Raw genomic sequence first — 57,671 nt, 5'->3', positions numbered from 1 at the left:
AATGTGGTAATCATGGGTGATCTCAATATTTCTCCGCAAGACAATGACATCGGCATTGGAGAAGACAATAAAAAACGCTGGCTTAGGACCGGAAAATGTTCATTCCTGCCTGAAGAAAGAGAATGGATTACAACGCTTTACAAGTGGGGACTTACCGATAGTTTTCGGGCACTAAACCCTGATACAGATGATAAATTTAGCTGGTTCGATTATCGCTCCAAAGGCTTTAATGATAATCGGGGCTTGCGTATTGACCATATACTGGCCACTGATAGTGTGCACAAAAACTTGTTGGAAACTGGCATTGACTATGAACTTCGCGGTATTGAGAAGCCATCAGACCATGCTCCAATTTGGGCAACATACGATATGTAACAAGAGGCTGCCGTGACCACAATTCAAACATGGAGTTTGCTCATCTATGCAATTGTTCTGTTCAAGATCACAATCTCCGTATCATGGACAGCACTGATCGGTGATAAAAGTCGGCAGCACGTTATTTTTGGCTTTACCGCCATAGTATTTTTCTTGTGGATATTTAGAGCTGGCATTTACACAGGTCTTTCCGTGCACTTTTTATGGCTCTCGGCCCTGGTACTCACTCTGGGGTTTCGATGGGCATGCCTGTCAGCGAGTATCGCGCTGCTCGGTATTACAGCTACTGGCGCCGACAGCTGGGAAATGATTGGCACAAATGGCTTAGTAGGCGTAGTCATGCCTATATCGGTCACCTACCTGATTTATATGATTGCTTTTCACCGCATCCCTCGCAATGTTTTCGTATACATATTTGTTTGCGCCTTCTTGCCTGGCGCATTGGTTATCGCCATGAAGATGGGGTTACTGGGTGCAGTTTATTTTACTGAGGGCATTTACGATTGGACAACTGTGCGGGATAACTATCTCATACTCATTCCATTATTATTATTCCCTGAAGGCCTGCTTAACGGAATGACAATGACGCTACTGGTGGTATACAAACCACACTGGGTAGTTACCTTTCACGACAAGTTTTATATTGCAGGAAAGTAGTAATAAACCGCGAAGTGTAAATGGATATCGCGAAGAGTTAGCGCTGTAAAAGCCGGTTTACAACTCCGGCTTTTTATCGAATAAAACATCCATTACGCCAGCGAGTTCGGTTTTACCTTCACGAATTTCCTCTTCGCTCAAACCGGCAATTTCATGAGGAAATACTAACCACTCATCACTCTTATTCACGAAGTAGTCTGGTTTGATGTCTGTTTTGTTGTTTTGCGGTTTATACCATGGGCACGCAATGCGAATGTCCTTAGGCATATTTAAACGCATGAGTTTTTTCACTTGTTTAATAAGCGCATCAACACTGCGCCCCGAATCAAACACATCATCCACAATCAATAATTTGTCTTCGGCATTGGCATTCTCTACAAGATAATGTAAACCATGCACCCGTATTTCTTTCGACTGCTTATTAATTCCGTAGTAAGAAGACGTTCTTACGGCGATGTGATCAGTAGAGGTATTTTTAAATTCGAAAAACTCTTGTACCGCGATGCCAATAGGCGCTCCACCTCGCCAAATCCCAATAATAAAATCAGGTCTGAAGCCATCTTCATAGACCATGGCCGCCAGCCGAAATGAGTCTTCAAGTAAAGATTGAGAGGTAATAAAGTTTTTATTCATATCGTCTTTCCGACCACCTGATTTAAAGGCGCGAGTATAGAGAAATTTGCCCGTTAATGCACGTTTAATTCACCAACTGGTCAAACAGATTATCAATATATTCCTGGCTGCCAGCACTTATTATTTAGCTAGTCGTTTTGCAGTGCAGAAGCGGGTTGAACTCTCATTGCCCGGTAAGCGGGATAGATACTCGCCACAAGACATAGCACCAGTGAAAACGCGGTAACTGTCACAACCTGATGCCAACGAAGATCAATGGGGATCCCATGGCCATCAACGGATAATGCAAGGTTAATCTGCAACAGATCCAGGATATTGTTTAACTGAAGTGTTATCCCTACTCCTAAGATTAACCCTGCCAGGGCACCTTTGATACCGTTGAAAATACCGTTCAATACAAAAACAAGCATGACATAACCCGGCGCCATTCCCTGAGTTTGCAAAATTGCAATATCCCCTTGTTTTTCAGTTACCACCATAACAAGGGCCGAGACAATGTTAAATGCTGCCACCGCAATCACCAACAGCAACATCATAAACATCATGTTTTTTTCCATCTTAACTGCATCGAACAACGGCCCTTGCCGTTCGCGCCAGTTATCACTGGAAAAACCTTCTGCATCAAGCTGTGATATTACTTGTTGGTAGTTAAATGCGTCTGAAAGAAATAACCGGGTGTCTGAAGGTGATCCGGGTGCTTGTCGCATCAGTCGTTTCAGGTCGTCCAAAGCCATAAAAATGACCTTATCGTCCATTTGCGACCCTACGGCATAAAAGCCAGACACGGTGACTAAGCGCTGACTGGGAATTCGACCAAGGGGAGTGTATATGCTCGCCCCTGCAACCATAAGGCGCAGCCTGTCACCAACACGAATGTCCAATTGTATGGCTAAGGCGCGGCCAATAATTACGTTAAAGCTTCCGGGCGCGAGAGACGCCAGATCACCTGTAACCAAATTATCGGCAACGATGCTGTGTTCCATGGATGCAGGCACAACGCCCTGAATACGCATACCTCGCAAACCGGTGCGGGCTTGCAGTACACCTTCCGTTTCCGCAAAAGCCATTTTACTACGGACGCCGGGAAATTGGGTTTCATCAAAAGTATCGGGGGCAGTATGCACAACAATTTGCGGAACAATTCCCAAAATTCGCTGTTTAAGCTGCCCTTCAAAACCATTCATTACAGACAAAACAATGATAAGAGACATTAAGCCAAGTGCGATGCCCGCTACTGAAAACAGGTTGATAAAAGAGACGAAACTATTTTGCTTGTCTGCCGTGGCGTAACGGAGAGCTAAAAAAGCAGGGACAGGTTGAAACATGAAGACTCACAAATAGTTTTAAGGCGAAGAATATACGCCTGCAAGAAAATACGCGCTACGGTAAATCCGGTGATTGCAGTTTGCCGTATTAGTAAAGTGGCTATAGTACGTGTAAGCTTAGTGACGTACAAGATTGATGTAGCAGGTAATTAATGGACACGCTGACGCTGGCAGAAAAACAAGCACAATTCGACGAATTTTTCATGATTGCCCATGATATTCCGGTAAATGTAAATCTCATTGGCCACGATGCCCCAGTCCCCTCGCCCAATGACCTGGAAAATGTGATGCCATATGCGTTCCGTATAGCCGGTGAGATGGCAGCCATAGAAGCGCAAGCGCTTCGCCCATTGCGTAACCTTGGCGATCAGGCAGCCGCCTTAACTGATTATCTAAATCACCAGGCTCGCAAAATAGATCTTATGATGTCTTACATTCTGCAGCAACAAGACGATGAAAAACTTCGTTTTTCTTCAATTAAATTTGGCGGAGGCGGTGTGGTAGTAGAATCGACAACACCCATGGAACCTGGCTGTATTGCAGAGCTTAAAATGTTCCTCACTGAAGAAGCGGCGGCGGTATTTTGTTTCGGTGAAGTTATTACTTGCCACCAGCACGAAGATAGCTACCATATAGCTTTTATTTTTCGCAGCATTCGGGAACAGGATCAGGAGTTACTGGTTCGCGCCAGTCTACACTTACAAACCCAACAGCTAAGACAGCGTTCCCAGGAAAAGCGTTAGGTATAACCAACCGGGACAGAATCTTAATCACGCCAATATACTCAGGGTGACATGACAGCAACAATTTTATCTTTACCTTTCCCTAAAGAGAGGAAAACCAACGGTCCCAACGACCATAAACAGTGGGGCCAGTTAGCAGGAAGTAGTCAGGCACTGGCGGTGAGCCAGGCTTACCGACAACACGATGGCCCGGTTGTGTTAATCACCGCTGACACCCCATCGGCGATGAGATTACAGCGCGAGATCAGCTACTTTCTGGATAACGACAGGTCCGTTGCTACCCTGTTCCCGGACTGGGAAACCCTCCCCTACGATATGTTTTCCCCGCATCAGGATATTGTCTCCCAGCGGATGGAAACCCTGTATCGAATGACAAACGATCGGCGCGGTATTTTTATAGTGCCGATAAATACCTTGATGCAACGTTTAGCGCCGGTAGATTACTTAAATAAGTATCTGCTGATGCTTCACAAGGGTGAAACACTGGATAGAGATCAATTCAGACGCAACCTGGAGCAAGCCGGCTATTTACACGTGAATCAGGTAATGAGTCACAGCGAATTTTCCATTCGGGGCTCTATCATTGATCTATACCCGATGGGAAGTGACAGGCCGTTTCGCCTGGACCTATTTGACGACGAAATTGACTCCATTCGCTATTTTGAACCGGAAAGTCAGCGCTCTACCGATGCGGTAAATGAAATACGCCTGTTGCCCGCGAGGGAATTCCCCACCGACAAACCGGCTATCAGTCTGTTTCGCACCCAGTACCTTGAACGTTTTGATGCCAGCAATGTTCAGGAATCTGTACTCAATCAGGTATCTAAAGGAACGATGCCAGGTGGTATTGAATACTACTTACCCTTGTTTTTTGAACAAACGGCAACGCTTTTTGATTACCTTCATCCTCGCTCACTCCTGTTGCTTCACGGTGATATCAATGATGCCAGTGACTTTTTTTGGGCAGACGTGAGTGAAAGATACGAACAGCGTCGTTACGACAAAAGTCGGCCATTATTGGCACCGGAAGATCTTTTCCTGCCCGTTAACAAACTCTTTGAACATATAAAAACCTGGCCCCGGGCTTCGCTCAACACTGACTACCTTGAAGATAAACCCGGGCGCACAAACTTGGGCTGCCCTAGCCTTAAAGATATCGCCTTTAATCAGCAGAAGAAGCAGCCGGCTGCAGCACTGTTAGAAAAGATGAAAGCCGCCCGCAATAGCGGCAGCCGGGTGTTGTTTTGCGCTGAAACCCAGGGTCGTCGCGAAAATCTTAAAGAATTGCTGGCTAAAGCCTCGGTTAAACCACAGTTGGTCAATTCCTTCAGTGAGTTTGTTGAAGGCAACATGGCGGTCGCTATTACCATTGGTTTAGTTGAAAACAGTTTCACATGGCAACGCAAAGAAGGTGATATTCTCTTTATCACCGAAACTGAACTTCTCGGCAATAAAGTCAGTCAACGACGCCTGCGTGACAAGCGGCAAGCCACTGATGAAAGTGCAATCATTCGCAACCTGGCGGAACTGACACTTGGCCAGCCAGTGGTTCATTTCGACCATGGTGTCGGTCGTTACATCGGATTGCAAACCCTCGATGCAGGGGGCGTTACCACTGAGTACCTGTGCATTGAATACGCAAAACAATCAAAACTCTATGTGCCCGTTGCCTCTTTGCACCTTATTTCCCGCTACACTGGGGGCGATGTTGATCACGCTCCCTTACACTCTCTGGGTTCAGATGCCTGGACTAAAGCGAAACAAAAAGCCGCAGAAAAAGTCCGTGATGTAGCAGCTGAGCTACTCAATGTCTATGCAAAACGGGCGGCAAAACCCGGCTACGCTTACGATATACAATGGGAAGAATATCAGAGTTTCGCCGACAGTTTTCCCTTTGAGGAAACACCAGACCAGGTTCAGGCAATTAACGCCGTCATTCAGGACATGGGCTCCCCACAGGCTATGGACAGATTGGTCTGCGGTGATGTGGGCTTTGGCAAAACAGAAGTTGCCATGCGTGCCGCATTTCTTGCTGCTAACCACGGCAAGCAGGTTGCTATTCTGGTACCCACGACACTGTTGGCTCAACAACATTATGAAAACTTCAAAGACCGCTTTGCCAGTTGGCCTTTTAACATTCAGGTGATGAGCCGATTTGTTAGCGGCAAAGCACAAAAAGCGACGGTAGATGGCATTGCCGAGGGCACGGTGGATATTGTTGTAGGTACCCACAAACTATTGAGCAACGATATTCGATTTAAAGATTTAGGCCTGGTGATTATTGATGAAGAGCACCGTTTCGGGGTGCGACAAAAAGAGAAGTTTAAATCGCTACGGGCCGATGTAGATATCCTGACACTCACAGCAACCCCTATTCCGCGAACGCTGAATATGGCTCTCTCTGGTATGCGCGACCTTTCCATTATCGCCACCCCGCCTGCGCGACGTCTGTCTATTAAGACCTTTGTACAGCAAAGAAACCATAGTGTTATCCGCGAAGCGGTTATGCGCGAAATACTCCGCGGTGGACAGGTGTATTTTCTTCACAACGAAGTCGATAGTATTGAAAAAACCGCCAGTGAAGTGGCTGAAATTGTTCCAGAAGCCCGCATTGCTATTGGCCACGGACAGATGCGAGAGCGCGAGTTGGAAACGGTAATGAGTGACTTCTACCACCAGCGCTACAATGTGCTGGTGTGTACAACCATTATCGAAACGGGCATCGATGTTCCCACAGCCAATACCATCATTATGGATAGAGCCGATCACCTGGGTCTGGCACAACTACATCAGCTTCGCGGGCGTGTTGGTCGCTCGCACCATCAGGCTTATGCCTATTTATTGACCCCACACCCCAAGCGAATGACCAAAGACGCCGCGAAGCGTCTTGACGCCATTTCTCAACTGGAAGATCTCGGTGCAGGCTTTGCACTCGCCACCCACGATTTAGAGATCCGCGGCGCCGGTGAACTATTAGGTGATGACCAGTCAGGGCAAATCGCTTCCATTGGGTTCAGTTTGTATATGGATATGCTGGATCAAGCGGTAACCGCATTAAAAGACGGTAAAGAGCCCAGCCTTGATGAAGCGTCAGCCAATCATACTGAAATTGAATTGCGCATCCCTGCACTATTACCTGATGACTACATCGCCGACGTGAATCAGCGATTATCCTTGTACAAGCAACTGGCGAGTTGTCAAAGCAAGGAAGCCATAGATGAATTTCAGGTAGAGTGTATCGACCGGTTCGGTTTGTTACCCGTTCCAGCCAAACAACTAATAAAAGTTGCTGAATTGAAACTGGTGGCGAAATCTTTGGGTATTAACAAAATTGATGTCACCAGTGTCGGTGGTACCATTGAGTTTAAGGAAAATACCCCCGTTGACCCTGGATTTATTATTCAGTTGGTTCAAACACGCTCAGATACATTCAAATTTGAAGGCAGCCAGAAACTCAGGCTGGTAAAGAAAACAGACAGCGCTAAAGAAAGGCTGGATATGGTCGAAACCGTGTTAAACGATTTTGCCAAGGAGGTTCGATGATCGCGAAGTTATGCAGATTTGTTGCCCCACTATTAGTGGTATTGTCGACCTCTTCAGCCCATGCAGCTGAAGACTGGTGGTTTGACGTGGAAGTCATTGTATTCGATCGTAATATGGGGATAGATGACCTTGCGGAGCAATTTAAAGCACCGTCAAAATTAACGCCAGCGGTGGCCGATCTCAATCTCATCGATCAGTACCTTCGCCCGAATATCAGCTTTCTAAAGCAAGGGCTGGCGGTATGCGGAAAACCACAAAACCCACTGTGGATGAACAAACCATCTTTAGAGGACATAACCAAGCAATATCAACAGTGGCAACTATCGCAAATGAACGGGATAGCAGGCGCTGAAGCGGACGTGTCCGACACCCAGCAAGGCAACCCTATACTGGGTTCAGTCGAGGGTAATAGTATAAATGAAGAGCTGCAGTCTTCATTGGCAGCAGGTGAACCACCAGAACCCCAAGAGCTGACAGAGATTGATACAGATAGTACTGAGGTTGACGATATTCCCATCGTCCCACCCGTTTTAGCAGAAGACATCGCATCATACTGGGTCGCATTTTCTGGTATCAACGACTTCAGTCCTGTGTCTGTCCCTTCCTTTTCGTTTTGCGAGCCAGACACGCCCTGGATGCAGATAGATCACATGACTCAACAATGGCAAATCGCTAAGCCGAACAACAGCTTGCCCGCGCCAAAGCACATACCTGAGTTTCTCGATGGCAGAGACTGGCCGCGCAGCTCAAGTGCGCATTTATTGCCATATGACGCCTTAGAACTCACTGATCTCTCCCGTCAAATCAGGCAAACCAGGGGCTTAAACCGTCTTCTTCACATCGCGTGGCGTCAACCAGTTAAGTTTGGAGAAGAAAGTGCATATACGATGCGCATTAGCGCCGGCGATAATTACGCAGCGTTATTTGATATAAATGGTATACCTCTTCCCGTTGAAAATAGCACCTCACAGCCGGTCTCCCCTTCCGCTGACGCCATGGAAGAAGACCCCGAACTCACTTTGCAACAGAACGATTTTTTTGCTGAGTTAAACGCTGCACTTGAGGAAACAACCCCACTGTCGCTGCAGGACATAACAGAATCCAACTTGGAAGTTACGGAAGTAAAAAAATCCGTTGCTCAGGCTAAGGAAGGCGATAATCTCGCAATCTGGCAGCTCGATGGATACCTGAAGGTATACTTGAAATACATTAACCGCGTTCCGTATTTGCATATCGACAGTGATATGCAGTATCGCAGTCCGTCAACACACGCAGAAGCCGATGCTGGAAGTGTCAATGAAACAGTATTAAAAAGTGTACCGTTTACGCAAAAAAGACGGGTGATCAGCAAGCAAATTCATTACTTTGATCACCCTCTATTTGGCATGGTGGTGGAAATAAGACGCCACCAGCGCCCTGCGGCAACGAAGTAATCTATAGCCGGGTGATGATTACCATGGCTGCAACAACTAAACTCACTAAGACATTCAGGATGGTGCCTTCCCGCACCATATCTTTCATCGCAATGTGGCCGCTCCCATAGACAATGGTATTGGTGGGTGTCGCCACTGGCATCATGAATGCGCAGCTAGCGCTCATTGCGGCCGGCATCATGAGTAAAATGGGGTCGACGTCCAGCGCAATTGCAGCGCTGGCGAGAATAGGCATAAGCAGTGTCGCTGTGGCTGTGTTAGACGTTATTTCAGTGACAAAGCTCACTGCCAAACACAGGGTAAGAATGATAAATATTAAAGGGAGCACGGATACTCCGGTTAATGCATCTCCTAGCACCACGCTAAGTCCCGAAGCGGTAAATGCTTTGGCAAGACATATCCCTCCGGCATAAACCAGCAGCAATCCCCAGGGAATTTGTGATGCTGTCTGCCAGTCTAGAATTTGACCTGGTTTATTTTTATTGCCATCGGGTATCAGGCACATCATCACAACCCCGGCAACGGCTATCGTGCTGTCGCTTACGTTTGTCATGCCCAGCCATGCCGTCCAGAAAGGACGAAATATCCAAGCCAGTGCGACAACGAGAAAGGCAGACAGTACACGCTTTTCGGCAGGTTGCCACTGCTCAGCCACAGGCAGCTTAGCTGAAGAAATGGTGCCTAAATGACGGGTAAGCCAAAATGCCATGATAGGAATACCCAGAGCCACCACTGGGATCCCTGTTTGCATCCAGTCGAGAAAACTCAGTTCAGTGCCTGTTGTCTGTTGATAGACACTCATAAAGATGATGTTCGGCGGTGTACCGATAGGCGTACCAATTCCCCCCACACTCGCTGCATATGCAATACCGAGCAATAAAGCGGTAGCCAAACGAGGATTTTGTACGCTACTAATGATGGCTAACGCAATTGGCAATAACATAAGCGTGGTTGCAGTATTGGAGATCCACATACTTAGAATGGCTGATGTGAGCATAAAACCCAGAACCAGTCGCTTAGCATTGCCCGCGCCAGTAAGCGTCAGCATATAGACTGCAAGGCGATGATGTACACCAGATTTTTCCAGCGACCTGGAAAGCATAAAGCCTCCCATGAGCAATAAGATTACATGATTGCCCAGAGCTGAGGCGGCTTCTTGGTAAGACATGACACCCGCCATGGGAAAAGCACAAAACGGGATCATCGAGGTAACGGGTATGGGCAAGGCTTCAGTCATCCAAAGACAAGCAATGAGAACGGTTAGACCCGCGGTAATACTCATTACATGGCTAAACTCGTTAAATGACATTAACGTAAAAACCAACAGACACATTGCTACTGCAAAGCCTATTGCGTAGGGTTTAATTTGCATACAGAAATACCGATTAAAATAGCGCTGAAAATTTTATTTTTTGAGATCTTATGACAGCCGGTGTGACAGAGAGGCAAGACTGTATTATTGTAACTCTTTGACATTGATATCATAACTTGCAACCGGTCTGCAAAAAAAGTTTCGAGCAATGCACCAAGCTAAGGAATACAGTGATGTTCAAAGCGCTTAAAATTACCCTTGTTAGCCTGGTGATTATTGTGACACTTGTTGCACTAATCGCGTGGTTAACCCTGAATGCAAGTTTGCCAAAACTGGATTCCACCTTACGGACTTCGTCTGTTACACAACCGGCAACCTTGTCCAGAGATAAAATTGGGTATAGTGTCATTCACGCAGGTACGCTTGAAGATGCAATATTCGCTTTAGGTCTCGCACATGGCCAGGACAGATTCTTCCAAATGGATCTTCTCCGCCGTTCGGCAGCCGGCGAACTGGCTGCTTGGTTTGGTACTGGCGCAATTCAATTAGACAAGTACGCCCGTTTTCACCAATTTCGGCAGCGAGCTGCAAAGATTTATACTGCGATGAGTGAAGGTGATAAAACACTATTACGCCAATACGCAAAAGGCGTAAATCAAGCCATCAGTGACAACTGGGCTCCCCCGCCCGAATATCTGGTTACACAGTTCACACCAGCGCCATGGAAACCTGAGGATAGCATCCTGGTTGCCTTCGCCATGTACATCGATCTTCAACAGGGGCAAATTGCATTAGATTTAGCCAGAACCGGCGTAAAGCAGTACTTCGGACAGGACATGTTAGATTTCTTATCTGCACCAAGTCCCTATCAGGCCGCTCTGGACGGCTCTACTTTTCCTGTTGGAAATTTAAAAATTCCGCCACGACCTTCCTTCACCGTTTCACAGCCAATAATCAATAAACTTGAAGCGCCCTTGCTCCCTCCGGCAGATATAGGTAGCAATAACTGGGTGGTATCCGGTAGCAGAACGAAAACCGGTGCCGCCATGTTAGCGAATGATATGCATCTCGGATTGAACGTTCCCACCATATGGTACCGGGCACAACTAAACTACATAACAAACAATGAAAGTGTAGCAATGACTGGTGTCTCGTTACCCGGGTTACCGGGCATTGTAGTGGGCACCAATAATCACGTGGCTTGGGGTTTCACCAATGCAAATCTCGATAACGTTGACTGGATTGAGCTTAGTCCGAGTGAAAATACCTGGCAAGAGCCGTCTCCCATCGTCGTGGCTGACGGGGGAACAGTTCCATACGAAATTACAATGTCTGAATATGGCCCGGTTTATTCTTTGGATGGGAAACGATACGCCCTTCAATGGGTCGCTTATGAGCCCTACGCGTTTAATCTTGCTATCACGACACTCGACAGTGTAAGCAACGTTGATGACGCCCTTTCTGTTATAAAGAATATACGGCTACCAGTACAAAATGTAGTGCTTGCTGATGAACAGGGCAACATCGCATGGACGCCAGGTGGTGCAGTGTTCAAGCGAGAGACACCCAGTTTTACAGCTCTCGGGCCAGCTATAACCTCTCACTATATTCATAGTGCGGATAACGCCTTGCCGATGGTAAAAAATCCAGCCGATGGCAGAATTTGGACAGCAAACGCCAGAGTAATGAGTACCCAATCGTACCAAAAATACGGTGATGGCGGCTATGCTCTTGGTGCCAGAGGCTTTCAGATTAAAACGCGATTGTACGAAAAAGATATTTTTGATGTGCAGGATTTCTACGATATTCAGTTAGACAATGAAGCCCGCTTTATGACGCCCTGGCACAGGTTGTTACTGAATACCCTGAAGCGTCAGCCGACAAAATTCAAGGCACAAATAGAAGCACTGAAAAACTGGCAACAATGTGCCTGTGCAGACTCCGTGGGCTATACATTGGTCACCTACTTTCGAGACAAGGTGATATGGGATCTGTTATCGCCGGTGCTCGCGCCACTTGAAAAAAACGGGTATCAGCCTAACACCCTGCTTCGCAAAACAGAAACTGCGGCTTGGGCTCTGCTCCGGCAACAACCCACAGACTGGCTGCCTCGACAATTCAACAATTGGAATGACTTTCTCACTACAGCATATGAACAAACTGAGCAGCGCTTATTCAAGCAAACTAATACCCGAGACATCGCATCCCTTCGCTGGGGGAGTGTAAACGCACTTACTGTGCAACACCCTTTAGCCAAACAAGTCCCCATGTTGGCAAATTTACTGAATATGCCGTCATCAGAAGGCTTCGGTGATTCCTACATGCCCGCAGTTCAACGGCGGGAATTTGGGGCCTCTCAACGGTTGTTTGTTCAACCAGGCCATTTGAACGACGCCATTTTAACCTTACCCGGCGGGCAATCGGGCCATTTTCTGTCTCCATTCTACCGGCGGGGCTTTGATGACTATGTAAAGGGGAAATCAACACCGCTTTTACCGGGACGCATTGAACACACCCTGACTCTACAGCCACAAAAAGGCGACCATACACCATGACTCCTGCAATTAACTTACTTAAGAAAAAGAAATTAAATCACGAGGTATTGCAATATACTCATTCTCCGGATGCGCCATCCTATGGTTTAGAAGCCTGCGAAAAGCTTGCTCTGGAGCCTGCTCACGTATTCAAGACCTTGGTTGTTGAGGTCGACAATGGTGCACTGATGGTGGCATTGGTACCGGTAACAAACACACTGAACTTGAAAGCAGTGGCAAAGGCAGCTGGCGCAAAAAAAGCAGCGATGGCTAGCGCTGAAGACGTGCAACGTAGCTCCGGCTACATTTTAGGTGGAGTAAGCCCCTTGGGACAAAAAAAACAATTGCCAACGTTTATCGATAGCAGTGCATTAACCCTAACGGCAATGTTTGTAAGTGCAGGTCGTCGAGGACTTGAAGTTAAATTATCCCCTAAGGATTTAGGTGCATTAACACGTGCTACATTTGCACATATTGCGACCCCCTGATATTAAGAGCCCTGGGGTTCCTGCTCTGTCTGGTAGCGCTGTTTCCAGAGTGACTTCGCCGCCGCAATATCACTTTCCTTTGGAGGTTGACCGTTAGACAACGTCAGTGCGATTTGCGAAATAATAGCATCCCGTTTAATCAGTAAGGCTTCTGCTTTAGGGAATAAATCTACCGCTTCCGGATAAGTTTCTTTCAAATTCCCCATATCTTCAAGGGCCAGATAGCGGTCTTCAAACGCCTCGTTGAACAACTTGCGTTTCGCATTAAAAGTGATGTATTCACGGGCCTTCGGTGACGCCAAATAAGCCATGTCACTTTCAGATAGTTGCGCTGCTTCAGCAACCTCTCTGGCTTTCGCTAGCCAATTTGACACAGCAGCATCGTCACCTTGCTCTACTGCAATTTTTACGCCTTCTGCCAAATCACTGGCGTGTAAAATATCCATCACGGTGATAACCGGCACTTCTTCCGGAACCGCAGATTCACTGGAGAGATAAACAAGATAACCCGCAACGATAAGCAAGACAGGTGCAATGATTAGAGCAATTTTTTTCATGATAACTCCACACGTATCATATTGTGGTGATTAGTGACATGCAGTCACAATTCGAACTACAAATGTAAAACGACGAGAATGGAACAACCTGGTAAAGAAAGTACAGGTGGCGGGACAAATAAAGCACTTAGCGTATTTGCAACGCTAAGTGCTTAGTTATGTTATAGCAAACCAAACGCTAAAAACAGAAAGTTAAAGCGCAACCTATTCAGTAGGCGGCTTTGAGTTTTCTACGCGGCTTTTAAGTTTCTGACCAGGTCTGAATGTAACCACTCGCCGGGCCTTAATAGGAATGTCTTCACCGGTTTTAGGATTTCGTCCCGGTCGCTCATTCTTATCACGCAGGTCAAAATTACCAAAACCTGACAGTTTCACTTGTTCGCCGGATTCCAATGCTTCCTTAATTTCCTCAAAGAAGCTCTCTACTAAATCCTTAGCATCTTTTTTATTTATACCGAGTTTTTCGAATAAGTGTTCAGCCATTTCGGCTTTGGTCAATGCCATAATTTACTCTCTTAACGCCGCCCCAAATTCATTTTCAAGCCCTTTAACAACGGAGTCAACTGCTTGTTGTATCTCAGTTTCTTCCAGTGTCTTTGTGGGATCCTGTAGTACAAGAGACAGTGCCAGGCTCTTGAAGCCAGGTTCTACACCCTTCCCTTTATACACGTCGAATAAGTTTAGGGCAACTAGTTGATTTACGCCAATTTTTTCTATGAAAGAAATAATCGACCCAACAGTTACGTCATCTTTCACTGTGATAGCAATGTCTCTGCGGTTTGCAGGGTACCTGGATATCACTGTAGCTTCAGGCAATTTACGCACAGAAACTGCTTTAAGATCAAGCTCAAACACAAAAACCCGACCATTTACACCCAGTAATTTAGTAAACCGGGGGTGAATTGCACCCACAACACCCACTTGCTCACCGTCAAGTAATATACTCGCCGTCATCCCAGGGTGCAGGGCTTCATGCTCGCTGCGAACAAATGCCACACGGCTTTTGTCAGCGGTAAGCGCTAAAAGAGCCTCGACATCACCTTTGATATCGAAGAAATCGACACTCTCGTCTTCCCCTAACCAGGATTCTTCATTTCTACGTCCAGCGATAACACCGGCAATCACCGGTTCTTGTTTAACACCATTTGGTGCATCTGCGTCGGGTAAAAAGCGCAGACCGGTTTCAAATAACCGCACGCGGGATTGCTGACGTTTTTGATTATACGCGGTTGCACCGAGCAAACCCGGCCATAAACTTACCCGCATCACAGACATGTCTGCAGAAATTGGATGAGGTAGTACCAAGCCTGATTGAGAAGCAAACAGTGCATTTTGAATTTTAGGATCAACAAACGAATAGGTGATGGCTTCGACATAACCTCTTGCTGTTAATTCTGATTTAAAACTATTGGCAGAAATATGTGCTTCACTTGTAGGCAGCATTGAGAGGCTGCCCTGAGGAGCCGCATCCGGGATACTGTTATAACCGTAGACCCGCGCGACTTCTTCGATGAGATCTTCTTCAATCGCAATATCGAACCGATAGCTAGGTGATACAGCTTGCCATCCATCATCGGTTATCGTGACGTCCAATCCCAGCCGATTGAGAATATCGAGCACCTTGTCATCATCGATCTCAATGCCGAGCACCCGGTTCAGCCGACTACGACGCAAAGTAACCGTTTGGGCTTTTGGCAAATGCGCCTCGTCAACCGCTTCTACAACCGGTCCAGGCTGCCCACCACAGATCTCTGTTATAAGAGCAGTTGCACGTGCCATAGCCTGGTGCTGAAGTTGCGGGTCAACCCCGCGCTCATAACGATGAGAAGCATCAGTGTGTAAACCGTACTGTCGCGCCCGGCCCTGAATGGCATCACGACTAAAAAATGCACTTTCCAACAAAATATGCTTGGTATCGGTTGTTACACCAGAATGCAGACCGCCAAATATACCTGCCATTGCTAAAGGCTTACTGTCGTCTGCGATAACCAGGGTATTGTCTTTCAACTCTACGGTATTTTCGTCTAATAAGGTAAGTGACTCACCTTGCCGGGCAAGACGTACCTGAATATTGCCATCGATACTATCCAGATTAAATGCATGAAGAGGTTGACCCAGTTCCAATAGAACGAAGTTAGTAATATCTACAACTGGATCAATAGACCTTACACCACAACGGCGCAGTTTTTCTTTTAACCATAACGGAGAAGAAACACTCACGTCTACGTTACAGATAACGCGACCAAGGTAACGAGGGCACGCTTCAGGCGCATTCAATGTGATGCTGAGTTTGTCATCAATAGTGGCCGGTACCGAATCAATGTGCGGTTCAGAAACATCAATGCTATTGAGTACACCAACTTCCCGTGCAATACCTCTGATACCCAGACAATCAGCGCGATTAGGCGTTAAATCTACTTCAACGGTATTGTCATCCAGGTTGAGATATTCACGAATATCCGCACCAATTGGCGCGTCTGATGGCAACTCAATAATACCACTGTGATCTTCGCCCATTCCCAATTCGGAAAAACTACACAACATACCAAAAGATGGTTCGCCCCGTAGTTTAGCTTTCTTAATTTTGAAATCGCCAGGCAGCACTGCACCAACTTTTGCCACGGCAACTTTCAGGCCCTGACGACAATTGGGCGCACCGCAAACAATATCCAACAACTCGTCTTCGCCGACATTTATTTTCGTCACTCGCAGCTTATCAGCGTTCGGGTGCTGGCCGCATTCGACCACTTCACCAACAACGACACCCGAAAATGCTGCCGCAACGGGTTCTACGCCATCAACCTCAAGGCCTGCCATACTCAGTTGCTCAGACAAGGCGTCGGTCGAAATTTGTGGGTTAACCCACTCTCTTAACCATTTTTCACTGAATTTCATTTTACTTTGCCTTAACTGAACTGCTTGAGGAAACGAAGATCATTCTCAAAGAACGAACGTAAATCTGTTACACCATAGCGAAGCATGGTTAAACGCTCAACGCCCATACCAAAGGCAAAACCAGTAAATTCTTCCGGATCGATATTCACTGCGCGAAGCACATTGGGATGTACCATGCCGCAACCCAGAACTTCCAGCCATTTACCGTCCTTGCGTTTTACATCAACTTCGGCTGATGGTTCAGTAAAAGGGAAATAAGACGGTCGAAAACGTACCTCTAAGGATTCCTCAAAGAAGTGTTCAAGGAAATCGTGAAGAATGCCTTTTAATTCGGCGAAACTAACATTGCGATCTACCATTAAGCCTTCGACCTGATGGAACATAGGTGTATGAGTCTGATCGTAATCGTTTCGGTAAACACGGCCGGGAGAAATGATCCGAAGAGGTGGCTTTTCTGCTTCCATGGTGCGAATTTGAACGCCGGAAGTTTGAGTCCGAAGCATCACATCAGGATTGAAATAGAAGGTGTCGTGATCAGCCCTCGCCGGGTGATTCGCCGGAATGTTCAGTGCATCAAAATTGTGAAAGCCATCTTCTACTTCCGGGCCGGTTTTGGTCGCAAAGCCAAGTTGACCAAAAAACTGCTCTATGCGGTTAATGGTCCTGGTTACCGGATGCAAATTTCCGGGCACTTCAACTCTACCGGGTAACGATACGTCCACCGCTTCTTCAGCAAGCTTGGCATTGAGTTCAGCGGCTTTAAGCGCATCCCCCTTGGCACCAATTAACTGTTGGATTTGCTGCTTTGCCTGATTAATGCGTTGTCCGGCAGCCGGGCGCTCTTCAGCAGATAGCTTCCCTAACCCTTTTAACAAATCTGTAAGTTTTCCCTTCTTACCCATAAATTCAACCCGGACCTGGTCCAGGGTAGCTACATCTTCTGCAGCGTCAATCTGGCCTTTTGCCTGATTGATAATAGCGTCAAGCTCCATGTTTTCCTCAATTCACATGATGACTGCATGGCCGTGGTGCAAACAAACCCGCTACCAAGGCTAGCCTGAAATAAAGGCGTTAGTTTACACGACTGTAGCTAAGTACGGCTACCTCATATGTCTGATATTGGGCTAAATTCTGTGGATTTTTTGCGATTTTTCAGCAGATGGAATTGTTTTTTCACTGAAACGAAAAACGGCGAGCATCCTGCTCGCCGTTTCCCGAAAGAACTTAAACTTAATTTGTTAAAAAATTAAGCTAATGCGCCTTTAGCCGCGTCGACTAATGCGCTGAATGCTACCTTGTCATGTACCGCGATGTCGGCAAGGATCTTACGATCGATTTCGACAGACGCTTTCTTCAGACCGTTGATGAAACGGCTGTAAGACATGCCATTTTGACGTGCCGCAGCGTTAATACGTGCAATCCACAACTGACGGAATTGACGTTTGCGCTGACGACGGTCACGATATGCATATTGACCAGCTTTAGTTACGGCCTGTACCGCTACGCGATAAACACGTGAACGTGCACCGTAGTAACCTTTTGCCTGCTTGAGGACTTTTTTGTGACGAGCACGTGCGATAGTGCCGCGTTTTACTCTAGCCATTAATCAGTCTCCTCTCTTATACGTAAGGCAACATGCGCTGAACCAATTTGGTATCAGAATCATGAACCAGTTTTTTGCCACGAAGGTGACGTTTACGCTTAGAGCTCTTCTTAGTCAGAATGTGACGTAAGTGAGACTGTTTGCTTTTGAAGCGGCCAGAACCCGTTTTCTTAAAACGCTTGGCGGCACCGCTTAAAGTTTTCATTTTAGGCATTGCTAAAACTCCGCATTGTTTAATATCGACAATCAGTGTGCAGTCACTTCGTGTCGGCTAATGTTTGCAGCAGGGTGTTTCAAAGGTGCAGAATCTTTGAAAACTTTAGACCACTACTACCTCTTAATTGGGGCGAGCACCATGATCATTTGACGGCCTTCCACACGACGTGGGAAAGACTCGCAAGTGGCAATGTCTTCTAAATCCGTTTTGACACGGTTTAGTTGTTCAATGCCGATCTCTTGGTGAGCCATTTCACGTCCGCGGAAGCGAATCGTAACTTTGGCTTTATCACCACCTTCCAGAAAGCGACGCAGGTTGCGCAGTTTTACCTGGTAATCGCCTTCATCAGTGCCAGGGCGAAATTTAATCTCCTTGACCTGAATTTGCTTCTGTTTTTTCTTTTGCTCTTTCTGAGCTTTACTTTTCTCAAAGAGGAATTTGCCATAGTCCATAACTTTACAGACTGGCGGCTCAGCATTAGGGCTGATTTCAACCAGGTCTAGACTTGCATCTACTGCTGTCTGCATGGCTTCCGCTAGGGAAACAATACCTACCTGTTCGCCTTCTTTTCCGATTAAACGTACTTCTCGAGCACGGATTTCGTCGTTAATGCGGGCTTTGTCGCCCTGAGCCTTAGTGTTAGCGCCTTTAATGTGCTATTCCTCCAAAGATTTACAAACAGTGTTCACCTGTTTCTCATGCAGGTGAACCGAATTTTTTAACACTATACCATCATTTAATGGTTTTTTCCGTGATTTCCTCTTGAGCTAACGCAATAAACGCCTCTACCGACATGGAACCTAAATCTTCACCACGACGGGAACGCACTGCAATATGCCCTGCTTCGACTTCTTTGTCGCCGCAAACCAGCATGTAAGGAACACGCTTCAAAGTGTGCTCGCGGATTTTAAAGCCTATCTTCTCATTTCTCAAGTCAGACTTTACTCTAAATCCAGCTTTCTTCAATTTTTGTACAGTTTCTTTGACATAGTCGGCCTGATTATCGGTAATATTCATTACCACCATCTGCTGTGGTGCTAACCACAACGGAAATAATCCGGCAAATTCTTCAGTCAAAATACCAATGAAGCGTTCTAAAGAACCCAAAACCGCACGGTGTATCATCACAGGCACACGGCGTTCACCATCCTCGGCAACATAGGTTGAACCGAGACGGCCCGGCATAGAAAAATCAAGCTGAACGGTACCGCATTGCCATGCACGGTCTAAGCAATCGTACAAAGTAAATTCAATTTTTGGACCGTAGAACGCGCCTTCACCAGGTAGATACTGAAAATCTACCCCTTTGGTTTTAAGTGCTTCGGCCAATGCTGTCTCAGCCTTATCCCAAATCTCATCGCTGCCCACCCGTTTTTCAGGACGGGTCGATAACTTAACTTCAATTTTCTCGAAACCGAACGCTTTATAGGCATCGTAAATCATGTCTATACATAACCCGACTTCATCGAGAATTTGTTCTTCGGTACAGAAGATATGAGCATCATCCTGAGTGAACCCACGCACTCGCATTAGCCCGTGGAGCGCACCGGAAGGTTCATTGCGATGACAACAACCGAACTCGGCCATACGCAGCGGCAGGTCGCGGTAAGATTTCAGGCCCTGATTGAAAATTTGCACGTGGCCCGGACAATTCATTGGTTTAATGGCATATTCACGCTTTTCTGATTCTGTGGTGAACATGTTTTCCGCGTACTTGTCCCAGTGACCGGATTTTTCCCACAATGAACGGTCCATCATTAGTGGACCTTTTACTTCATCGTAGTGATAGTCTCTTAGCATATTGCGCACAAACTTTTCGAGTTCTGTGTAAATAGACCAACCATCGTTGTGCCAGAACACCATGCCGGGTGCTTCTTCTTGCCAGTGAAACAAGTCCAGCGCTTTACCGATTTTTCTGTGGTCACGCTTTTCTGCTTCTTCTAAACGCTGCAAATAAGCTTTCAGTTGTTTTTTGTCTGCCCATGCAGTGCCGTAAATACGCTGCAACATTTTGTTATCACTGTCGCCACGCCAGTACGCACCCGCTACTTTCATCAGTTTGAAATGGTGGCAAAATTTCATATTTGGCACGTGAGGCCCGCGGCACATGTCGATATACTCTTCATGATGATACAACGCAGGACTGTCGTCCTTACTGATGTTTTCATCAAGAATTTCCATTTTGTACGTTTCGCCACGCCCCTCGAATGTATCCCTGGCTTCCTGCCAACTCACCTTCTTCTTCACCACGTTGTAATTGGTTTTTGCCAATTCCAACATACGTTTTTCCAATTTCTGTAAATCTTCCTGCGTCAGGCTGTGCTCCATATCGACATCGTAATAAAAGCCGTTGTCGATGGTGGGCCCAATCGCCATTTTAGCGTCTGGCCACAGTTGTTTAATAGCGTGACCAATTAAATGCGCACAGCTATGGCGAATAATCTCAAGACCATCTTCGTCTTTTGCTGTGATGATCTGCAGCGCGGCGTCGGACTCAATGAGGTCGCACGCGTCAACACGCTCGCCATTCACGCGACCGGCAATGGTTGCCTTAGCCAAACCAGGGCCAATGTCAGCAGCAACGTCCAGTACAGAAACAGCAGAATCGAAAGCGCGTTGGCTTCCGTCAGGAAGAGTAATTACAGGCATGTTTTATCCTTTACAGTGGTGACGCCTACGATGCGCCACTTGCGTAGTTAAATTCAAAGTAGGTGGCACACCACCAATAAGATATTTGGTATTTTTGTCAGGGCTTTCCCTCACAAAAAAGAAGGATTATAACGACATAATTGACAGGTGCAACGGATGTATCCACTTCTTGACGCCATTCTTGGCCAAGCCACTGACAATCAGATATTATCATTGCTTTTATAAACCCGTTACATCAGAGCGACGTTAAGTTCAGGAACCTCAAATGACCTGGGAACATGTAGATCAAATAAGTTGTGAGGGTAAATACCTGTGAATTGGGGTTCTGCTTATTTACCAAAGAAAATATTGCTCGCTTTATCACAAGCTTTGCGTGTGATGTGCCTTGTTGTCAGTTTAATTCTACTCTGCGGATGTGACCTTTTCTCTTCGAACATTGAAAGTGATATTGAAGAATACTCAACTCGCCTGGAAAGGGTGCTGTCAATACGCGCTGATAACTTGGCGGAAACTTCTCTTTCTGACTATCCCCCGAAGCGTGAACTGTATCAGGACGTTGCAAGTGTAGATATTAACCTTACTGAGTTTTATACCCTGCAACAATGTGAACTAGGAACACTGGTAGCAGAAAGAAATACTGTGTTGGGAAAGCAACGGGACGTTGCAGCAAGATTCCACTACGAAACCCAAATTGCAAAAGCTCTCGGCGACTGCAGTCGCTTGGTCGAGCAAAGTGACCCTGCGCTGGCGACGATGCTCATGGAATGGCAAGAAACAAAACTAAGCCAACGCAAAAACCACTGGGCAAATCTTATCCAAACCAGTAATGAGATCCAACTGGCTATGACGTTAAGCCCTCATTTCATTCAACAAGAGCAAAACAACGATGCCTTGGCGGCGATTAACGCATTGGGGTACTTATCACAATTAGATATCAAACCTCACGGCAGCCTTGCCTCGTTAAATCGTCAATTGAAAATTCTCGAATCGTCACGGCTACCCGCGAAAATTTGGCGAACGCAACAAACCATTACAGCGGGTTTGAACAGTCTCACTCCGGCTTTAGCACGTACCTTTGACAACATAAACTGCCAAAAAGACAGTGAGACTGTAACCATTGCGAGAAACGTTTTCTATTTGTACTTCATCGAAAGAGTTCAGCCTGTTGGCAGTGTAATCAATAATTTTCACTATAAAATGTCAGACGCTATGGAGCGGTTACTCTTAGCAGACGCTCTTGATAACCGTTACAAAAATTTTCTACAAAAACATCATCAGGACGGCTTTGAAGCGTATCAGTTGGCATTAAAAAATCATGTTGAGGTGTGGCAAGGCATGTTGTCTCAATGCGGTTTATCTCCCACAAAACCTTAACTTCCAGAGCCAGGAAGGCCTTACACATGTTGTGTCAGTTTTAGGGAGTGGAAACAACTAAAAAAGAGCCTAATCCAATGGTAAATACAAAACTTCCCCAGATAGCATGCTCGACGACTACCACGGGTGTAGAACGGGTTTGAATATAACGATAGCCAAAAAGACCGCCTCCAATCCACGACAACACCATGGCTATCCAGTTGCCATAGACCAAATGAACCAGACCAAAAACAAAGGTGCTTATTCCCCAGCGAGCATATTTAGACGGTAAGATCCGCTTATAGCGGTGAAAAAAGTAGGTTCGGAAAATGATTTCCTGGGGAATTACGGAAATGATAGGATAAATTAACAGCGTCAACACCCACAACTCAGGTTCCCGAAAGGGCCATGACAAAAACAGCTCAGGCTTGAGCAGGTAAACCGCAACCGCCAGTAAACAAGCCCAGGGGAGAAACATTTTAAACGTTGTTTTCAAGTGGGAATAAAAATCATCCCAATGCCACAACCTAAAGCGTTTAAATTGTTTGTCAGCGAGCAATACACTAAGACATATTAAGCCCGCGAAGCCTAAAATAGGCATGAGATATTCCGCAATTTCCTCTGTCCAGTATATAACCGCCAGCGGTAATGCGAAAAAAACAACGACAAGCTCAGCCCACAAACGAACCACGAAAACCCTCCGACTCACAACATTGTGACATAAAGATGACAGTATACGTTCTTTTTCCAGATCCTGCGGAGTTTTTTATCCAAACTTCATGCCGATTATGAAGTTGTTGAAGTACAGCGGTTGGCAGCGACCTTGTTTTCCTTTATTTTGTACAAAAAAAACGGCACGTGGGTATGTATGGTTAAACGAGATGACTTAATGGGTCGCATTGAAGCGCAGTTCCCTTCCCTTTCGCCATCGGCCCGGCTAATCGCGAATCACATTCAACAAAACCCTATGTCCGTAATTTCACAAAGTACAGCTGACATAGCCCGGATCACCAATACCTCTAAAGCCACTGTGAGCAGATTTTTCCGAAACTTGGGTTTTGAGTCTCATCAAGACGCGAAGGACGCCATTCTGGCTATGCGCGAAAAAGGTCTGCCCATGGCTTTGGGACAGGACGAACCTGACCACTTTCAAAAAGAATTGCAGAACGTTTCACGTACTTATGAAGGGCTTAAAGATGCTGCGGTGAAAGATGTTGTGGATTTACTCGCCCACAGTGATCGCATTACTCTTATTGGTTATCGCAATGCCTATCCGTTGGCATTGCATTTCAGACAACAGTTAAAACAAGTACGCAGTACTGTGCGATTGCTGCCTCAACCAGGACAAACCCTGGGGGAAGATCTGGTAGATATTCCTGAAAATGAGGTTGTCGTCTTACTGGGCTTCAGACGCCGAACCAAGTTATTTAAACGCATTATTGATGTGCTCGACCATCACACCACAATTCTCATTACAGACCCCACCGGTCAAATTTACAATAACCGTGTAAATCATCTATTAGTTTGCCACCCAGGCCAAACTATGGCGTTTGACAGTTATGCTGCCCCCATGAGTTTGATCTCCTTTCTGGCAAACAAGGTGTTTGAGACTCTGGGTGAAAAAGCGGTTAGACGAGCCACTCGCATCTCCCAAATGTATGACGATTTAGAGGAACTGGAACCCTAATAAGTGTTTAGCATCGAACCTTTTGGTAAAAAAAAGCGTAAAAAAGTATCTACTACATATTGATTATTTTTTAACCTTTATGACACTATTGTTGAACCAAATAAAAAGGTAGCTTGTCACAATGGAAGTGAGAGAAAGGAGCGTCATGCAAACATCAGTAATTCCTCTTGAAGAGGTATCCAGCGTTCTTGCTTTTTGGTTTTCTGAACTTGAACCACACCAATGGTTTAAAGCAGATGCTGGAATAGATACGTTAATTAAATCCAGGTTTGGTAAAGTTCACACCGCAGCTGCCAATTGCGAATTGTGGCACTGGCGAATAACCCCTCAGGGACGACTCGCCGAAATTATCGTGTTGGACCAGTTTTCCAGAAATATATACCGCAATGACTCCCGGGCATTCGCCAGCGATGGTATAGCATTGGCACTTGCCCAGGAAGCCTTGCGTTTAGAAGCAGATAAAGTGCTCACGGAAGCACAGAAGACCTTCTTGTTTATGCCATTTATGCATTCAGAATCTCTTTCCATTCACGATACAGCCATGGAGTTGTTTGATATAGACGGGTTAGAAGTGCAGTTGGAATACGAGAAGGAACACAGAGAACTATTATTGCGATTTGGCCGCTACCCGGCCCGCAATGAAGCATTAGGCAGAACATCGACAACCGAAGAAATCGCTTACCTGAATAGTAACAGGTAAGCGAAGCAATATTCACACTGTACTGTCAATGTCCTCGAACAGGGTTTAACAGGAAGATCTTGAGTTTTCCACCTGTTAACTCCAATGATGTGCACTGCTTTGTCAAACTCCATATCCAGCGACCGACTAATACGAAACGCATCTGTGATTGACTAACCGCTCGCTCGCAGGCATTTTGCATCTTCGTTTAGACGTTTACTTAACGCCACATGCATCTCCTGTATAGCTGTAAACATGCTCAACCTCTTGCATTACTACGCATTTTAACAAATTCATAACACTTATAGTTACCATTATTTTGATTACTGTTATGAATAAAAATCAGCCGTTTCACTTGACTTAATAATGAAACGATTGTTTCATAGAGAGTATTCCTAACCAGTTGGTCAAGCCGTGTTAATTACTAAAAATCCATTTATTACCACTAAGCCTTTGCAGAGCGCTATTGAACCGGCATCAGATTGCCCGGCGAATGCACCACTTAGCGATTTGAAGCTAGCGGTTAAGGATTTATTTCATATGGCAGGCATACCTACAACAGCGGGAAACCCCACATGGGCTGAAACCCATGACATCCCGTTAATAACCGCTTCTGCTGTCACCCGTTTGTTAGAAGCTGGTGCCACCTATGTAGGGAAAACAATTACTGATGAGCTCGCATATAGCCTCAATGGACAGAATATACATTATGGCATGCCCGAGAACCCGGTAAATACGGAGCGTCTGCCAGGTGGCTCAAGTTCTGGGTCGGCAGTTGCAGTTGCCCAGGGAGCGGCCGATATCGGTTTAGGTACAGACACTGGAGGTTCAATTAGGGTACCGGCAAGCTATTTGGGGTTATTTGGGTTGCGCCCGACTCATGGCGCCATCGCCACAGACAATATGGTTGCTCTGGCTCCGTCTTTCGACACAGTAGGAGTAATGACCAAAACCCTGGAATCATTAACAAGGGTAATGGAATGTTTGTTACCCGACGAACAAGACGAAAAACACCTAACACTTTCCATGGTCGAAGATTTGTTGCCCCTGGCTGAACAAGGTGAAAATATTCAACAAAGTATGGCTTCATTGGGTAACGCCTGGCCAGAGCAGTCCCTTGAATACGTGTCTTTGGAACTTGAAAAGTGGTCACTGGCAGACACTTTCAGGATACTTCAGGGGGCGGAAATCTGGCAACAACACGGCGACTGGCTAATGAAGCACAAGCCCCGTATTGCTGACGACATTCAGTTACGGCTAACTGATTGCGCCACATTCACGGAGCAGGAAATCGCCAAAGCCCAGGCGCAACGAGAACGTTTCAAACTCTGGTTTTATGAAAAAATAAATCACTCTGTGTTGGTAATTCCCACAACACCGGGAGTCAGCCCGCTTATTTCCACATCTGGTAGTGAATTAACCGATTACCGAAAACGGTTGCTTTCATTAACTGCCATCGCTGGGTTAACCGGGTGCCCACAGCTACACCTGCCTCTTTACAAACGTGAAAATGCCCCCTGTGGACTCTCTCTTATAGGGCCAAGGGGAAGCGACAAACAATTGCTAAAAGTGGCGAAAGATATAACAGGAATCATTTTACATGAAGAACAATAATATGATTGGTTTCACCGCACCTCATTTCGCTGCATCTCAGGCTGGCAGTGCCATACTAGAGAAAGGTGGAACAGCAATTGAGGCGATGGTAGCCGCAGCAGCATCCATCGCAGTTGAATACCCCCACATGAATGGACTGGGTGGTGATGGTTTTTGGATCATCAGCGAGCCAGGTAAACAACCCGTGGGCATTAATGCGGCAGGCGTCGCCGCCAGCCAGGCTACGCCAGACTTTTACGCAGGAGAATCGACTATTCCAAGCCGTGGCGGTAAAGCTGCACTTACCATGGCCGGCGCAGTTGCTGGTTGGCAAGCGGCGTTGGATATTAGTGAGCAATGGCAACCTAAAATCCCATTAACAACACTATTAGACACTGCGATTAATCAGGCAACCTGGGGTATTGAAGTTACCCAAAGCTTGTCTGATGCCAGTTTCAAAACCTACGAACAATTATCACAAAACGAAGCGTTTAGTCAGTTTCTGATCAAAGGGAAACCACTAAAAAAAGGAAAGATCCTAAAACTTCCCCAACTTGCCGCAACCCTTTCTCACCTTGCCAACGCAGGGTTAGATGATTTTTACCACGGGGTAACAGCAGATAAACTTGCAAGTGATTTAGCTGCCGCTGGATCGCCAATTAGTCGTAGTGATTTTAGCCGTTATCAAGCGCGAACCACACAGCCAATTTGTGTTCAGACCAGCAAAGGGAAACTTTATAATCTTGGCGCGCCAACCCAGGGCGTTGCCTCACTGCTTATCCTGGCACTATACGACAAGGTGTGGAAACAGGGTAAAAGCGATGCGGATATGGTTCATCTGCTTATTGAATGCACCAAACAGGCTTTCATAAAGCGAAACAGATATGTAACCGACCCGAGCAGACTTGAAACCGATCTTCAGTCGTTGTTGACAGATCAGTCCCTTGCTGAAATGGCGAGTCAAGTCTCACTCGATAGCGCTAAACCCTGGCCTCACCCTGCTCAACACGGCGATACGATATGGATGGGCGCTTGTGACGCTGAAGGGCGCATGGTGAGTTATATTCAGTCTCTCTACTGGGAGTTCGGTAGCGGTATCGTCAGCCCATCTACGGGTATCGTCTGGAACAATCGTGGAACGTCTTTTTCTCTGTCACCCGACAGCAACCAATATTTGCAGCCCGGTTTAACGCCGTTTCATACGCTCAACCCTGCATTCGCTGAACTCAGTGATGGCAGACGCATGAGCTATGGCACCATGGGCGGTGAAGGCCAGCCACAAACACAGGCTGCACTTTTTGCACGTCATGTTTATCACAATCAGCCCATAGACAAAGCGATTACGTTAGGCCGGTGGCTGTTAGGCAGAACCTGGGGCGATGAAAGTCACAACCTCAAAGTCGAACGTGATGTAGACGACTACGTCGGTGAATCCCTTCGAGCTCGCGGCCACGACATGGTGGTAGTAGACGCTTGCAATGAGTTAATGGGCCACGCCGGCGCTGTCGTTCGCGCCGACAACGGCAGCATCACAGCAGCTACTGACCCGCGAAGTGATGGCAAAGCTTTGGTATCTCCAGCATTAGGCGCGAGAAAGGACAGTAATTAATATGCAGTTCATAGTAGACAACTTATCAATCATTCTTGCCATGATGGGCACCGGTATTTTCGCTGGCATTTTGGCAGGTTTACTTGGCGTAGGCGGTGGCATCGTCATTGTTCCCGTGTTGTATTTCTTGTTTCAAGCGCTTGGGATAAGTGCAGACACCGCAATGGTTGTTGCCACCGCTACCAGCCTTGCAACAATTGTCCCCACATCCGTGAGTTCGATTCTGGCCCACAAGAAAAAAGGCAATGTTGATACTGCCCTGCTTCGTCACTGGGCGATCTTTATTCTGGCTGGTGTACTTGCAGGTAGCTATCTGGTTACAAAAATCGATGGTAAATGGCTAACCCTTTTGTTCGGCAGTATTGCCACCCTTTCGGCACTTAACATGCTGTTCGGGAAAAAGCAGGCTATCACCGACGGGCTTCCCGGTCCTGCTGGTCAGGGTTTTATGGCAACCTGTATTGGCTTTTTTAGCAGTATGGTAGGTATTGGCGGCGGAACCCTAACCGTCCCCACTCTAACGTTCTGCAATTATCCTGCACATCGTGCTGTTGGAACCGCGGCAGCTGTGGGTTTAATCATTTCTCTGCCCGCAGCGTTAACCATGCTTATCATCGGTAGCACCCCGGAGGATGCCCCTTTCGCTACCTATGGTTTGGTTAATTTACTCGGCTTTGTTTGCATCGTCCCCCTTACTGTTTTGTTCGCCCCCGTTGGCGCCAGTATTGCCAACCGTCTAGATGGTGCACTACTGAAAAAAGTCTTCGCAGTTGTCCTCATCATTACTGGCGTGAGAATGCTCGCACAGTTATTTATTTAGGAACCTTCATGAAACCACTTTCACTCCCTCCCCGACTTCTGATGGGCCCAGGCCCCATCAACTGCTACCCAAGGGTGTTGCAGGCCATGTCCACGCAACTCGTTGGTCAGTACGACCCTGCCATGACACAAACGATGAATGAAGTAATGGCACTCTACAGACAGGTTTTTAAAACGCAAAACCAGCACACCCTGTTGGTTGATGGTACGTCGAGAGCGGGTATAGAGGCCGTATTAGTCTCATGCATAGAACCAGGTGATAAAGTTCTGGTACCTGTTTTTGGCCGATTCGGCCATCTGCTGGCTGAAATCGCTCAACGGGCCGGCGCAGATGTTCACACTATCGAAACCGACTGGGGCAACGTATTTGAGCCCGAGCAAATCGAATCCGCTATTAAGCGAGTCAAACCTAAATTGCTCGCCGTCGTCCAGGGCGATACATCCACAACGATGCTGCAACCCCTGGCGCATATAGGTGAAATCTGTCGCAAACACGATGTACTTTTCTATTCAGATGCCACCGCATCTATTGGCGGGAACCCGTTTGAAACTGACGAATGGGGCCTGGACGCAGTTTCTGTTGGCCTACAAAAATGTCTAGGTGGCCCTAGTGGCAGTGCGCCTGTCACCTTAAGTGACCGTTGCGTTGAGGTCATCAGAAAGCGTCATCACGTTGAGGCTGGTATACGCGATGCCCATCATACTGACGCAGAAGGCAGCCGCATTCGGTCAAACTATTTTGATTTGTCGATGATCATGGACTACTGGGGCGAGGAGCGTCTTAACCATCACACAGAAGCGGCGTCTATGCTTTTTTGTGCCCGGGAATGTGCGATAACCCTGTTGGACGAAGGTCAGGAAGCGGTGATCCACAGACACCAGACGGCGGGTGATGCCATGCTAGCCGGTATTCAGGCCATGTCGTTAACTCCCTTTGGCGATTTATCAAATAAAATGACCAATGTCGTTGGCGTCGAGATTCCCCATCAAGTTGACGGCGAAGCCATACGTGAACAGTTGCTCTCGTTGTTCAATATAGAAATAGGTACCAGTTTCGGGCCGCTAAAAGGGCGTATCTGGCGCATCGGGACCATGGGCTATAACGCCCGACAGGACGCGGTTCTGCATACACTCCAATCACTTGAAACTACTCTCAGACGAGCAGGCATGCAGTTACCTCTCGGTGAAGCCGTCGATGCAGCGATGACAGTATACGAGCAACGACGTCATGATTGATTATCACGATCTCGCCGAGCTTGTCATGGCCCGACTCGACGAATTGGGCAATGTGAGTCAATCCCCGGACTATCTGGACAGACGATACCTTACTGCTGAACACAAGCAGGCTAATCGATTAGTCGCTGGATGGATGGGAGAAGCAGGCATGATCTCCTGGGAGGATCAGGCTGGGAACCTTTGGGGACGCTATGAATGCCTCGACCCCAATGCGCCCCGTTTTATCCTCGGCAGTCACCTCGATACCGTGCCTAATGGCGGTAAATATGACGGTATGCTAGGCGTAGTGGCGCCCATTTCATTGGTGCATATTCTCAAAGTCACGCGAACACCTCTGCCATTTCATTTGGATATTGTGGGATTTGGCGATGAAGAAGGTACACGTTTTGGGTCCACATTGCTTGGCAGTAAAGCGCTTACCGGAAGATGGCCCGATGAATGGGCCAAGCTGAAAGATGAAAATGGCATTAGTTTACCGGAAGCGATGAAAAACTTCGGTTTGGACTTCGACAATGTGCCGCAGGCAAGTGTGGTGGATTCCGGGGTACTTGGCTATTTGGAATTGCATATAGAACAGGGCCCGGTACTGGAACAACACAAGTTACCTGTAGGTGTTGTTACAGCAATTTCAGGGGCTCGCCGTTTTGACATAGCGGTTACTGGCATGGCTGGTCACGCTGGTACGGTGCCCATGACTTTGCGACAGGACGCACTGGTTGCCGCCAGTGAGATGGTTCTCACAGTAGAATCGCTGGCCCGGGAACACAACGTGGTCGCGACTGTTGGTAAAATAGAGAATAAACCCAACGGCGTAAATGTCATTTCTGGACGCACACATTTTTCATTGGATATTCGTAGTGAAGACGACGCCCACCGGGATGCCGTCCTGGAACAAATTGTGCAAAGATTTCATCAAATTGCAGCGAGAAGACAAGTTGGGCTGGTGATAAATCAAACCCATACAGCATCAGCAGTGCAATGCGATCACAGGTTGCAGTCTATTTTAAAGAATGCCATTGCAGAGTGTGGTATTCCAACCTACGCCCTGCCCTCTGGTGCAGGACATGATGCTATGGCGATGGCCAGGTTGTGTCCGGTGGCAATGCTATTTCTTCGCTGTGACAAGGGTATCAGTCACCATCCGGCTGAGGCGATAAAAACTGACGATGTTGCGGTTGCACTCGCAGCCTTACATTCAACAATAAAACACCTGGCACATTAAAAAGGGAGCCCCTGATGAAAATAACGCGAATTTACAACGATGCAGAAGGGAAAAGTCATTTTGGGGAGGTCGATATTCCACTTTCCGATGGCGGACCTATCGGTTTGCTGTCAGAGCGGTTTGATGCCGGCACGGTCATTTTCAGAGAAACCCCGAGTGATTATGACTTTAAATGGCACCCAGCACCGGCGCGTCAACTCCTTTTTATCATTAAAGGGCGTGCTGAGTTTAAAGTAAGCAATGGTGAGCGACATGTGTTCGGTGCTGGTGACGTATTATTACTCGAAGACACTGAAGGTGAAGGACATTGCAGCCGCGCCATGTACAACGAAGTACGCCACTCCATTTTTGTCACCCTGCCGGATAATGTCACTTTCGACTAATTCATAAGCGCAACGGTCGCCCTTTTTAATGAGGGGCAACTTTCACCATAATAGTGCGTTGTTTCCCCGTTCAGTGCATTTGGGTCGAGTCTTTCTGCAATCGCCTGTAACACACATCACGAAATCTACGTTAATCAGACACTTAAAAATTCACAATTAGTCAGACCACATGGTCATATTTTTGCAACTGGCACTCAGAAAATAACTAGAGTGAGAGTATGTTGCGTTTTATCTTTGTGTTTTTTATCAGTTTATTCCCCCTTGTAAGCAGTGCCGACAGCATAGATAGTTGGTTTCGAAATTTTAAACGCGATGCGACCCCCGCTGAGCTTTACGCATTTCTTCAAGCTATGCCTAAGGGCGGTGATCTTCACCATCATATTTCCGGCTCTGGTTTCCCTGAGTGGTGGTTCGAGCTGGCTACTGACAAGAAGAGTAATGGCGGCTACGAATACTACACCCGTGTAACGCCATCCTTATGTCAGGGGCTGTCGCCGAATACTTTCGGCAGAGACAACCCTTTCATGTTATTTCGCACTGTACAAGCCTCTACCTGGCAACAAATGTCGCCGTGCGAGAAAGGTCACTACCGGGCATTAACAGCCCTATCTGCCGAACAAAAAGAAGGTTTTTTAAACAGTATTCAATTGGATAAACACCACGAGGGTCGCAATGAGTTTTTCGAAACCCATTGGCAGCGTCTCAATGAACTTACCCGCAATCCACACATCATCGGCCAGATATTAGTTAAGAATATGCAGGCGTACCAAAAAGAAAACGTGCGCTATTTAGAAACGCAGGTGAACGTGCAAGGTATGGTGGATGCATCAGGCCACCCCATCAAAGCCGATACGGCTTTGTCGATTGTGCTTGATGCCGTGAACAGTGCCGAGGCTAAAGCAACAGATTTGACGGTTAAATTTCAATATGCCTTGTTGCGCTTTTCAAAAAATGCCGAAGAGCAGCTAGAGAACATTTACGCTTTCGTTGATGCACATAGAGAAGAATATGTAGGCATTAACATGGTGGGCAGAGAGGACAATGATAAAGGCCACCCCTTGAGATTTTTGTCCACATTGAGAATGCTCAGACAAAAATATCCCGCGATTCCATTAGCGTTTCATGCCGGGGAAGTTGATGAGCCCAATCATCACGTGCGTGACACCCTTTTATTAGGCGCAGACAGAATCGGTCATGGTCTCAATACCATAACGGATCCCGACACACTGATACTTATGCGTCATGGTCCTTACCTCATAGAAATCAACCTGATCAGTAATTTACTACTGGAATATGTCGATAGCTACCAAAGCCACCCTTTTGGGGAATACCTCCGATTGGGGATCCCGGTTGCACTGTCTACGGATGACCGGGGAATGTGGGGCGCAACACTCACCGATGAAGTGTACATAGCAGTAACGGCGTTTAACCTGTCGTGGGCAGAGCTACGCAAAATCACAGAAAACAGCATCGAATACAGCTTTCTTCCCAAACAGCAAAAACAGCTGATGCTCAAAAACCTTTCAGAGGCTTTGAATGACTTCGAAGAACGCGCCATGCAAACACGGTTCTCCCACGTTCCGGTACCTGCAGACCGCTTTATCTGCCGACGTGAAGCATCTCTTTGCGAAGATCCGAGTCAGTAGCCAATTAGCACAACAAAACAGATTCTAATAATTATTTGAAAAATGAAATGAGAGAGCGTCATCCAATGCACTTTATTGAGCAGACGCACCAGTTAAGTGCAAAACACCAGCTCACGTAACGCGAGCCGTAAAAAATTCGATTTTTATTAACAATTGAAATTACAGAAAAAAATATAAATATCAGATTCTTACAAAAAACAGACCCATTGACCAAGTGGACAACTATTTGGCATTGAATGTGCTATTCAAGCTTTAGGTCATTTCCTAAAGGCCCGTAGAGGCACAAGAATTAAATCAGAGGAACAACATGAAACACACTTTATTTGCGGTTTCCCCGCTGGCCAGAGCCATTGCATTTGGTCTCGTGTTATCGCCGGTTACGGCGTTTGCTCAAGAAACCAACGAGCCAAGTGACGAGGAATATGAAAAAATTGAGGTCACTGGTTCTTTGGGCAGTCTTCCAGGCCAGGATGTTGAAGCTGTATTTGGCTTTGGTAAGTCCATATTGGAAACCCCTCGTTCTGCTTCTACAATCAGTGATGAGCAAATGGCCCGGTTTAACGTGTCTGACATCGATGAATTGGTTGCATTTGCGCCGGGAACATTCACCCAGTCTTTCTTTGGTGTAGCTGGTTCACTCGATGTTCGTGGTACACCAGGTGAAACCTATTTCCGCGGAGTTAAGCGCTTAGATAACCCGGGGAACTACCCTACTCCAATTGGCGCATCTAGCCGCATCGATATTGTTCGGGGCCCTGCATCACCTATTTATGGTCCGGCAAAAATTGGCGGTTACCTAAACTTTAACCCCAAATCTGCACGGGCATCTTCAGGCCAGTATCTGGAAGAACCAACCGGCGCGATGAGCTACACTCACGGTAGCTGGGACAAGAGTATTGTTACCGCAGAAGTGGGTGGACCAGCCACACTTGGTGGCAAAGAAATGGGTTATTATGTCTATGGCGAAGTAGAAAATTCAGGCAGCTTTTATGAAAACTCAGCCACTGATCAATCTATTCTACAAGCCTCCTTCAATATGGACATCACTGATGATTTACGTATTGAATTTGGCGGTATGTATCACAAGTACGACGGTAATCAGGTAGCTGGTTGGAACCGCTTAACTCAGGAATTAGTAGACAACGGTACTTACATCACGGGTACTGCACAACCTCTGGATACTGACGGTGACGGCCTTATTTCACATGATGAATACGGCGCGGTTAACATTGCCGGAGAAAGCTTCTTTTATGTCCCTGCCTCTTCCTTTACTGATGCAGAAGCCACCCCGCTAATGGCATTGGAAAATGTTGGCACCACTACACTGGATGCGTCTCAGACCCTTGTTGCGCCAGATGATGTGCTTGAAAACGAAGCTAATACTTTATATTTCGATATTATTTATTACGCTGATAGCTGGGAAATCAAAAACCAGTTGTTCTACGATGCCTATGAAAATATCAACGAAAACGCTTACGGGTTTTCGCAATTCCATGATAGCTGGGTTATTGAAGATAAACTGGTATTTTCAACAGAAATTGAAACCAACTCATTTTTAGCACAATTTCAGGTTTCTCCATCATTGCGCTACACCGATTTCCTGCACGGAGACGATTTCACGTACGAATACTTCAACCGTCGTGACTTAACTATGCCATCGACTGCTCTGGATAAGCGTCAACTGGCAACCCGAATCGGTAGAAACTTCGATAACTATGATGAAGGTAATTACCTGGATCTCGGCATCGCTGCCATGACAGATCTCACCTGGGACTTCGGTTTGAACCTGGTGTTGGGTGTGCGTTATGACACCATTGATATTGAAAGTACCTCTCACGTAAATCTATTACTCGGTTCAGATGGTACCGAAGCGCCTGTCACCGAAGATGAAACCGTAGACGGCGTATCGTGGAATGCCAGTATCTCATACAAAACACCTTGGGGACTCATCCCATATATTACTGCGGCGGAACAAGCGACACTTGTTGCGGGACAAGGTGCTGAAATTACCGTTGACCAACTCAATAACGAAGATGGAAGCGGCGCATTTGATACCTCGGATTTATTCGAATACGGTATTAAAGGGTCTTTCTTAGATGATAGCTTGTATTTTGCTTTATCGGTTTACGAGCAGGAAAGAACGGATTACAACAGCCAGGCCATCGTAACAAACGCAACGACCAAAAACGAAGGTGTTGAGTTTGAATTGCGCTGGGTGGTAAACGAAAACTTAGTGCTTTCAGCAGGTTATACTAACCTGGAAGTAATCAACCTGACAGCGTTGGAGAATGGCAACCAGTTCGGTTTCTTAGGTATTGAAGATTTAGTCAATCTGGAAGATCCTTCCTTAATATTGGGTGGTAACGTAATCGGGCTTAACCTTGTTGGGGAAGGCACGAGTAACCCGGATGCACAAAAAGCCGGTATTCCAGAAAACATTTATACCTTAACCGCAACCTACGATTTCCAGAATGGATTTGCCGGTAGTGTTAGTGTTATCGATGCTGATTCTACGAAATCGGGTTTCTCCGGTTCTGTTGAATTACCAGCATATACGTTAATCAATGCTGGATTATCTTATCAAACCGAAGACTGGGACGTTAACTTCACGGTTAAAAACCTAACCGACGAGCGTTATTTCCGTGCTAACTTCCCGGATCTCTTTGGTAGTCAGATTGTTTTGCCTGAATTACCAAGGCACTTCAACGTGAAATTCGGTTATAAATTCTAAAGTTACTTGAAAGGTCAAAACGGCATGCCTTAGCATGCCGTTTTTATTTGGAGACGCTTAAGTGAAAGCACTTTTTACGTTCTGTTTGTTGTATGTAGGCATTTGTTGTTCCGCCAGCGCTGCCCCAATGAAGGTTAAAGCTGTTGTTGTAACCATGTTTGAAATTGGTGAAGACGAAGGAGATAAAGCCGGTGAATTTCAAATGTGGAAAACCCGGTATGGACTCACTAAACGCTATCCCTTGCCCCATGGCTTTCATGATATCTATGCCAACGAAGAAAAAGGCGTACTGGCCATCGTCACGGGTATGGGTACCGCCCGGGCTTCAGCCGCCATTATGTCGCTGGGCTTGGACAAACGCTTCGACTTAACTCAAGCTTATTGGTTGGTAGCGGGCATTGCCGGTATGGATCCCCAAGACGGTACAATTGGCTCAGCCGTGTGGACGCGTCACTTAGTCGACGGTGATCTCGCCCATGAAATAGATGCCAGAGAGATCCCCGCTAACTGGCCGACCGGTTATTTCCCACTGTTTTCCCATGAGCCCTACCCTGCAAAAAACGGTACGCAAAAAGCACATAATGGCGAAATGTATCAGTTAAATATCTCCCTTGCACAATGGGCGTACGACTTGACCAAGGATGTGGCACTGATGGAAACAGACGCCATGGCGGAACTACGAGCTCGCTATAAGCTGTATCCTAACGCACAAACTCAGGCGAAAGTTATGATTGGCGACCACCTCGCTGCTGCTACCTTTTGGCATGGAAAAAAAATGAATGACTGGGCCAATGGCTGGGTTAAATTCTGGGTTGGCGATGAAGGTAACTTTATCACCTCAGGCATGGAAGACACTGGCAGCTATCAGGCAATGCAATATTTGCATAATGCTGGCTTGGTAGACAAGAATCGTTTTATGGTACTTAGAACCGCTAGTAACTTTACAATGCAACCTACCGGACTCTCCGCCGCTGAAAACTTAAAAATGGAAAGTTCTGGTGCAGGCTATGCCGGAATGGTGCCATCCCTTGAGGCCGCATATAAAGTGGGTAGTACGGTTATCAACGAGCTGGTTGATAACTGGAACAAATACAAAGAGCAAACCCCAGGCATATAGTCGTTCTTGCCTTGTACGCCCGCTCCGATATTCTTCCTTACCGGCGGGCGTTCTTTCTGTCAATCTGGCGAAGCGATTTGCGCGAGAATTTCATCAACGTTGTTACACCACCTGGCCTTTTCATCATCAGATAAGAAACTGGCTTCAAAACTATTTTTTACCAGTTGGGCACATTGCCCATGAGATAATTCCAAGGCATCGTGAAGAGCGATAAAGTTATCATTTAAGAAGCCACCAAAGTAGGTTGGATCATCAGAATTTACGGTGACCATCAACCCTGCATCCAGTAACGAAAGGATGTTGTGATCAGCCATATCGTCTATAACACATAACTTTAGATTACTTAAGGGGCATACGGTGAGGGGAATTTTACGGTGTTTTATTAAAGACATGAGTTCCTCATCTTCCTGACACCGCACACCATGGTCGATGCGATCCACATTTAGCAGGTTTATTGCCTGCCAAATGTAGTCCGGAGGACCTTCTTCTCCCGCGTGAGCGACGAGCTTAAACCCTGCCTCTCTTGCCAGACTAAATGCCCGCTCAAACTTCTCCGGAGGATGATCTAATTCTGAGCTGTCTAACCCTATAGCGTGAATATTGTCATACCAGGGTTCTGCATGTCTTAACGTTTCGATAGCATCGGCTTCAGTTAGATGGCGTAAAAAGGACATAATGAGTTTGACACTCATACCCCGCCCTTCTTGTGCTTCTCTTATGGCACGCAAGAAGCCGGGCATAAAGACATTAAAGCCCACACCTCGTTGCGTATGGGTTTGAGGGTCAAACATGATTTCTGTATGAACGATATTATCTTTCTCACAGGCATCGAGGTAATCTTTCATCAGACGATAAAAATCATTTTCGTCACGTAATACGCCAGCACCTGCGTAATAAAGGTCGAGAAAGCTCTGCAAGTCTGAAAACTGGTATGCCTTTTCTATTTCTTCTACAGAGTTGTACGACATGGAAATATTGTGTTTTTGCGCCAACTCCCACATGAGCGCTGGCGACAAACTACCTTCAATATGTAAATGTAATTCAGCCTTAGGAAGTGCCTTTATTAACGTTATTATCGACATGATTTTTTCCTTAGTAACGTACTCACTGCGACAAGGCTAAACTAGCCTCTACACACTGAAATTGCATTTTACCAGTGTAGCAAAACTCTATATGTTAAAGGGGAAGTGCCCCGATAGTACGGATACCACTCACTGGACTAAGCTTGCTGTGCATTTACAAGCGCGCCAGATACGGACAATGTACCATTTTGGTGCAAAATAGCACTCCCCACCCATTCTCTTACGTTTTTTTCCATGCAAGTTTGATATACTTTTAGCTCGCAAGTTCATGTATTTAAAATAGCTTTTCTTTTGTCGTTTTAAAAAAACCTAATTAAATCAAAATGAACGACAACTAACGCCTTTCATGAACCTGATATATAAGCATAAATCACACCATTCCTGACTAAATGGTCAGGATATTGCTAGCACGTGTGTAGTATTAATCAAATCACTATAACAATCCAGAGAGAACCCATGTCACACGCTTTATTGGATCGCTTGTTCAAACTACAAGCCAATGGAACATCCCTCAAGAAAGAAGTCATCGCCGGAATGACCACGTTTGCAGCAATGTCGTACATTCTTGTGGTTAACCCAGGGATCCTCGGATTATCAGGTATGCCGGTTGCCGGGTTAATTACAGTTACCGCACTGGCCGCCTGTTTGGGCAGTATATTAATGGCTCTGATGACAAATTACCCTGTTGCTCTTGCCCCTGGCATGGGTCTCAACGCCTTTTTCACCTTTACTATTTGCCTGAACAGAGAAGTCCCCTGGGAAGCCGCGCTGGGGATCGTGTTTTGGAATGGTGTGTTGTTTTTGTTACTTACGCTTACTGGTGTGCGCACGAAAATAGCAGAGGCTGTGCCACCGTCGTTAAAAGTTGGGGTACAATGTGGCATTGGCCTTTTCATTGCGTTTATCGGCCTGAAGAACGCTGGTTTGGTAGTCGACAACCCCGCAACCTTTGTCAGCCTCGGCGATCTTTCTGACCCCGCTGTGATGTTGGCACTTGCGGGCATTTTGCTGACTATTGTTGTGGTGATGCGAAATATCACAGGCGGCATTTTACTGTCTATTATTCTACTGTCTGTCGTAGGTGCATTTATTCCTACGGAAAATGGTTATCTCACTCAACATCCCGATGCCATCGTTGGCTTACCTGACCCAATTAGCGACACTTTTTTTGCTATGGACATCTGGTACCCCATCGAACACTTCTCTGAAACATGGGATCTCATCTTCGCCCTGATGTTCGTCAATATGTTCGATACCATTGGTACCCTCATCGGCGTGTCACGCAAAGCAAACCTGCTGAATAAAGAAGGCAAGCTTCCCAAGATTGGCAGTGCAATGACAGCAGACGCATCAGCTAGCGTGGTTGGAGCCGCACTTGGTACGTCTCCGGTAACCAGCTATGTTGAATCTGCCGCAGGGGTATCTGCTGGCGGACGTACCGGCCTTACCGCCATGGTTACTGCCTTGTGTTTTGTACTTGCGCTATTCCTTACACCGCTAATGAAAGTAATCCCATTAATGGCAACCACGCCAGCATTGCTGATGGTAGGTATTTTAATGATGGACTCCATCAGACAACTCGACTTTGATGATTTGGGGGCCTTGGCTACCGCTTCCGTGGCTTTGCTGGCCATGCCGCTAACGTTCAGTATCTCTGAAGGTATTGCATTGGGCTTTATTACTTATGTGGTCACAATGGCGGGGAGCGGTCGCTATAAACAGGTAAGTAAAATAACCTATGCGCTGGCCCTGGTTTTTCTTCTGCGTTATATCTTCGATTTGAAATAATTGCATCTACAAACCGCTGACAGGGTTGCCTCTGCCAGCGGTTTCATTCGCTTTATATTAGTGCAAACGATTAAACAGCTGCATGAGGTTGATAGGGAAAATTTGCCTGCCAATGTTTAGCGATATCTTCCCTCGTTGCCAGCCATACTTTGTCATGACTTTGTACATACTCTATAAACCGCTTTAACGCAGCCATTCTTGCAGGACGTCCCACTAATCGACAATGCAAACCTACAGAAAGCATTTTAGGCTGTGTCGAGCCTTCTTCATAAAGCACATCAAACGCATCTTTTAGGTAGCTAAAGAACTGATCGCCACTATTGAAGCCCTGTGGTGTAGCAAAGCGCATATCATTTGTATCAAGGGTATATGGCACCATCAGCAAAGGTGCGCCATTATGGATATCGTAATAAGGCAGATCATCAGCGTAGGAATCAGCGCAATATAAAATATCATCTCGCTCGGCAATCAATTTCAGTGTATTCGGACTCGTGCGCCCGGTGTACCAGCCCGCAGGCTTTGTTCCGGTGAGTTTTTCGTGTAACTGAATTGCCTCATCTATTTGATGGCGCTCAGTATCGATATCCATATCCTGATAATGAATCCACCGCATGGCGTGGCTGGCAATTTCCCACTGCGCATCCAGCATTGCCTGCACCGCTTCGGGATGGCGCTCCAGTGCCATTGTAACGCCAAACACTGTAACCGGGATTTGCTTACCGGTTAACAGGCGATACAGTCGCCAAAAACCGGCACGGCTACCGTATTCGTAAATAGATTCCATACTTAAATGGCGGTCAGGATATGCTTGTGCGCCGACAATTTCAGACAGAAACATTTCTGAATGGCTATCGCCATGTAAAACGCAATTCTCCCCTCCCTCTTCATAATTTAATACAAACTGCACCGCAATTTTTGCATTACCGGGCCACTTGGGGTGCGGCGGATGTGCACCGTAGCCTTTGAGATCTCTGGGGTAAACGCCTGTTGATTGGCTCATTTTGAACTGATCCTATATTTTTCCGGCACCGACAATCCACAGCCATTAAGGATCAGCGTCACCAAATGACGCGTCGCCTCTGCAAAATCCGTCTTTTTCATTTTTGCTCCGCGAAGGCGGGTAATCTGTGTTGAAAAGTCGGCGTAGTGTTGAGTACTCGCCCAAATATTGTAAAGCAGATAATGTGGATCTACAGCTATCATCCTGCCATTATCAATCCAGCCCTGTATTATCGTAATTCGCCCTTGCATCCACTCACTGTGCTCGTCGTTAAAGTAATGATTTAAGTTCGGCGCGCCGTTAATGATTTCCATTGCAAAGATTTTCGATGAAAGCGGATGCGTGCGTGACAGTTCCATTTTTTCAGCGATGTAGTGGGATAATACCTCGGCAGGGTCGTCATTTACCGTTGCCAGATCAAACGTTGAATTCCATAAACCCAGGGTTTGTTTTAGTACGGCAAGATATAGATCCTGCTTGGTTTTAAAATAATACAATACATTGGTCTTTGGTAAACCTGCCAAATCGGCGACTTGTTGAACCGACGTTCCTTTAAACCCATGAGATGCGAAGGCCTTCTCTGCCGCTGCCAAAATTATGGTGCGGTTACGGGTCCCGACACTGGCGTCCAATTTAGATGTCTGAGCCATAACGACTTCATATTCCTTTTTTATCTGAGTCAAACCTGACTATTCAGTCATAGTGCCATAGTTACGTAAAAGTCGAAAAAATAATTCTTTTTTTAAATTTATTCCCGCCTAATCCACTTCGCACAAATCTTGCAGCGCTATTGTAGCGTTTACTTCTAAAGGGTTAATTAAACGTCTTGGCAGGCTGTCAGCCCATTTTTTATGCAACGATAACAAGGCACATCCCCAAAAAGAAGCAACGAACCAAAAAAACGCACCAATTTAAGGCAGTCCTGGTGAGGGCTTTTTTTTATTCTTAAAAACTGACCATATGGTCTACTTTTTTATGCAAAATCCATTTATAGTAATGTATATCAGTAATTCAACAAATAACCGGAGCTCGGCATGGTCCGTTTTCTAATGAACAACGAGCCTGTCGAAATACAGGTTCACGACCCAAACATGACGGTGCTCGCTTTTCTACGTGAGCAAATGAAAAAAACCGGTACCAAAGAGGGCTGTGCAGCCGGTGATTGTGGCGCTTGTACTGTAGTTGTAGCTTCCTTGTGTAACGATAACCAGGATATCAGCTATCGCACCATCAACAGTTGTATAGCGTTGATGTCCGCATTAGACGGGAAACAACTTATTACTGTCGAAGATTTAGCCCGAGATAACGAATTACATCCGGTGCAGTCGGCGATGGTTAAACACCATGCCTCTCAATGCGGGTTTTGTACACCTGGTTTCGTTATGTCAGCGTTTTCTCTGTATCACAACGCTGCAAACCCTGGTCGGGAGGATGTTGTCGATGCATTATCTGGTAATTTGTGCAGATGTACGGGTTACCGCCCCATAATCGACGCGACACTGGAAGCGTGTGAGCAGCCTACGGCCGATCATTTTGATGACAACAAAGCCAAAACCCTGCGCGCCCTGATCGCCCTCAATGAAAAGCAAGACAGCTCTGATGAGCCACGCCTTCATATGCCAGCAAACCGCGAGGCATTACGAGTGATTAAACATCAGTACCCCGACGCGCCCCTGGTTGCAGGAAGTACTGATCTCGCCCTTGAAATTACTCAGCAGCATCGCCGTTTCTCACGCCTGATTAGTGTGGCAAAAGTAGCCGAGCTCAAGCGGGTAGAACGCACATCTTCAGTGTTAACCTTAGGTGCGGCATTACCGCTTACACAAGCCATCGCTGAAATTGTTTGCGACTATCCAACCCTCAAAGAGTTATTTACCCGGTTTGCTTCATTGCCCGTGCGCAATCAGGCAACACTTGGTGGGAATGTGGCAAATGCATCACCTATTGGTGACTCGCCCCCCTTGCTACTAGCCCTTGATGCATCACTGAAATTAGATGGCGGTGACACATCAAGACACGTTCGTGTTCGGGATTTTTTCACCGGTTATCGAACAACCTTACTTAAGGAAACCGAATGGATCGATGCCATCGAACTCCCCCTGCCGACATCAAACCAACAAATCGCAGCCTATAAGGTGTCTAAGCGAATAGAAGACGACATATCGGCGGTTTGCGCGGTATTCAATATCACTGTAGAAAACAATGTGGTAACGGAATTAAAAACAGGGTTTGGAGGAGTAGCCGCAACGCCAGCAGTCTGTGCGGAATTGGAGTCATCCATTACTGGTAAACACTGGAATGATAAGGCGACACTGGAGGCAGGCAAAACCGTGCTTGAAAGAGCCTTCTCCCCCATCGATGACGTGAGGGCATCTGCCAGCTATCGCAAGCAGATTGTGGTTAACTTGTGGCATCGTTTTTGGCTGGAACACCAGAGTGAAGGAAAAATAGAAACCCGGGTGGTGAATCATGCGTAAACTTACACAACCGCCAGTGTCAGAAGCCTCAAACAGCAGGCTCGGAAAAGCAAAACCCCACGAGAGTGCAGCGCGACAAGTGAGTGGTGAAGCTCGCTATGTTGACGATATTCGCGAGCCCATTGGTACCGCTTACGTTGGCATTGGTACCAGCCAGTGTGCTTCAGGTACAATTAAAAAAATTGACCTCACGGCCGTTAAAGCATGCCCTGGCGTAATTGATGTTATCACCGTTGACGATGTCCCCGGTCACACCGATATTGCGCCAGTGTTTGATGGAGACCCGGTTCTTGCAGAAAAGCGCGTACTTTTTTACGGACAGCCGGTTTTTGCTGTATTAGCCACCAGTACTGACGCAGCTAGAAGCGCAGCGCTAGCAGGGGTAGTTGAAATAGAAGAAACGCCTGCGGTGCTGAGTGTGGAAGCGGCATTGGCCGAGCAATCTTTTGTACGCCCTACGCATGTTTTCGGGTCCCCAGAGGCAAAATCGGCAATAGCGGAATCCCCCCATTCGTTACAAGGTGCTTTGTCTGTCGGTGGACAAGAACACATGTACTTAGAAGGTCAGGTTTCTCTTGCGGTACCGGAAGAAGACGGCCGGATGACGATTTACACATCCAGCCAGCACCCCAGTGAAGTACAAAAGCTCGTTGCTGAAGTACTCGGTGAACGTTTACACAAAGTCACTGTTGATATGCGTAGAATGGGCGGTGGTTTTGGTGGTAAAGAAAGCCAGGCAGCACAATGGGCGTGTATCGCAGCGATTTTTGCTAAGCGCAATCAGTGTGCCGTTAAGTGTCGACTACCTCGCAGTCAGGATATGACCGTAACCGGTAAACGCCATCCTTTTGAAAACCATTGGCAGGTAGGTTTTGACGATCAGGGCAAGATTTCCGCTGCAGACATCGTGGTGAATGGCAACTGTGGTTATAGCGCTGACCTTTCTGACGCTATTGTTGACAGGGCCATGTTTCACGCTGACAACGGTTACTCTTTGGGTGTAGCCCGTGTTACCGGGCACCGCTTAAAAACTTCTTATGTGTCACATACCGCATATCGCGGCTTTGGCGGTCCTCAGGGTATGATTGTAGCTGAGGCTATCATCGATGGTATCGCCAGAAAGTTAGGTGAAGACCCGTTGACCATACGCAAGCGTAATTTGTATGACAAAGCGACAGGGAACATCACGCCTTATGGCATGGATATCGGTGAAAACTTACTTGGGGATATGATAGCGCGTCTTGAAGAGTCCAGTCAGTACTGGGAAAAACGCCGTGCCATTTCAGCATTTAACCAAAATAGTCCGGTAATCAAGAAAGGGCTGGCTATGACGCCGGTCAAATTTGGCATTTCGTTTACTGCTAAGCATTTGAATCAAGCCGGCGCGCTTGTTCACATATACACAGATGGCAGCATTCAGGTAAACCATGGTGGCACAGAAATGGGACAAGGTTTACACACCAAAATAGCCCAGATTGCCGCCCACGAATTTGGCGTAGATACAGACAGTATTGAGGTAACGTCCACCCGCACAGATAAGGTGCCGAACACTTCGCCTACGGCCGCATCATCGGGAACTGATCTCAACGGTAAAGCGGTACAAAATGCGTGTATAACCCTCAAAGAAAGACTCATTGAGTTTTGGGCTAATTCTCTGGGCATCAAGGCTGATTCAGTACAATTCATTAATAACCAGGTGCATATTGGTGAGCACAGTATCGACTTCCCGGAATTGGTTCAAGCTGCCTACATGGGCCGTATTTCCTTGTCGAGCACAGGGTATTACCGTACACCAAAGATCTTTTATGATCGGGAAACAGGCAGTGGCCGGCCTTTTTTCTACTTTGCGTACGGCGTAGCAGCCAGTGAAGTCAGTATCGACACCCTTACTGGTGAATACAAAGTAGAGCAAGTAGACATTCTTCATGACGTGGGCGCCAGTCTGAATCCAGCGATAGATATCGGACAGATAGAAGGCGGCTTTATTCAAGGTATGGGCTGGCTCACTTCCGAAGAGCTCAAATGGGACGACAGTGGCAGACTGTTATCCGCGAATATGGCAACCTACAAAATTCCGGCTATTGGCGATACACCAAACGTTATGAACGTAAACCTGTATGCCCGACCTAATGACGAAGACAGTATTTATCATTCCAAAGCTGTTGGAGAGCCTCCATTTATGCTGGCGATCTCTGTTTGGTCGGCATTAAAAGACGCCATTGCCAGTCTTGCTGATTATCGCATCGATCCCGAATTATCAACGCCGGCTACACCAGAGAGAGTGCTGGCCGCCGTCAATGAGGTTCGCAAACACTCAGAAGGATCACCCCATGATTGCGCCTAGAACCTGGTACGGAGGCTTGAGTTTTTGCCACCAGCACGGACGGGCCTACGTGTTGATAACGGTACTGTCTTCAGCCGGCTCTACACCGCGGGAGCTAGGCGCAAAGATGGTGGTCACTGATGACAGCCAATACGATACTATCGGAGGTGGTCATCTGGAATTTGATGCTGTCACTAAAGCCCGGCAGTTCTTGCTTGGCGGCAAAGATACGCAGCACGTAGAGTCTTACCCGCTCTCAAGCAAACTTGGACAGTGCTGTGGTGGCGCGGTAAAAGTGTTGTTTGAAGTGAAAGCCACCCACAGCCAGACCCTCGCTGTGTTCGGCGCGGGTCATGTAGCCCAGGCACTGGTGCCCATTCTGGCGCAGCTGCCGTTAAATCTGTTGTGGATAGATAGTCGGTCGGAAGTTTTTGACAACCTGGACGTCCCGGCGCATGTGAATACCGTGTGTGACCCTCAACCAGAGGGAGAATTGCGTTTACTGCCTGCAGATAGCTGGGTACTGATTTTAACCCACGATCATCAACTTGACTTCAGACTAGCTGAAACTGCACTCAAGCTGGCTCAATTTCCGTATGTGGGAATGATAGGCTCTGAAACAAAGGCCAAGCGATTCAAAACCCGATTAGCCCATCGACAACTGAATGATGCTGCCATGGCAGCCTTTGTTTCACCGGTGGGAGAGTTATCGGTGACAGGGAAACGTCCTGTCGAGGTAGCCGTTTCTATTAGCGCCCAGATTATCAACATGCTAAATACAACACCGTTAAAAGCCAGGGCCGAGGTAATCACTCAATGACATTAGAAGAATTAAATGCTTTATCAGAAGAAGCCAGTAAAGCCTTTTTCACGCAAACCTGTGCAGCGCAACACTGGGTAACACTAATGGATCAGGCTCGCCCGTTTACCACAAAAGACGAGGTTTTTGAGGCAGCCCATACGAGTTGGCAAGCGATGAGCAACGATGACTTTTTTGAAGCATTCTCCGCTCACCCTATGATTGGCGATATCAACACCCTTAGAAGTAAATACGCCAATACCAAAGCAATCGCTGCCGGAGAGCAAGCTGGCACTGCAGTGGCAGATGACAGCATATTGCTCGCGCTTAAAAGTGCCAATGAAGCTTATCTGAAAAAACACGGCTTCATCTTTATCATATGCGCCACCGGTTTGTCTGCTGATACTATGTTAGCAGCACTCAACAAGCGGCTTGATAACAGCACAAAAGCGGAAATTCAAAACGCGGCATCAGAACAAATTAAAATAACCTGTCTTCGCCTTGATAAGGCACTGGTAATATGAGGACCTCAATGATTTCACTTTCAAGCCATGTGCTGGATACCACATCCGGTAAACCAGCGGCTAACCTTCCCCTTACACTGACAACGCCTGATGGCAGTCAATATCAGGGCATTACTGATGATGATGGTCGCTGTAAATCCTGGCAGGACGCCACGCTAACGGCCGGTACTTATCAACTTCGTTTCCACTGTCATGAATACCTGACTACACGGCACGGAGAAAGTTTTTATCCCTACGTGGATATTGCATTTGTTATACAAGAAAACGGCGGTCACTATCACGTTCCACTGCTAATTTCCCCATTTGGTTTTAGTAGTTACCGGGGTAGTTAGTGAAACAACAACTTATTCGCGCCAAGCTGCTTCACTTCCCTAAAGCGTCATATCAACCAGACAAGGATCTCGTTTGGTATCGCGATGGGGGTATGGTGGTATGTAACGATAAAATTGTGGCTATCGGCGAGTTTGCTGCTATTCGCAGTGATTACCCGGATGCCCGGTTGCTCGATTACTCACAATATTGGGTACTACCAGGGCTCATTGATAGTCATCTGCATTTTCCTCAAACAGAAATGCTTGCCTGCTATGGGGAACAATTACTTGCCTGGTTGGAGCAATATACCTTTCCTACAGAAAGACGTTTCGCAGACAAATCATACGCTGAAGCCATGGCAGGCGTATTTCTGCGTCAACTATTTAAAAACGGTACCACTACAGGGTTAGTGTACCCCACCGTTCACAGCACATCAGTAGACGCCCTTTTTACCGCTGCAACCGACATCAATATGGCGATGATTACAGGCAAGGTATGTATGGATACCAATAGCCCCGACGGTCTCAGTGATACGCCCCTGACAGCAGCAGAAGAAAGCGAACGGCTGATCCAAAAATGGCATAACAAAGAGCGAAACCTCTATGCTCTAACACCGCGCTTTGCACCTACCAGTAGTCGCGAACAACTTGCAGCTCTTGGTGAGCTGGCATCACAATATAAAGATGTATTTATTCAAACTCACTTGTCGGAAAACAAGAAAGAAATAGCCTGGGTGAACAGCCTGTTTCCCGAGCGCCAAGGCTACCTGGACGTTTACGATCATTACGGTCTGGTGCGCTCCCGATCAGTATTTGGGCATTGCGTGCACCTCACTGATAACGAGTGGAAGCGCATGGCAGAGGCACAGGCCACCATTGCATTCTGTCCTACATCTAATCTGTTTCTTGGAAGTGGTTTATTTCCTATTCACCAGGCTCGGAAATATAAAGTGCCGGTAACCCTGGCTACAGACGTGGGCGCAGGGACCACTTTCAATATGTTTCGAACTTATGGTGAAGGGTACAAGGTATGCCAACTTCAACAGCAATCCTTATCACCTGTAGAGGGGTTGTACCTGATGACACAAGGGGCGGCCTGTGCTCACGGGCTCAGTCATTCCATTGGCAATTTGAACCCTGGCACTCACGCTGATTTTATCGTGGTTGAACCACGATTCTGCGAATTAACAGAACACCGCCTTAAATCTCAGGAATCACCACAAGACGTGCTATTTGCCCTGTCTATGTTGGGTGACGACAGGGCCATTGTAGAAACCTGGGTGGCAGGTACACCACAATATAAAAGATTGGAGAAGTAACAGATGCAGGGTTTAGACTGGCTTTCACTATTTGTAAGATGGTTCCATGTCATTGCTGGCGTGGCCTGGATTGGTGCCTCGTTCTATTTTATCTGGTTAGATAACAGTTTGCGTACGCCGCCGGAGTGGAAACAAAAAAAGGGCATAAAAGGTGATTTGTGGGCTATCCACGGTGGTGGTTTTTACGAAGTCGCCAAGTATGCCTATGGCCCTGAAACCATGCCCTCCACATTGCATTGGTTCAAATGGGAAGCGTATAGTACCTGGTTAAGTGGTTTTGCCCTCCTAGTCATTGTGTATTACTTTGGTGCTTCTGCATATTTAATCGACCCAACAGTGAATGCCATTTCGCCTCAGACTGCCGTTTTATCTGGCTTGGGGATAATATTCGGTGGACTGGCATTATATGAATTGGCATGCCGCAGTCCATTGAGCAAGTCGCCCCGTTTATTCGCTGTGTTCTTGGTGGCACTTATTTGTTTTGTGAGCTGGCTAAGTGCTCAACTGTTTAGCGGACGAGGGGCTTACATTCACGTTGGCGCACTCGTGGGCACAATTATGGTGGCTAACGTATTTTTAAATATTATGCCGAACCAGCGTAAAATGGTTGCCGCTGTAGCTGCTAAAGAGAGTATTGACCCTTCCTGGGGCGCCAGCGCAAAACTGCGTTCAGTGCACAATAATTATCTGACACTGCCCATCTTGTTTATCATGATCAGTAACCACTACCCCATGACCTATCAACACCCTCAAAACTGGCTGGTGCTGATTGCGATCATGGCCTTGTCAGCTTGGATAAGACACTACTTCAATCTAAAACACCAAGGCGTGAAGAAACCTGTCATTCTCGTTTCAGGCGCTATAGGTATGTTGCTCTTGGCCATTTGGGTGTCAATGCCGGCTAGTACAGGAACACCTGTTTCAGAACAGCCTGGCGCACAAGCGCCCGTGGCGGAAGCTACCCCATCAGCAATTACGACAGACCAACAGGTTCATCAACTCGTTAACACCCATTGCACAGGTTGTCACGCCACAGTACCAACGGATGACATCTTTAAAGTTGCGCCGTTGGGCGTAAAATTTGATTCCTGGCAGGATATTGAGCGCTATTCAGGACAAATATACCGTCGTACAGCCGTAAGTAAAGATATGCCGTTTATGAATAAAACCGGCATGACAGACGCAGAACGAGAGCAAATTGCCAACTGGTATTTGAACAGAAACTAAGTAAACTGGCGTCGCCGCTTTTTCTAGTGGCGATGCTATGTGCGAGCCTTACCCTTGATTCATTGTCACAGCAAAGTAAGAACTCAATTCTGTGGGCCGACAAAGACCAAACGTACCAGCCGGTAATAGCCCCACTCACTCTTTGACGGCCCATTGCATTTTTTCAGCAATAAAATGGCTTAATGCTGTTGCATTGTCATGATGTTGCTTTACCCGTGGGTGTGCAGTATAACCGGTGAAATCAAAAACGAAGGTGTGTAGACGCGCATTCTCTTTGTTATTTTTGGAAGAGGCTTTAATCGAGGCAACTGCATCAGCAATATAGTTAGGCCATCTGGCCGTTTTTGCTGCGTCCATACTGCCTATTGCGCAAACGAATAGAGCATTCGGGTGGTGAGACATAAGTTTTACCAAAAAGGCCTCATACGCTTGCTGAATATCACTGGGCTGCGCTTGAAGTCGCTTCTCGTTCTCAATTAACCATCGATCGTTTTGTCCAAGATTAACTACCACCACGTCAGGTTGCCAATCATCAAAATTCCAACGAGAGCTGTTGTTGTTTTCTCCTGTGAGCTGGTCGTAATAATCCGGCATGATGAAATCAAACCAACTCACCATAAATCCTATGCCACTTTTAGCGATAGCATGGTGTTCTGCATTCAGCTTGCGAGCTGTTATAGACGCATAGGATAGATAGTGGTTCTTATCAGCGGGTTTATTATCAGGGTCGTTATACGCAGCTTCGTTTCCCATGCCAACGGTAATCGAATCACCATAGAAGAGAATACGCTTGTCAGAGGGCTTAGAGGCCGGCAGCAATAGTTGAGAATCACCAACTTTCACACCGTGAAAATACGTTCCACCTTCCTCGCCTTCGGTTCTTTTAAAAATTGTAACCTGGTTTTCTTTGCGGTCAATAAAATGACTGAGATCGTAAACATGTCGCCCTTTTTGTAAGTGCAGTACATAAGGATACTCATCTTGACCATTAAAAATAACATTAAAATAGTTCTGGCCTGAAGTATCCTCTAAATCGAGCTTTAGCGTAGTCCCGGTGAAGGCAAAATGGATACTACTGCCGGGCCAGGTAAGTAAAGCACTGTTATTCTCATAAGCAATTCTACCTGAATATCTGAAACCCTCGTCAGAGTAAGGAAACGGTTGATCCGCGAATGCAGGAAATATCAGTGCACCGAATAGGGAGCAAGTAACTAGCAACAAAATAATGATATGTTTTTTAAACAAGGGGGATGTTGTCCGTTTAGTAAAACCTAAATTTTACGCTGTAAATAGACTTGGGTTAACAATGGTTTTTATTTAAGTGTAAAAAAAGCGCCAATGCGCTTTTTTTCCCCACTGTCGGTTCAACGTTTGCAGAATCTGACCATAGCTAATAACGACAAACTTATTAAACCCAACGTGGTCGGCTCGGGTACACCTACAGGATTTCCTGGCAGCGCCTCAACGTTATACGTCATCTTATAGTCGATGCCTTCCATACACTGAGCAACAATGCCCACGCCATTGGGATCAGGCACATATGTTTGTGCGCACGTGCCTGTCGCGTCCAGCAAACTAGAATACACGCCGTCCATCACTGAAAGGGCTGGTGAACTTGCACTTTGCATTGCTTCACCAAACTGTGTGCCTTCAAGGCCAGAGACAGTGAACACCTCCGGTGTGGTACTACTTTCTTCAAAATACCAGGTCGCAGCAGTTGCACCGAAGGTATTTTGCTGCAGATAGCCTGTAACTGGTGGGAATGTAAAACCAATTCCGGGTAGATTCGTGCCCCACAGAATAGTGGCGCTGGTAAGCACGTAACCTGACATTATTTCTACTGTAAATACATCGGCATTATCGGTCGGGCCCCATACTGAACCTACAAATTCATTAGCTCCCTCAACTAATTTGAAATTGGCCACATCATCTATTCCACCAATAGTATCGAAGTCGCCTGCCGGTAATCCGTCCTCAGCAATGACTGACGCTTCATCGAAAAAGCCTGAATAAGGTACATCAACTAATGCCGCATGCGCTTGAAAGCCCATTGCCACAGCCAATATTGCTAGTGATTTTTTACACTTCATAGCTTGTTCTCATTATACAATTCATTTACATTTCATTAACCTGCAAGTATAGAGCCATCATGAAAAAGAGCAAGCATTCATGCATTTACATAAGAAGTATTATGTTGAAAGCGTAAATTGTAAAGTAAGCTGACATTCGTTTAAATTTTGTCAGGTAGGTAATTCGAGATAGTCGTGTTTTTGCAACAAGGCTTCCATCTCAGCAGCAGAAACAGGTTTGGAAAAAAGGTACCCTTGGGCGTATTCCACTTTCAGATTATTGCAGTAAGACGCTTGCTCGTGGGTTTCAACACCTTCGGCTACAATGGCTAAGTTAAGTTTGTGTCCCACATTAATAATGGCTTCCATCAGTGCACCATCAAAGTCGTTCTCCGGCGCGTCTTTGAGAAACGAACGATCGATTTTTAACTTACTCACCGGGAATTGCTTCAAATAGCTGAGAGAAGAATAACCAGTACCAAAGTCGTCGATGGATATTTCCGCGCCTTTTTGTCGTTCTAACGTCAACCCTTCTAAAATTTCAGGTTGCGACTGAATAAGGACATTTTCAGTAAGCTCAATGCCTATATCTTTTGGTGCTAAACCGTATGATTTGCGACATGCGTTCAGAATTGAAAAAAACTCAACATCTTCTAACTCCCGTCCGGAGACATTGATATCAATTCGCACTGACAACCCCTTTTGTTGCCATTTTTGAGATTGCTGACAAGCTTGTTCAAGCACCCAATTGCCGACCCGCTTTATCAAATCAGTGCGTTCGGCGATAGGAATGAATACGTCTGGCGGTACCGGAACGTCTTCCCCGCGAGGATACCAGCGAAGAAGCGCTTCACATGCTGAGATTTGCCCGGTAGATAAATTAATTTGCGGCTGATAAAAAAGCCTCAGTTCATTGTTAACGACTGCGTCGTGTAATTTAGTAGCAATAGATCGTTGATGAAGCAACCGCTGACTTAGCGCAGAGGTGAAAAAACTATACCGATTTCTTCCTTCAAGTTTGGCTTGATACATGGCGTTATCGGCGTTTTTCAACAAATCTACCACATCATCACCATCCCGGGGAAAAACACTAATACCCATACTGGCAGTAATGCGGACATTTTCATTTCCCAATAAAAAGCCCGTTTTAAAACACCCTATCAAACGTTCGGCCATCGTTTTTATCTGGCTATCATTTTCAATAACGGGCAATACCAGAACAAATTCATCCCCCCCAAAGCGAGTAAGCTCACCGTTACCCGACAAGCACTCAATCAGCCGTTTAGCCACACCTGCGAGTAAAGCGTCGCCCCACGTGTGACCCAGGGTATCGTTCACCTCTTTAAACATATCCAGATCGATGAAAAAAATAGCAAACTGTTGCTGTGATTCTTTTGCACGGGTAATAATATCCTGCAGAAAGCTATTGAGATGACGGCGGTTTGGCAGGTTCGTGAGTAGATCTGTTAAGGCCATACGTTCCAGCTCGGTTCGAATGGCAATTTGCTCGCTGAGATCAACGTCTACACAAAACATTTCTGGTGCATCGGTATCTTGCTTCAACATCACATGGGACGAAAAAACATGAGCCGGAGCGCCGTTTTTACGCACTAATACGAGCTCCTCAGAGGGAATTGGCTCACCCGTTTCAAGCCATTGCGTATGCAGTCTAATTACTTCTGCACGCATGAACTCGGGTATGATGAGATCTTCCAGTTTCTGACCAAGCGCTTCCTGCTCAGTAAAACCGTAAATACGCTCGCTGGAATGATTCCAGTAAATAACCCTTCGGCTTTTATCGTAACCCTGAACAGACACTTTAGGTAAGGCACTTATAAGCTCAACAAAGCGCGTCTCGGCGATATCGTGACTTTCGAATGTCACATCTACTTTCGATCTCTGTAGTTTCATAGCACTCCCGCTGGGCTTTATCTGACATCCCTACCCGTTTGTACTGAAGACGTTGTAAAAAAGTGCAATGTATGAACTGACGTGACGTGAAAAAAACGTCGAACAACCCTTTAAGTATAGTGCAAATAATTTTTATCGCTCAAGTTTCGCGCGAGCGCTTACATCAAGTACATCCCGTACCAAGCAAAGTGTCAACGCGACTTTCTCGGCTTCACTCTTTGGAGCTTTGCAAATGTTCAAACTCGTCCAGCAAATGCGTTAACCTGTGACCTGCAACCTCTTTGTAAAGCCAGTTGATGATTCTATTGTCTCTATTTTCGGGTTTAAGTTTTACAAATAAGACTGCAACCAGCCCCGCAAATAACATGGCAAACACAAAGAACATGACTTTTATTCCTGCAGGCATGAGTGAAAAAAGGTCAACGCCAATAAAAACGTCATAACCAATAAATACATACGCCATGTAAAAAGGAGCAGAGAGCATTATGAGTTTGAAGGTGTTCAGATTGTGTGTTCGAACAGCGATAAGCCCGGAAAGCGTTTCTTTAACCGATTTTGAGAAGTCGATTTTCCTTAGTAACACTATCTGCCCAATACTCGCGATTAAGCCAACTATTGCAAATATATTCAGTATAAAGGCCGACACCACAGGTGCCGTAAATGCCCAGGACGACGCCATGTAGTTGCCCAAACAAACGACAATGGAAAAAAATAAAACACCTTCAATGCCGGCTATCAAAACAAGTTTATTTAGCTCACTGCTTTGACGGGCTACTTTTTTCTCTTCCAGTAACGCCTTATTCAGGCTTATAAACTCATCCAGCTTTTCACTGTGTTGCTGCCAAATTGTTTGCATTTCTTGTAAATTCATAATTAATTCCACCCTTACCTTTTTTACTCTGCGTTTTGCTTGAACTTTTGCTTTATCCGACTAATTTTTGTAGATACATTTGATAGCGATATTGCTAAATTTGCTGCAATTTCTGACTGTTCTTCACCATCCAAATACATTAATAACACCGCTTTATCTATGTCGTTTAGAGTGTTAATAAAACCATATAATTGCCTCAGACTTTGTGCATGTTCGTTTTCTGTTTCCATGTCATAACTGAGCAGCCTGTCTTCCATTTCCACATGCTTGTAAGTAATTGACTTCTCTTTTCTGTAAAAAGAAATGGCAACGTTAAGAGCCACACGATACATCCACGTAGTCACTTTGAATGCTTCGTTGTACGTATCTAAAGAGCGCCAAAGCTGAGCAAAAATTTCTTGCGCCAAATCTTCCTGATCAAACGCATTCTTACAGTAGGCACGGGTGACTTTGAACACAATGCCCTTGTGCTTTTCTATGATCTCTGAATACAGCCCATGCTTATTTGCGTTCATTTCACTTTTCTTAACCGGTTGTTGCATTTATCCATAACCTACAGGACGCCCTATTAATTAACGTTGAATTCCATTCTGCAAACTATTGATAGTGAATCTGCGCGATGCCCTTCCCCATTGCAAAACCCTGTCGTTAAAAAATGTAGTTTTCTAATGATTCGCTGACGGGAGAGAAATCTCACAGATTATTTGAAAAAATGTGAAATAAGACTTAAAAAACCTTTGATCATAAGAAAAAGTTTGGCGTAAAAGACAAACTAACCGTGTTACCTTTGTCTTGCCCAAACTATCGATAGGATGACAGAGTGATTCGGTTTTTTGTAATTTTATGCATGTTATTTAACGCCGGCGCTTTCGCACAAGAATTGAAAATTGCAACATGGAATATTCAATGGCTAAGCGACCATGAAAACAACGTTCGTACAGACAAAGATTATCAGGAACTGCGTAACTATACTCAGCAACTTAACGCTGATGTAATCGCCTTACAGGAAGTAGAATCTGTCGCATTAACGCAAAAAGCACTGGGCGATAACTATGATGTTTATGTTTCTTCGAAAGATTGGTTTCAACGTGTCGGCGTTGCTGTGCGTAAATCCGCAGGTTTCGATATCAAAGCGTTAGAATATCAAGCGCTGGATGTAGGCCGGGTGCGCTACGGTATGGATGTCACATTGAGTAGAGAGGATAAACAATTCCGCTTATTGAGTGTGCATCTCAAGTCAGGATGTTTTGAAAAGCCTCTTGATGAAACGAGTATTGACGCCATGCCGTCAAAAGAAGAAAAACAAGAAAGAGAAAAAAACGCGTGCGATTTACTGAACAAACAAATCGAACCACTTGAAGCATGGATAGATGCCCGCGCAAAAGAAGGAATACCTTTTGCTGTACTCGGCGACTTTAATCGCCGGTTTGTCCAGGACATTGCTAACAAACATTCTGAAGCATCCGGGTTATGGCAGGCCATCGATGATGAAGGCGCTGAGGCCATGTGGAGCCCAACATTAACCAAGAATTCAGCGTGTTGGGGTGGTTACTACAAAGACTATATTGACCACATTGTGCTCGACCCAAATGCAAAATCCCTTTTTATCGACAATTCCTTCGAACAGCTTGTATTTGAGGGTAATTATAACGAAGACGCCCATCGATTAAGTGATCACTGTCCCATCGCAGTGACGCTCTCGTTATAACGAAACAAGCCCAAAACATCAGTGAAAGGCGGGAAAACGCTGTAACTAGCGCTTCGAACGGCATACTGCCTTATTGTTTTTTGCAAAAATAAAGTCGGCGCTAGCGCACCGCATCTAACGCTGACTTTTAGTTTTAAAAATTACCTTTGCCTTAATTACCAAAAATATATTGAAACTGATTAAATTTATTGGTGATAATAATTACATAAACATACTGATAGTCTGGTTTGTATACCGGTACACAAGCTTAACCAGATTACAAAACATATTTGGCCAGCCAGTATCCATACAAAGATATGAACTAGGAGAACGATGCTGTTAGGCGAAAACCATTCACTATGCCACTACATATACAATTAAAGTCAGCTTTCTATCGAAATAAGGATGTGTACTTATGAGCTTACAAAGAATAAAACCAGCCAAACAAGGAGAGCTAGATGGTGCCTGCGGCTTCTATGCCATTGTTAACGCTATCCACGCACTTGAGCCCAGCCTTGATAAGCCTGAACTTTTCAGTCAAGTATTGGCCGCATTCCTAAGAGATGGCGATTATATGAGTTATTTTAATGGTACAAGGCGGGGGACCATTAAGAATACGCTAAGCCGAGTGCTAGACTATCTCAATTCTCATTTCGATATGTACCACGAAAAAACCCAAGAACTTTATGAATTTGAATTTTCTATTCCGTATTGGTTGAACGACACGTCACGTAATAGAAAACAAGTACTTGAGCAGATAGCTCAAGCGGATAATGCACAAAACTGCGTTTGCATTGTCGGCTACGACCATCAGATGGGAGGCCATTGGTCAGTTGTTAAGAAGGTTTCTGACAAAGGCTTACATATGCTCGATTCCGATAACGAAAAAAGTATCATTCCACTTTATGAGCTTACTATTGACAGCTCTAGAAACCCTGGACCATCGAAACCATATAACTTTACTTCAGAAGATATTTTTGTAATCAGAAAAAAATGGCTTGGTGAGTTAGCACAGTTTTAGACACTGCCAGAATTTAGCATGCGACAATTTTTGTCGCATGCTATCTCTATGCTATGGTGAAGTCATAATCGCAAAAGCCAGTTCGCCCCAATGAGTGCATTTCAACGCAAGCTCGACATTCTTCAATTTGTGCCTTCTGCACCTAGAAAGGTATCTAGCCGACAAATTTTTGAAAATCTACAAAACTGCGGTCACCACAACATCGATATGCGCACGGTGCAGC

Annotated in this window: 50 protein-coding genes (2 of these 50 running past the window's edge); 30 read left to right on the top strand and 20 right to left on the bottom strand. The window is 46.1% G+C overall.

From position 1 onward, the window contains the following. Nucleotides 1-375, top strand: the end of a protein-coding gene (gene xthA / locus ACXACM_RS12220; protein ID WP_474822026.1) for an exodeoxyribonuclease III. 435 nt of this gene lie to the left of the window's left edge; only the last 375 of its 810 coding nucleotides appear in the window; the start codon falls outside the window, past its left edge; its stop codon occupies nucleotides 373-375. A gap of 12 nt (nucleotides 376-387) precedes the next feature. After that, nucleotides 388-1,032, top strand: a complete 645-nt coding sequence (locus ACXACM_RS12215; protein ID WP_474822024.1) for an energy-coupling factor ABC transporter permease — start codon at nucleotides 388-390, stop codon at nucleotides 1,030-1,032. A 57-nt stretch (nucleotides 1,033-1,089) separates the two neighbouring features. Here ACXACM_RS12215 and ACXACM_RS12210 read toward each other — a convergent pair whose 3' ends face one another. Both ACXACM_RS12210 and ACXACM_RS12205 read right to left on the bottom strand, forming a co-directional pair. Beyond that, on the bottom strand, nucleotides 1,090-1,665 hold the full coding sequence (locus ACXACM_RS12210) for a phosphoribosyltransferase (protein WP_474822023.1): 576 nt from the start codon (nucleotides 1,663-1,665) through the stop codon (nucleotides 1,090-1,092). A gap of 128 nt (nucleotides 1,666-1,793) precedes the next feature. Then, a complete protein-coding gene (locus tag ACXACM_RS12205) occupies nucleotides 1,794-2,990 on the bottom strand; it encodes a lipoprotein-releasing ABC transporter permease subunit (protein WP_474822022.1) in 1,197 nt (398 codons plus the stop codon). A gap of 152 nt (nucleotides 2,991-3,142) precedes the next feature. On the opposite strand from ACXACM_RS12205, the gene ACXACM_RS12200 reads away from it, so the two are divergent. From ACXACM_RS12200 to ACXACM_RS12190, 3 genes are read left to right on the top strand one after another with little or no spacing between them, the layout of a single operon-like run. Beyond that, entirely contained in the window at nucleotides 3,143-3,733 is a 591-nt protein-coding gene (locus ACXACM_RS12200) for a PilZ domain-containing protein (protein WP_474822020.1), read from the top strand. A gap of 51 nt (nucleotides 3,734-3,784) precedes the next feature. Then, nucleotides 3,785-7,276, top strand: a complete 3,492-nt coding sequence (mfd, locus tag ACXACM_RS12195; RefSeq protein WP_474822018.1) for a transcription-repair coupling factor — start codon at nucleotides 3,785-3,787, stop codon at nucleotides 7,274-7,276. Next, the gene (locus ACXACM_RS12190) at nucleotides 7,273-8,709 is read left to right on the top strand and encodes a CsiV family protein (protein WP_474822016.1); all 1,437 of its coding nucleotides are present in this window, start codon (nucleotides 7,273-7,275) and stop codon (nucleotides 8,707-8,709) included. Before mfd ends, ACXACM_RS12190 begins: the two co-directional genes overlap by 4 nt. A gap of 1 nt (nucleotide 8,710) precedes the next feature. Here the strand turns inward: ACXACM_RS12190 and ACXACM_RS12185 are convergent, their stop codons facing one another. Further along, nucleotides 8,711-10,081, bottom strand: coding sequence for an SLC13 family permease (locus ACXACM_RS12185; protein ID WP_474822015.1), 1,371 nt, complete (start codon nucleotides 10,079-10,081; stop codon nucleotides 8,711-8,713). Between the two features lie 173 nt (nucleotides 10,082-10,254). Here ACXACM_RS12185 and ACXACM_RS12180 point away from each other — a divergent pair, with 173 nt between their 5' ends. Then, the gene (locus tag ACXACM_RS12180) at nucleotides 10,255-12,576 is read left to right on the top strand and encodes a penicillin acylase family protein (protein WP_474822014.1); all 2,322 of its coding nucleotides are present in this window, start codon (nucleotides 10,255-10,257) and stop codon (nucleotides 12,574-12,576) included. After that, entirely contained in the window at nucleotides 12,573-13,043 is a 471-nt protein-coding gene (gene ybaK / locus ACXACM_RS12175) for a Cys-tRNA(Pro) deacylase (RefSeq protein WP_474822012.1), read from the top strand. Before ACXACM_RS12180 ends, ybaK begins: the two co-directional genes overlap by 4 nt. 2 nt (nucleotides 13,044-13,045) lie before the next feature. On the opposite strand, the gene ACXACM_RS12170 is transcribed toward ybaK, so the two are convergent. The 8 genes from ACXACM_RS12170 to thrS all read right to left on the bottom strand — a co-directional run bounded on the left by ACXACM_RS12170 (nucleotide 13,046) and on the right by thrS (nucleotide 20,964). Next, nucleotides 13,046-13,600: a hypothetical protein gene (locus tag ACXACM_RS12170; RefSeq protein ID WP_474822011.1), complete on the bottom strand. Its 555-nt coding sequence runs from the start codon at nucleotides 13,598-13,600 to the stop codon at nucleotides 13,046-13,048. 204 nt (nucleotides 13,601-13,804) lie between these two features. Then, the gene (gene ihfA, locus ACXACM_RS12165) at nucleotides 13,805-14,104 is read right to left on the bottom strand and encodes an integration host factor subunit alpha (RefSeq protein WP_216026179.1); all 300 of its coding nucleotides are present in this window, start codon (nucleotides 14,102-14,104) and stop codon (nucleotides 13,805-13,807) included. 3 nt (nucleotides 14,105-14,107) lie between these two features. Next, nucleotides 14,108-16,495, bottom strand: a complete 2,388-nt coding sequence (gene pheT, locus ACXACM_RS12160) for a phenylalanine--tRNA ligase subunit beta (protein WP_474822009.1) — start codon at nucleotides 16,493-16,495, stop codon at nucleotides 14,108-14,110. Nucleotides 16,496-16,506: 11 nt separating this feature from the next. After that, the gene (pheS, locus tag ACXACM_RS12155) at nucleotides 16,507-17,487 is read right to left on the bottom strand and encodes a phenylalanine--tRNA ligase subunit alpha (protein ID WP_474822008.1); all 981 of its coding nucleotides are present in this window, start codon (nucleotides 17,485-17,487) and stop codon (nucleotides 16,507-16,509) included. 254 nt (nucleotides 17,488-17,741) lie between these two features. After that, nucleotides 17,742-18,098, bottom strand: a complete 357-nt coding sequence (gene rplT / locus ACXACM_RS12150) for a 50S ribosomal protein L20 (protein WP_216026176.1) — start codon at nucleotides 18,096-18,098, stop codon at nucleotides 17,742-17,744. Between the two features lie 16 nt (nucleotides 18,099-18,114). After that, entirely contained in the window at nucleotides 18,115-18,312 is a 198-nt protein-coding gene (gene rpmI, locus ACXACM_RS12145; protein WP_474822006.1) for a 50S ribosomal protein L35, read from the bottom strand. A gap of 116 nt (nucleotides 18,313-18,428) precedes the next feature. Then, nucleotides 18,429-18,968 carry a translation initiation factor IF-3 gene (infC, locus tag ACXACM_RS12140; protein ID WP_474824326.1) on the bottom strand — a complete coding sequence of 180 codons (540 nt, stop codon included), beginning with the start codon at nucleotides 18,966-18,968 and terminating at the stop codon, nucleotides 18,429-18,431. 79 nt (nucleotides 18,969-19,047) lie between these two features. Then, complete coding sequence (gene thrS, locus ACXACM_RS12135) at nucleotides 19,048-20,964, bottom strand: threonine--tRNA ligase (RefSeq protein WP_474822005.1); 1,917 nt, start codon at nucleotides 20,962-20,964, stop codon at nucleotides 19,048-19,050. 312 nt (nucleotides 20,965-21,276) lie between these two features. Here thrS and ACXACM_RS12130 point away from each other — a divergent pair, with 312 nt between their 5' ends. Further along, nucleotides 21,277-22,338, top strand: a complete 1,062-nt coding sequence (locus tag ACXACM_RS12130) for a DUF3080 family protein (protein ID WP_474822004.1) — start codon at nucleotides 21,277-21,279, stop codon at nucleotides 22,336-22,338. A gap of 40 nt (nucleotides 22,339-22,378) precedes the next feature. Here ACXACM_RS12130 and ACXACM_RS12125 read toward each other — a convergent pair whose 3' ends face one another. Further along, nucleotides 22,379-23,008, bottom strand: a complete 630-nt coding sequence (locus tag ACXACM_RS12125) for a CPBP family intramembrane glutamic endopeptidase (RefSeq protein WP_474822002.1) — start codon at nucleotides 23,006-23,008, stop codon at nucleotides 22,379-22,381. 177 nt (nucleotides 23,009-23,185) lie between these two features. Between ACXACM_RS12125 and ACXACM_RS12120 the strand changes: the two genes are divergently transcribed. From ACXACM_RS12120 to ACXACM_RS12070, 11 genes are all read left to right on the top strand, one after another. Further along, nucleotides 23,186-24,004 (top strand): MurR/RpiR family transcriptional regulator, encoded by an 819-nt coding sequence (locus tag ACXACM_RS12120; protein ID WP_474822001.1) that lies wholly within the window; start codon nucleotides 23,186-23,188, stop codon nucleotides 24,002-24,004. Nucleotides 24,005-24,149: 145 nt separating this feature from the next. After that, nucleotides 24,150-24,704: a DUF924 family protein gene (locus ACXACM_RS12115; RefSeq protein WP_474822000.1), complete on the top strand. Its 555-nt coding sequence runs from the start codon at nucleotides 24,150-24,152 to the stop codon at nucleotides 24,702-24,704. Nucleotides 24,705-25,097: 393 nt separating this feature from the next. Beyond that, nucleotides 25,098-26,297 carry an amidase gene (locus ACXACM_RS12110; RefSeq protein ID WP_474821998.1) on the top strand — a complete coding sequence of 400 codons (1,200 nt, stop codon included), beginning with the start codon at nucleotides 25,098-25,100 and terminating at the stop codon, nucleotides 26,295-26,297. Beyond that, entirely contained in the window at nucleotides 26,284-27,885 is a 1,602-nt protein-coding gene (locus ACXACM_RS12105) for a gamma-glutamyltransferase family protein (protein ID WP_474821997.1), read from the top strand. Before ACXACM_RS12110 ends, ACXACM_RS12105 begins: the two co-directional genes overlap by 14 nt. Before the next feature lies 1 nt (nucleotide 27,886). Further along, the gene (locus tag ACXACM_RS12100; protein ID WP_474821996.1) at nucleotides 27,887-28,705 is read left to right on the top strand and encodes a sulfite exporter TauE/SafE family protein; all 819 of its coding nucleotides are present in this window, start codon (nucleotides 27,887-27,889) and stop codon (nucleotides 28,703-28,705) included. 8 nt (nucleotides 28,706-28,713) lie between these two features. Beyond that, nucleotides 28,714-29,940 carry a pyridoxal-phosphate-dependent aminotransferase family protein gene (locus tag ACXACM_RS12095; protein ID WP_474821995.1) on the top strand — a complete coding sequence of 409 codons (1,227 nt, stop codon included), beginning with the start codon at nucleotides 28,714-28,716 and terminating at the stop codon, nucleotides 29,938-29,940. Beyond that, nucleotides 29,933-31,162, top strand: a complete 1,230-nt coding sequence (locus ACXACM_RS12090) for an allantoate amidohydrolase (protein WP_474821993.1) — start codon at nucleotides 29,933-29,935, stop codon at nucleotides 31,160-31,162. The genes ACXACM_RS12095 and ACXACM_RS12090 overlap by 8 nt, the downstream gene beginning before the upstream one ends. 14 nt (nucleotides 31,163-31,176) lie before the next feature. Next, complete coding sequence (locus ACXACM_RS12085; protein WP_474821992.1) at nucleotides 31,177-31,545, top strand: AraC family ligand binding domain-containing protein; 369 nt, start codon at nucleotides 31,177-31,179, stop codon at nucleotides 31,543-31,545. A 218-nt stretch (nucleotides 31,546-31,763) separates the two neighbouring features. Continuing rightward, nucleotides 31,764-33,191, top strand: coding sequence for an adenosine deaminase family protein (locus tag ACXACM_RS12080; RefSeq protein ID WP_474821990.1), 1,428 nt, complete (start codon nucleotides 31,764-31,766; stop codon nucleotides 33,189-33,191). 307 nt (nucleotides 33,192-33,498) lie between these two features. After that, on the top strand, nucleotides 33,499-35,922 hold the full coding sequence (locus ACXACM_RS12075) for a TonB-dependent siderophore receptor (RefSeq protein WP_474821989.1): 2,424 nt from the start codon (nucleotides 33,499-33,501) through the stop codon (nucleotides 35,920-35,922). Nucleotides 35,923-36,049: 127 nt separating this feature from the next. Beyond that, a complete protein-coding gene (locus tag ACXACM_RS12070) occupies nucleotides 36,050-37,039 on the top strand; it encodes a purine nucleoside permease (RefSeq protein WP_474821987.1) in 990 nt (329 codons plus the stop codon). 59 nt (nucleotides 37,040-37,098) lie between these two features. Here ACXACM_RS12070 and ACXACM_RS12065 read toward each other — a convergent pair whose 3' ends face one another. After that, nucleotides 37,099-38,121, bottom strand: coding sequence for an adenosine deaminase (locus ACXACM_RS12065; protein ID WP_474821986.1), 1,023 nt, complete (start codon nucleotides 38,119-38,121; stop codon nucleotides 37,099-37,101). 456 nt (nucleotides 38,122-38,577) lie between these two features. Here ACXACM_RS12065 and ACXACM_RS12060 point away from each other — a divergent pair, with 456 nt between their 5' ends. After that, nucleotides 38,578-39,909: an NCS2 family permease gene (locus ACXACM_RS12060; RefSeq protein WP_474821985.1), complete on the top strand. Its 1,332-nt coding sequence runs from the start codon at nucleotides 38,578-38,580 to the stop codon at nucleotides 39,907-39,909. A 70-nt stretch (nucleotides 39,910-39,979) separates the two neighbouring features. Here ACXACM_RS12060 and puuE read toward each other — a convergent pair whose 3' ends face one another. Both puuE and ACXACM_RS12050 read right to left on the bottom strand, forming a co-directional pair. Continuing rightward, nucleotides 39,980-40,909, bottom strand: coding sequence for an allantoinase PuuE (gene puuE / locus ACXACM_RS12055; protein WP_474821983.1), 930 nt, complete (start codon nucleotides 40,907-40,909; stop codon nucleotides 39,980-39,982). Then, nucleotides 40,906-41,559, bottom strand: a complete 654-nt coding sequence (locus ACXACM_RS12050) for a TetR family transcriptional regulator C-terminal domain-containing protein (protein WP_474821982.1) — start codon at nucleotides 41,557-41,559, stop codon at nucleotides 40,906-40,908. Before ACXACM_RS12050 ends, puuE begins: the two co-directional genes overlap by 4 nt. Before the next feature lie 384 nt (nucleotides 41,560-41,943). On the opposite strand from ACXACM_RS12050, the gene xdhA reads away from it, so the two are divergent. The 7 genes from xdhA to ACXACM_RS12015 are packed head-to-tail and all read left to right on the top strand — an operon-like array spanning nucleotide 41,944 to nucleotide 49,889. Then, nucleotides 41,944-43,386 carry a xanthine dehydrogenase small subunit gene (gene xdhA / locus ACXACM_RS12045; RefSeq protein WP_474821981.1) on the top strand — a complete coding sequence of 481 codons (1,443 nt, stop codon included), beginning with the start codon at nucleotides 41,944-41,946 and terminating at the stop codon, nucleotides 43,384-43,386. Further along, entirely contained in the window at nucleotides 43,379-45,730 is a 2,352-nt protein-coding gene (gene xdhB / locus ACXACM_RS12040) for a xanthine dehydrogenase molybdopterin binding subunit (protein WP_474821979.1), read from the top strand. Before xdhA ends, xdhB begins: the two co-directional genes overlap by 8 nt. Beyond that, the gene (gene xdhC / locus ACXACM_RS12035) at nucleotides 45,717-46,529 is read left to right on the top strand and encodes a xanthine dehydrogenase accessory protein XdhC (RefSeq protein WP_474821978.1); all 813 of its coding nucleotides are present in this window, start codon (nucleotides 45,717-45,719) and stop codon (nucleotides 46,527-46,529) included. Before xdhB ends, xdhC begins: the two co-directional genes overlap by 14 nt. Then, the gene (gene uraD, locus ACXACM_RS12030; protein ID WP_474821977.1) at nucleotides 46,526-47,032 is read left to right on the top strand and encodes a 2-oxo-4-hydroxy-4-carboxy-5-ureidoimidazoline decarboxylase; all 507 of its coding nucleotides are present in this window, start codon (nucleotides 46,526-46,528) and stop codon (nucleotides 47,030-47,032) included. The genes xdhC and uraD overlap by 4 nt, the downstream gene beginning before the upstream one ends. A gap of 8 nt (nucleotides 47,033-47,040) precedes the next feature. Beyond that, complete coding sequence (uraH, locus tag ACXACM_RS12025; protein ID WP_474821975.1) at nucleotides 47,041-47,364, top strand: hydroxyisourate hydrolase; 324 nt, start codon at nucleotides 47,041-47,043, stop codon at nucleotides 47,362-47,364. Beyond that, nucleotides 47,364-48,662, top strand: coding sequence for a guanine deaminase (gene guaD, locus ACXACM_RS12020; RefSeq protein WP_474821974.1), 1,299 nt, complete (start codon nucleotides 47,364-47,366; stop codon nucleotides 48,660-48,662). Before uraH ends, guaD begins: the two co-directional genes overlap by 1 nt. Nucleotides 48,663-48,665: 3 nt before the next feature. Continuing rightward, the gene (locus tag ACXACM_RS12015; RefSeq protein ID WP_474821972.1) at nucleotides 48,666-49,889 is read left to right on the top strand and encodes a urate hydroxylase PuuD; all 1,224 of its coding nucleotides are present in this window, start codon (nucleotides 48,666-48,668) and stop codon (nucleotides 49,887-49,889) included. Between the two features lie 135 nt (nucleotides 49,890-50,024). Here the strand turns inward: ACXACM_RS12015 and ACXACM_RS12010 are convergent, their stop codons facing one another. The 5 genes from ACXACM_RS12010 to ACXACM_RS11990 all read right to left on the bottom strand — a co-directional run bounded on the left by ACXACM_RS12010 (nucleotide 50,025) and on the right by ACXACM_RS11990 (nucleotide 55,282). Next, the gene (locus ACXACM_RS12010; protein ID WP_474821971.1) at nucleotides 50,025-51,134 is read right to left on the bottom strand and encodes a GDSL-type esterase/lipase family protein; all 1,110 of its coding nucleotides are present in this window, start codon (nucleotides 51,132-51,134) and stop codon (nucleotides 50,025-50,027) included. Nucleotides 51,135-51,253: 119 nt separating this feature from the next. Further along, nucleotides 51,254-51,979 (bottom strand): PEP-CTERM sorting domain-containing protein, encoded by a 726-nt coding sequence (locus ACXACM_RS12005; protein WP_474821970.1) that lies wholly within the window; start codon nucleotides 51,977-51,979, stop codon nucleotides 51,254-51,256. Nucleotides 51,980-52,129: 150 nt separating this feature from the next. Beyond that, a complete protein-coding gene (locus tag ACXACM_RS12000) occupies nucleotides 52,130-53,869 on the bottom strand; it encodes a putative bifunctional diguanylate cyclase/phosphodiesterase (RefSeq protein WP_474821969.1) in 1,740 nt (579 codons plus the stop codon). A gap of 211 nt (nucleotides 53,870-54,080) precedes the next feature. After that, nucleotides 54,081-54,740 (bottom strand): hypothetical protein, encoded by a 660-nt coding sequence (locus tag ACXACM_RS11995; protein WP_474821967.1) that lies wholly within the window; start codon nucleotides 54,738-54,740, stop codon nucleotides 54,081-54,083. 23 nt (nucleotides 54,741-54,763) lie between these two features. Further along, nucleotides 54,764-55,282, bottom strand: coding sequence for an RNA polymerase sigma factor (locus ACXACM_RS11990; RefSeq protein WP_474821966.1), 519 nt, complete (start codon nucleotides 55,280-55,282; stop codon nucleotides 54,764-54,766). Nucleotides 55,283-55,560: 278 nt separating this feature from the next. On the opposite strand from ACXACM_RS11990, the gene ACXACM_RS11985 reads away from it, so the two are divergent. From ACXACM_RS11985 to ACXACM_RS11975, 3 genes are all read left to right on the top strand, one after another. Next, a complete protein-coding gene (locus tag ACXACM_RS11985; RefSeq protein ID WP_474821965.1) occupies nucleotides 55,561-56,448 on the top strand; it encodes an endonuclease/exonuclease/phosphatase family protein in 888 nt (295 codons plus the stop codon). A gap of 394 nt (nucleotides 56,449-56,842) precedes the next feature. After that, complete coding sequence (locus ACXACM_RS11980) at nucleotides 56,843-57,448, top strand: hypothetical protein (protein WP_474821964.1); 606 nt, start codon at nucleotides 56,843-56,845, stop codon at nucleotides 57,446-57,448. A 90-nt stretch (nucleotides 57,449-57,538) separates the two neighbouring features. Beyond that, nucleotides 57,539-57,671, top strand: the 5' end (the start) of a protein-coding gene (locus ACXACM_RS11975) for a helix-turn-helix transcriptional regulator (protein ID WP_474821962.1). The gene runs 875 nt beyond the window's last position; only the first 133 of its 1,008 coding nucleotides appear in the window; the start codon lies at nucleotides 57,539-57,541; its stop codon lies off the right edge, out of view.

It is taken from the genome of Alteromonas sp. AWQ4_252, assembly GCF_056158205.1.
The sequence above is the reverse complement of the archived record's forward strand: the minus strand, read 5'-3'. Positions and strand labels throughout refer to the sequence as shown.

Coding starts and splice junctions, on each gene's coding strand:
- ACXACM_RS11980 (WP_474821964.1), top strand. CDS start 56,843: ATGAGCTTACAAAGAATAAAACCAGCCAAACAAGGAGAGCTAGATGGT.
- rpmI (WP_474822006.1), bottom strand. CDS start 18,312: ATGCCTAAAATGAAAACTTTAAGCGGTGCCGCCAAGCGTTTTAAGAAA.
- thrS (WP_474822005.1), bottom strand. CDS start 20,964: ATGCCTGTAATTACTCTTCCTGACGGAAGCCAACGCGCTTTCGATTCT.
- ACXACM_RS12075 (WP_474821989.1), top strand. CDS start 33,499: ATGAAACACACTTTATTTGCGGTTTCCCCGCTGGCCAGAGCCATTGCA.
- ACXACM_RS12200 (WP_474822020.1), top strand. CDS start 3,143: ATGGACACGCTGACGCTGGCAGAAAAACAAGCACAATTCGACGAATTT.
- ACXACM_RS11995 (WP_474821967.1), bottom strand. CDS start 54,740: ATGAATTTACAAGAAATGCAAACAATTTGGCAGCAACACAGTGAAAAG.
- puuE (WP_474821983.1), bottom strand. CDS start 40,909: ATGAGCCAATCAACAGGCGTTTACCCCAGAGATCTCAAAGGCTACGGT.
- ACXACM_RS12000 (WP_474821969.1), bottom strand. CDS start 53,869: ATGAAACTACAGAGATCGAAAGTAGATGTGACATTCGAAAGTCACGAT.
- ybaK (WP_474822012.1), top strand. CDS start 12,573: ATGACTCCTGCAATTAACTTACTTAAGAAAAAGAAATTAAATCACGAG.
- ihfA (WP_216026179.1), bottom strand. CDS start 14,104: ATGGCATTGACCAAAGCCGAAATGGCTGAACACTTATTCGAAAAACTC.
- mfd (WP_474822018.1), top strand. CDS start 3,785: ATGACAGCAACAATTTTATCTTTACCTTTCCCTAAAGAGAGGAAAACC.
- ACXACM_RS12070 (WP_474821987.1), top strand. CDS start 36,050: ATGAAGGTTAAAGCTGTTGTTGTAACCATGTTTGAAATTGGTGAAGAC.
- ACXACM_RS12015 (WP_474821972.1), top strand. CDS start 48,666: ATGCAGGGTTTAGACTGGCTTTCACTATTTGTAAGATGGTTCCATGTC.
- ACXACM_RS12190 (WP_474822016.1), top strand. CDS start 7,273: ATGATCGCGAAGTTATGCAGATTTGTTGCCCCACTATTAGTGGTATTG.
- ACXACM_RS12100 (WP_474821996.1), top strand. CDS start 27,887: ATGCAGTTCATAGTAGACAACTTATCAATCATTCTTGCCATGATGGGC.
- xdhB (WP_474821979.1), top strand. CDS start 43,379: ATGCGTAAACTTACACAACCGCCAGTGTCAGAAGCCTCAAACAGCAGG.
- ACXACM_RS12095 (WP_474821995.1), top strand. CDS start 28,714: ATGAAACCACTTTCACTCCCTCCCCGACTTCTGATGGGCCCAGGCCCC.
- pheS (WP_474822008.1), bottom strand. CDS start 17,487: ATGGAGCTTGACGCTATTATCAATCAGGCAAAAGGCCAGATTGACGCT.
- ACXACM_RS11990 (WP_474821966.1), bottom strand. CDS start 55,282: ATGCAACAACCGGTTAAGAAAAGTGAAATGAACGCAAATAAGCATGGG.
- ACXACM_RS12180 (WP_474822014.1), top strand. CDS start 10,255: ATGTTCAAAGCGCTTAAAATTACCCTTGTTAGCCTGGTGATTATTGTG.
- ACXACM_RS12205 (WP_474822022.1), bottom strand. CDS start 2,990: ATGTTTCAACCTGTCCCTGCTTTTTTAGCTCTCCGTTACGCCACGGCA.
- rplT (WP_216026176.1), bottom strand. CDS start 18,098: ATGGCTAGAGTAAAACGCGGCACTATCGCACGTGCTCGTCACAAAAAA.
- ACXACM_RS12085 (WP_474821992.1), top strand. CDS start 31,177: ATGAAAATAACGCGAATTTACAACGATGCAGAAGGGAAAAGTCATTTT.
- ACXACM_RS12080 (WP_474821990.1), top strand. CDS start 31,764: ATGTTGCGTTTTATCTTTGTGTTTTTTATCAGTTTATTCCCCCTTGTA.
- ACXACM_RS12170 (WP_474822011.1), bottom strand. CDS start 13,600: ATGAAAAAAATTGCTCTAATCATTGCACCTGTCTTGCTTATCGTTGCG.
- ACXACM_RS12065 (WP_474821986.1), bottom strand. CDS start 38,121: ATGTCGATAATAACGTTAATAAAGGCACTTCCTAAGGCTGAATTACAT.
- ACXACM_RS12090 (WP_474821993.1), top strand. CDS start 29,933: ATGATTGATTATCACGATCTCGCCGAGCTTGTCATGGCCCGACTCGAC.
- ACXACM_RS12210 (WP_474822023.1), bottom strand. CDS start 1,665: ATGAATAAAAACTTTATTACCTCTCAATCTTTACTTGAAGACTCATTT.
- xdhA (WP_474821981.1), top strand. CDS start 41,944: ATGGTCCGTTTTCTAATGAACAACGAGCCTGTCGAAATACAGGTTCAC.
- ACXACM_RS12005 (WP_474821970.1), bottom strand. CDS start 51,979: ATGAAGTGTAAAAAATCACTAGCAATATTGGCTGTGGCAATGGGCTTT.
- uraH (WP_474821975.1), top strand. CDS start 47,041: ATGATTTCACTTTCAAGCCATGTGCTGGATACCACATCCGGTAAACCA.
- ACXACM_RS12105 (WP_474821997.1), top strand. CDS start 26,284: ATGAAGAACAATAATATGATTGGTTTCACCGCACCTCATTTCGCTGCA.
- xdhC (WP_474821978.1), top strand. CDS start 45,717: ATGATTGCGCCTAGAACCTGGTACGGAGGCTTGAGTTTTTGCCACCAG.
- ACXACM_RS12120 (WP_474822001.1), top strand. CDS start 23,186: ATGGTTAAACGAGATGACTTAATGGGTCGCATTGAAGCGCAGTTCCCT.
- uraD (WP_474821977.1), top strand. CDS start 46,526: ATGACATTAGAAGAATTAAATGCTTTATCAGAAGAAGCCAGTAAAGCC.
- ACXACM_RS12050 (WP_474821982.1), bottom strand. CDS start 41,559: ATGGCTCAGACATCTAAATTGGACGCCAGTGTCGGGACCCGTAACCGC.
- ACXACM_RS12185 (WP_474822015.1), bottom strand. CDS start 10,081: ATGCAAATTAAACCCTACGCAATAGGCTTTGCAGTAGCAATGTGTCTG.
- pheT (WP_474822009.1), bottom strand. CDS start 16,495: ATGAAATTCAGTGAAAAATGGTTAAGAGAGTGGGTTAACCCACAAATT.
- ACXACM_RS12115 (WP_474822000.1), top strand. CDS start 24,150: ATGCAAACATCAGTAATTCCTCTTGAAGAGGTATCCAGCGTTCTTGCT.
- ACXACM_RS12060 (WP_474821985.1), top strand. CDS start 38,578: ATGTCACACGCTTTATTGGATCGCTTGTTCAAACTACAAGCCAATGGA.